At 71.1% G+C, this 54,575-nt stretch carries 55 protein-coding genes and 1 riboswitch (2 of these 56 only partly in view); of the genes, 24 read left to right on the top strand and 31 right to left on the bottom strand.

What is annotated here, in order from left to right:
• Together ABKA17_RS01355 and ABKA17_RS01350 are read right to left on the bottom strand one after the other, a co-directional pair.
• Positions 1-295, bottom strand: partial view of an RNA polymerase sigma factor gene (locus ABKA17_RS01355; RefSeq protein ID WP_353689924.1) — the beginning only. Its footprint begins 323 nt before the window's first position; the window shows 295 of its 618 coding nt (coding positions 1-295); its start codon is at positions 293-295; its stop codon lies off the left edge, out of view.
• Positions 296-476: 181 nt separating this feature from the next.
• Entirely contained in the window at positions 477-911 is a 435-nt protein-coding gene (locus tag ABKA17_RS01350) for a hypothetical protein (RefSeq protein ID WP_353689923.1), read from the bottom strand.
• A 351-nt stretch (positions 912-1,262) separates the two neighbouring features.
• On the opposite strand from ABKA17_RS01350, the gene ABKA17_RS01345 reads away from it, so the two are divergent.
• Positions 1,263-3,821, top strand: coding sequence for an FG-GAP-like repeat-containing protein (locus ABKA17_RS01345; protein WP_502994139.1), 2,559 nt, complete (start codon positions 1,263-1,265; stop codon positions 3,819-3,821).
• 57 nt (positions 3,822-3,878) lie between these two features.
• Here the strand turns inward: ABKA17_RS01345 and ABKA17_RS01340 are convergent, their stop codons facing one another.
• Positions 3,879-4,274 carry a hypothetical protein gene (locus ABKA17_RS01340; RefSeq protein ID WP_353689921.1) on the bottom strand — a complete coding sequence of 132 codons (396 nt, stop codon included), beginning with the start codon at positions 4,272-4,274 and terminating at the stop codon, positions 3,879-3,881.
• A gap of 167 nt (positions 4,275-4,441) precedes the next feature.
• Between ABKA17_RS01340 and ABKA17_RS01335 the strand changes: the two genes are divergently transcribed.
• Entirely contained in the window at positions 4,442-4,927 is a 486-nt protein-coding gene (locus ABKA17_RS01335; protein WP_353689920.1) for a DUF1877 family protein, read from the top strand.
• Positions 4,928-4,955: 28 nt separating this feature from the next.
• Here ABKA17_RS01335 and ABKA17_RS01330 read toward each other — a convergent pair whose 3' ends face one another.
• The 4 genes from ABKA17_RS01330 to ABKA17_RS01315 form a co-directional block, all read right to left on the bottom strand.
• Entirely contained in the window at positions 4,956-5,501 is a 546-nt protein-coding gene (locus ABKA17_RS01330) for a hypothetical protein (protein ID WP_353689919.1), read from the bottom strand.
• Between the two features lie 261 nt (positions 5,502-5,762).
• Positions 5,763-6,266: a hypothetical protein gene (locus tag ABKA17_RS01325; protein WP_353689918.1), complete on the bottom strand. Its 504-nt coding sequence runs from the start codon at positions 6,264-6,266 to the stop codon at positions 5,763-5,765.
• A gap of 101 nt (positions 6,267-6,367) precedes the next feature.
• Positions 6,368-7,054 (bottom strand): DUF4328 domain-containing protein, encoded by a 687-nt coding sequence (locus ABKA17_RS01320; RefSeq protein WP_353689917.1) that lies wholly within the window; start codon positions 7,052-7,054, stop codon positions 6,368-6,370.
• A gap of 117 nt (positions 7,055-7,171) precedes the next feature.
• Positions 7,172-8,842, bottom strand: coding sequence for a beta-N-acetylhexosaminidase (locus tag ABKA17_RS01315; protein WP_353689916.1), 1,671 nt, complete (start codon positions 8,840-8,842; stop codon positions 7,172-7,174).
• A gap of 155 nt (positions 8,843-8,997) precedes the next feature.
• Here ABKA17_RS01315 and ABKA17_RS01310 point away from each other — a divergent pair, with 155 nt between their 5' ends.
• From ABKA17_RS01310 to ABKA17_RS01275, 8 genes are all read left to right on the top strand, one after another.
• Positions 8,998-9,546: a 2-oxo-4-hydroxy-4-carboxy-5-ureidoimidazoline decarboxylase gene (locus ABKA17_RS01310; protein ID WP_353689915.1), complete on the top strand. Its 549-nt coding sequence runs from the start codon at positions 8,998-9,000 to the stop codon at positions 9,544-9,546.
• A gap of 153 nt (positions 9,547-9,699) precedes the next feature.
• Positions 9,700-10,080 (top strand): succinate dehydrogenase, cytochrome b556 subunit, encoded by a 381-nt coding sequence (gene sdhC / locus ABKA17_RS01305; RefSeq protein ID WP_353689914.1) that lies wholly within the window; start codon positions 9,700-9,702, stop codon positions 10,078-10,080.
• Between the two features lie 5 nt (positions 10,081-10,085).
• On the top strand, positions 10,086-10,574 hold the full coding sequence (locus ABKA17_RS01300) for a succinate dehydrogenase hydrophobic membrane anchor subunit (protein WP_353689913.1): 489 nt from the start codon (positions 10,086-10,088) through the stop codon (positions 10,572-10,574).
• Positions 10,575-10,596: 22 nt separating this feature from the next.
• Positions 10,597-12,351 carry a succinate dehydrogenase flavoprotein subunit gene (sdhA, locus tag ABKA17_RS01295; protein ID WP_353689912.1) on the top strand — a complete coding sequence of 585 codons (1,755 nt, stop codon included), beginning with the start codon at positions 10,597-10,599 and terminating at the stop codon, positions 12,349-12,351.
• Positions 12,351-13,112, top strand: a complete 762-nt coding sequence (locus ABKA17_RS01290) for a succinate dehydrogenase iron-sulfur subunit (RefSeq protein ID WP_353689911.1) — start codon at positions 12,351-12,353, stop codon at positions 13,110-13,112. Before sdhA ends, ABKA17_RS01290 begins: the two co-directional genes overlap by 1 nt.
• A 144-nt stretch (positions 13,113-13,256) precedes the next feature.
• Complete coding sequence (locus ABKA17_RS01285) at positions 13,257-13,835, top strand: hypothetical protein (protein WP_353689910.1); 579 nt, start codon at positions 13,257-13,259, stop codon at positions 13,833-13,835.
• Positions 13,835-14,125 carry a hypothetical protein gene (locus ABKA17_RS01280; RefSeq protein ID WP_353689909.1) on the top strand — a complete coding sequence of 97 codons (291 nt, stop codon included), beginning with the start codon at positions 13,835-13,837 and terminating at the stop codon, positions 14,123-14,125. Before ABKA17_RS01285 ends, ABKA17_RS01280 begins: the two co-directional genes overlap by 1 nt.
• Positions 14,126-14,204: 79 nt before the next feature.
• Positions 14,205-14,897 carry a hypothetical protein gene (locus tag ABKA17_RS01275; protein WP_353689908.1) on the top strand — a complete coding sequence of 231 codons (693 nt, stop codon included), beginning with the start codon at positions 14,205-14,207 and terminating at the stop codon, positions 14,895-14,897.
• Here the strand turns inward: ABKA17_RS01275 and ABKA17_RS01270 are convergent.
• The 4 genes from ABKA17_RS01270 to ABKA17_RS01255 all read right to left on the bottom strand — a co-directional run bounded on the left by ABKA17_RS01270 (position 14,835) and on the right by ABKA17_RS01255 (position 19,237).
• On the bottom strand, positions 14,835-15,647 hold the full coding sequence (locus ABKA17_RS01270; RefSeq protein ID WP_353689907.1) for a hypothetical protein: 813 nt from the start codon (positions 15,645-15,647) through the stop codon (positions 14,835-14,837). The genes ABKA17_RS01275 and ABKA17_RS01270 overlap by 63 nt on opposite strands.
• Before the next feature lie 219 nt (positions 15,648-15,866).
• Positions 15,867-18,344, bottom strand: coding sequence for a DUF4132 domain-containing protein (locus ABKA17_RS01265; protein ID WP_353689906.1), 2,478 nt, complete (start codon positions 18,342-18,344; stop codon positions 15,867-15,869).
• On the bottom strand, positions 18,341-18,733 hold the full coding sequence (locus ABKA17_RS01260; protein ID WP_353689905.1) for a hypothetical protein: 393 nt from the start codon (positions 18,731-18,733) through the stop codon (positions 18,341-18,343). The genes ABKA17_RS01265 and ABKA17_RS01260 overlap by 4 nt, the downstream gene beginning before the upstream one ends.
• A gap of 69 nt (positions 18,734-18,802) precedes the next feature.
• Entirely contained in the window at positions 18,803-19,237 is a 435-nt protein-coding gene (locus ABKA17_RS01255; protein ID WP_353689904.1) for a hypothetical protein, read from the bottom strand.
• A gap of 146 nt (positions 19,238-19,383) precedes the next feature.
• Between ABKA17_RS01255 and ABKA17_RS01250 the strand changes: the two genes are divergently transcribed.
• Together ABKA17_RS01250 and ABKA17_RS01245 are read left to right on the top strand one after the other, a co-directional pair.
• Positions 19,384-19,794, top strand: a complete 411-nt coding sequence (locus tag ABKA17_RS01250; protein ID WP_353689903.1) for a VOC family protein — start codon at positions 19,384-19,386, stop codon at positions 19,792-19,794.
• 24 nt (positions 19,795-19,818) lie between these two features.
• A complete protein-coding gene (locus ABKA17_RS01245) occupies positions 19,819-20,541 on the top strand; it encodes a TetR/AcrR family transcriptional regulator (protein ID WP_353689902.1) in 723 nt (240 codons plus the stop codon).
• A 7-nt stretch (positions 20,542-20,548) separates the two neighbouring features.
• Here the strand turns inward: ABKA17_RS01245 and ABKA17_RS01240 are convergent, their stop codons facing one another.
• Positions 20,549-22,960 (bottom strand): MMPL family transporter, encoded by a 2,412-nt coding sequence (locus tag ABKA17_RS01240; protein ID WP_353690740.1) that lies wholly within the window; start codon positions 22,958-22,960, stop codon positions 20,549-20,551.
• A gap of 168 nt (positions 22,961-23,128) precedes the next feature.
• On the opposite strand from ABKA17_RS01240, the gene ABKA17_RS01235 reads away from it, so the two are divergent.
• Both ABKA17_RS01235 and ABKA17_RS01230 read left to right on the top strand, forming a co-directional pair.
• Positions 23,129-23,827, top strand: a complete 699-nt coding sequence (locus ABKA17_RS01235; protein WP_353689901.1) for a response regulator transcription factor — start codon at positions 23,129-23,131, stop codon at positions 23,825-23,827.
• Positions 23,824-25,254, top strand: a complete 1,431-nt coding sequence (locus ABKA17_RS01230) for a sensor histidine kinase (RefSeq protein ID WP_353689900.1) — start codon at positions 23,824-23,826, stop codon at positions 25,252-25,254. Before ABKA17_RS01235 ends, ABKA17_RS01230 begins: the two co-directional genes overlap by 4 nt.
• 259 nt (positions 25,255-25,513) lie before the next feature.
• On the opposite strand, the gene ABKA17_RS01225 is transcribed toward ABKA17_RS01230, so the two are convergent.
• From ABKA17_RS01225 to ABKA17_RS01210, 4 genes are all read right to left on the bottom strand, one after another.
• Positions 25,514-25,915, bottom strand: coding sequence for an ATP-binding protein (locus tag ABKA17_RS01225; RefSeq protein WP_353689899.1), 402 nt, complete (start codon positions 25,913-25,915; stop codon positions 25,514-25,516).
• Positions 25,916-26,011: 96 nt separating this feature from the next.
• Positions 26,012-27,568: an ABC transporter substrate-binding protein gene (locus ABKA17_RS01220; RefSeq protein ID WP_353689898.1), complete on the bottom strand. Its 1,557-nt coding sequence runs from the start codon at positions 27,566-27,568 to the stop codon at positions 26,012-26,014.
• 181 nt (positions 27,569-27,749) lie between these two features.
• The gene (locus tag ABKA17_RS01215; RefSeq protein ID WP_353689897.1) at positions 27,750-29,153 is read right to left on the bottom strand and encodes a metallophosphoesterase; all 1,404 of its coding nucleotides are present in this window, start codon (positions 29,151-29,153) and stop codon (positions 27,750-27,752) included.
• A 43-nt stretch (positions 29,154-29,196) separates the two neighbouring features.
• Positions 29,197-29,439, bottom strand: a complete 243-nt coding sequence (locus ABKA17_RS01210) for an SCO4848 family membrane protein (protein ID WP_353689896.1) — start codon at positions 29,437-29,439, stop codon at positions 29,197-29,199.
• 91 nt (positions 29,440-29,530) lie between these two features.
• On the opposite strand from ABKA17_RS01210, the gene ABKA17_RS01205 reads away from it, so the two are divergent.
• Positions 29,531-30,826 carry a D-alanyl-D-alanine carboxypeptidase family protein gene (locus ABKA17_RS01205; RefSeq protein ID WP_353689895.1) on the top strand — a complete coding sequence of 432 codons (1,296 nt, stop codon included), beginning with the start codon at positions 29,531-29,533 and terminating at the stop codon, positions 30,824-30,826.
• Here the strand turns inward: ABKA17_RS01205 and ABKA17_RS01200 are convergent.
• The 3 genes from ABKA17_RS01200 to ABKA17_RS01190 form a co-directional block, all read right to left on the bottom strand.
• A complete protein-coding gene (locus tag ABKA17_RS01200) occupies positions 30,780-31,712 on the bottom strand; it encodes a YihY/virulence factor BrkB family protein (RefSeq protein ID WP_353689894.1) in 933 nt (310 codons plus the stop codon). The two genes, ABKA17_RS01205 and ABKA17_RS01200, sit on opposite strands and share 47 nt — an antisense overlap.
• Positions 31,713-31,798: 86 nt before the next feature.
• Positions 31,799-32,776, bottom strand: coding sequence for a decaprenyl-phosphate phosphoribosyltransferase (locus ABKA17_RS01195; protein WP_353689893.1), 978 nt, complete (start codon positions 32,774-32,776; stop codon positions 31,799-31,801).
• The gene (locus ABKA17_RS01190) at positions 32,773-33,297 is read right to left on the bottom strand and encodes a phosphatase PAP2 family protein (protein ID WP_353689892.1); all 525 of its coding nucleotides are present in this window, start codon (positions 33,295-33,297) and stop codon (positions 32,773-32,775) included. The genes ABKA17_RS01195 and ABKA17_RS01190 overlap by 4 nt, the downstream gene beginning before the upstream one ends.
• Before the next feature lie 143 nt (positions 33,298-33,440).
• Between ABKA17_RS01190 and dprE1 the strand changes: the two genes are divergently transcribed.
• On the top strand, positions 33,441-34,790 hold the full coding sequence (gene dprE1 / locus ABKA17_RS01185; RefSeq protein ID WP_353689891.1) for a decaprenylphosphoryl-beta-D-ribose oxidase: 1,350 nt from the start codon (positions 33,441-33,443) through the stop codon (positions 34,788-34,790).
• Between the two features lie 31 nt (positions 34,791-34,821).
• Positions 34,822-35,577, top strand: a complete 756-nt coding sequence (dprE2, locus tag ABKA17_RS01180; RefSeq protein WP_353689890.1) for a decaprenylphospho-beta-D-erythro-pentofuranosid-2-ulose 2-reductase — start codon at positions 34,822-34,824, stop codon at positions 35,575-35,577.
• 33 nt (positions 35,578-35,610) lie between these two features.
• Here dprE2 and ABKA17_RS01175 read toward each other — a convergent pair whose 3' ends face one another.
• Entirely contained in the window at positions 35,611-36,189 is a 579-nt protein-coding gene (locus ABKA17_RS01175) for a 2'-5' RNA ligase family protein (RefSeq protein WP_353689889.1), read from the bottom strand.
• Between the two features lie 137 nt (positions 36,190-36,326).
• The gene (gene trpS / locus ABKA17_RS01170) at positions 36,327-37,340 is read right to left on the bottom strand and encodes a tryptophan--tRNA ligase (protein WP_353689888.1); all 1,014 of its coding nucleotides are present in this window, start codon (positions 37,338-37,340) and stop codon (positions 36,327-36,329) included.
• An 89-nt stretch (positions 37,341-37,429) separates the two neighbouring features.
• Between trpS and ABKA17_RS01165 the strand changes: the two genes are divergently transcribed.
• From ABKA17_RS01165 to ABKA17_RS01155, 3 genes are all read left to right on the top strand, one after another.
• Positions 37,430-38,032, top strand: coding sequence for an RNA polymerase sigma factor (locus tag ABKA17_RS01165; protein WP_502994092.1), 603 nt, complete (start codon positions 37,430-37,432; stop codon positions 38,030-38,032).
• A 7-nt stretch (positions 38,033-38,039) separates the two neighbouring features.
• Entirely contained in the window at positions 38,040-38,918 is an 879-nt protein-coding gene (locus ABKA17_RS01160) for a hypothetical protein (protein WP_353690739.1), read from the top strand.
• A gap of 118 nt (positions 38,919-39,036) precedes the next feature.
• Positions 39,037-39,786: a hypothetical protein gene (locus tag ABKA17_RS01155; RefSeq protein WP_353689886.1), complete on the top strand. Its 750-nt coding sequence runs from the start codon at positions 39,037-39,039 to the stop codon at positions 39,784-39,786.
• Between the two features lie 202 nt (positions 39,787-39,988).
• On the opposite strand, the gene ABKA17_RS01150 is transcribed toward ABKA17_RS01155, so the two are convergent.
• The 4 genes from ABKA17_RS01150 to ABKA17_RS01135 form a co-directional block, all read right to left on the bottom strand.
• A complete protein-coding gene (locus tag ABKA17_RS01150; protein ID WP_353689885.1) occupies positions 39,989-41,440 on the bottom strand; it encodes a glycine hydroxymethyltransferase in 1,452 nt (483 codons plus the stop codon).
• A gap of 42 nt (positions 41,441-41,482) precedes the next feature.
• Positions 41,483-41,572: riboswitch (ZMP/ZTP riboswitch) on the bottom strand.
• 147 nt (positions 41,573-41,719) lie between these two features.
• The gene (locus ABKA17_RS01145) at positions 41,720-42,535 is read right to left on the bottom strand and encodes a methyltransferase domain-containing protein (RefSeq protein WP_353689884.1); all 816 of its coding nucleotides are present in this window, start codon (positions 42,533-42,535) and stop codon (positions 41,720-41,722) included.
• A gap of 49 nt (positions 42,536-42,584) precedes the next feature.
• Positions 42,585-43,772: a glutathionylspermidine synthase family protein gene (locus ABKA17_RS01140; protein WP_353689883.1), complete on the bottom strand. Its 1,188-nt coding sequence runs from the start codon at positions 43,770-43,772 to the stop codon at positions 42,585-42,587.
• Between the two features lie 31 nt (positions 43,773-43,803).
• Complete coding sequence (locus ABKA17_RS01135; protein ID WP_353689882.1) at positions 43,804-44,154, bottom strand: hypothetical protein; 351 nt, start codon at positions 44,152-44,154, stop codon at positions 43,804-43,806.
• Between the two features lie 139 nt (positions 44,155-44,293).
• Between ABKA17_RS01135 and ABKA17_RS01130 the strand changes: the two genes are divergently transcribed.
• A complete protein-coding gene (locus tag ABKA17_RS01130) occupies positions 44,294-45,124 on the top strand; it encodes a hypothetical protein (RefSeq protein WP_353690738.1) in 831 nt (276 codons plus the stop codon).
• 310 nt (positions 45,125-45,434) lie between these two features.
• On the opposite strand, the gene pdxR is transcribed toward ABKA17_RS01130, so the two are convergent.
• Positions 45,435-46,820 (bottom strand): MocR-like pyridoxine biosynthesis transcription factor PdxR, encoded by a 1,386-nt coding sequence (gene pdxR / locus ABKA17_RS01125; RefSeq protein ID WP_353689881.1) that lies wholly within the window; start codon positions 46,818-46,820, stop codon positions 45,435-45,437.
• Positions 46,821-46,867: 47 nt separating this feature from the next.
• Here pdxR and ABKA17_RS01120 point away from each other — a divergent pair, with 47 nt between their 5' ends.
• From ABKA17_RS01120 to ABKA17_RS01110, 3 genes are read left to right on the top strand one after another with little or no spacing between them, the layout of a single operon-like run.
• The gene (locus ABKA17_RS01120; protein ID WP_353689880.1) at positions 46,868-47,377 is read left to right on the top strand and encodes a carboxymuconolactone decarboxylase family protein; all 510 of its coding nucleotides are present in this window, start codon (positions 46,868-46,870) and stop codon (positions 47,375-47,377) included.
• Positions 47,374-47,820 (top strand): carboxymuconolactone decarboxylase family protein, encoded by a 447-nt coding sequence (locus ABKA17_RS01115; RefSeq protein WP_353689879.1) that lies wholly within the window; start codon positions 47,374-47,376, stop codon positions 47,818-47,820. The genes ABKA17_RS01120 and ABKA17_RS01115 overlap by 4 nt, the downstream gene beginning before the upstream one ends.
• The gene (locus ABKA17_RS01110; RefSeq protein ID WP_353689878.1) at positions 47,817-48,533 is read left to right on the top strand and encodes an isocitrate lyase/PEP mutase family protein; all 717 of its coding nucleotides are present in this window, start codon (positions 47,817-47,819) and stop codon (positions 48,531-48,533) included. Before ABKA17_RS01115 ends, ABKA17_RS01110 begins: the two co-directional genes overlap by 4 nt.
• Positions 48,534-48,575: 42 nt before the next feature.
• Here the strand turns inward: ABKA17_RS01110 and ABKA17_RS01105 are convergent, their stop codons facing one another.
• The 5 genes from ABKA17_RS01105 to ABKA17_RS01085 form a co-directional block, all read right to left on the bottom strand.
• A complete protein-coding gene (locus ABKA17_RS01105; protein WP_353689877.1) occupies positions 48,576-48,950 on the bottom strand; it encodes a hypothetical protein in 375 nt (124 codons plus the stop codon).
• A gap of 87 nt (positions 48,951-49,037) precedes the next feature.
• A complete protein-coding gene (locus tag ABKA17_RS01100) occupies positions 49,038-49,994 on the bottom strand; it encodes an ABC transporter substrate-binding protein (RefSeq protein WP_353689876.1) in 957 nt (318 codons plus the stop codon).
• 1 nt (position 49,995) lies between these two features.
• Entirely contained in the window at positions 49,996-51,975 is a 1,980-nt protein-coding gene (locus ABKA17_RS01095; RefSeq protein ID WP_353689875.1) for an ABC transporter permease, read from the bottom strand.
• Positions 51,975-53,075 (bottom strand): quaternary amine ABC transporter ATP-binding protein, encoded by a 1,101-nt coding sequence (locus ABKA17_RS01090; RefSeq protein WP_353689874.1) that lies wholly within the window; start codon positions 53,073-53,075, stop codon positions 51,975-51,977. The genes ABKA17_RS01095 and ABKA17_RS01090 overlap by 1 nt, the downstream gene beginning before the upstream one ends.
• Positions 53,075-54,575: the 3' portion of a GMC family oxidoreductase gene (locus ABKA17_RS01085; protein WP_353689873.1), read on the bottom strand. 23 nt of this gene lie beyond the right edge of the window; 1,501 of the gene's 1,524 nt are visible here — the last part of the coding sequence; the start codon falls outside the window, past its right edge; it ends in the stop codon at positions 53,075-53,077. Before ABKA17_RS01085 ends, ABKA17_RS01090 begins: the two co-directional genes overlap by 1 nt.

The following is a 54,575-nucleotide window of genomic DNA, read 5'->3' as shown; positions in this document are numbered from 1 at the left end:
GCCGGCGCAGGTGGTCCAGTGCCCGGTGCCGGGCGATGGTCGCGCTCCAGCCGCGGAAGCCGGCGCCGTCGCCCTTGAACCGGCCGAGGTCGCGGGAGATCTCCAGCCAGGCGTCGGAGGCCACGTCCTCGGCGTCGTCGCCGACGATGCCGCGAAGGTAGCCGAGCAGACCGGGCTGCACGATCCGGTACGCGACCGCGAACGCGACCTCGTCGCCTTCCTGGGCCCGCGCGACGGCCGCGCCAAGCTCCCCGTCGTACGCCTGCACGCGGCGGGGTTCCCCTCCTCGACCCAAGAACTGTCCTCGTCCGTACCGTTTCGTGGCGGTTCGATGCCGTTCGGCGCGACCGCCCTTGCGGGTTCTCCCCCACGGTCAACAGCGCCGGACGCCCCGGATGTGTCACTGCGTCCGGCGAGCCGCGTGGGACGGCCGTGGGCGTGGCGGGCTTCCCCGGACCACCACGCCCACGGCCTGGTCAGACCGCGCTCCTGCGCCGGGCCCGGCCGTGCAGGGTGAGGTAGAAGGTCTGGAGGGACTCCTCGGGGCCGCCCGCCTCGAAGCGGTTGAGGACCTTGCCGAGCGGGTTCCAGACCCGGCCGTCGGGCATCCGGACGCCGACCGGCTGGCCGAAGTACGCGCGCTGCGTCTCGTCCAGGTCGACCCACACCGCGCCCGCCCGGCGCACCAGCACCTCGCCGACGTAGGCACCCAGCGCGCGCAGCGGTCCGCGTACCCGGTCCAGGTCGGTGCCGCCCTTGCGCAGGCCGTCGACCAGGAAGTCGACGACCCGCAGGCTGGCCACGGAGTAGTCCAGGGGCAGCCTGCCCCGTGCGGTGATCCCGGCGACGAACTCCGCCGCCTCCGCCCGCATCCCGCTCGCGCACGGCACGCGCCCGGCCTGCTTCCCCATGGCCCCCACCCCTTCGTCCGGCTTGCTCTCCCCGCTGTCCCAGCGGATGCCGCCCCGGGAACATCACGCGCCACGAGCGTGGCCATTCCCACACAGACACCTCACAGACGCCGGGCAACCTTTTCTTTTCTCGTACGTCGCGGTCACTCAGCGCGTGATGTTTGGCCAGAGCTGCGCGCTGTCAGTAAGTGCTGCCCGAGTGGCAGCTGATGCGACCGAGTTCCTTTTCCAGGGGTGGGGTAGTTGAGTCCTCGCAACAGCCGTGCGTACAGACCGCTGAGTCTCAGGAGACGGGCCTGGCTGACCGCCGGTGCCGTCGTGCTGAGCGGTGCGGGCATCGTCACGTACGCCATGGCCGATCCGAGCACGCAGTCCGACGGCAGGGCGGGCAGCCGCGAGGCGGCCATCCACACGCTGAAGCTCCAGAGCGAGGGCTCGGGCCGCAAGGGCCTCGGCCGACGGGACACCGACCCGTTCAGCGCGGTCCTCGTCACCTGGGACAACCCCGAGGCGAAGTCCCCGGGCACGGCCGAGGTGCGTACCCGGGACGCCGAGAGCGGCAAGTGGTCCGGCTGGCAGAAGCTCCAGGACGACCCGAGCCAGGCCGACGGGGCCGAGGGCGAGCGGGCCGCGCTGCGGGGCGGTACGGAGTCGCTGTGGACCGGCGCGGCCGACGGCGTCGAGGTGCGGGTCGTCAACGCGGACGGCACCGCGGCGGGCGGACAGCCGGCCGGGATGGACGTCAAGCTGCTGGACCCGGGGACGGGTCCGGAGGGCGGCGACGGCAGCGGGGGCGGACCGGAGCCGGCCGCGTTCGTGGCGGAGACGGGGACGCCTTCGGCGCCGGCGTCACCCACGGAGTCGGTGTCACCGACGGCCTCCGCATCGCCCACCGAGTCGGCATCGCCCACGGCATCGGCCTCACCCACGCAGTCGCCGTCCGCCTCCCCCTCCCCCACCTCCACCGTCCCGGCACCGCGTCCCTCCACGGTCGTCAAGCCGCCGATCATCACGCAGGCGGAGTGGGGCGCGTCCACGGACTACGACGGCACCCCCGGCTACGGCGCCGAGATCAAGGCCGCCGTCATCCACCACACCGGCATGGACAGCGACAACACCCTGTCCTGCGCGGAGTCCCGGGCCCGGATGCGCTCCATCCAGCAGGAGCACTTCGCGCGCGGCTACTACGACATCGGCTACAACTTCGTCGTCGACAAGTGCGGCCAGATCTTCGAGGGCCGCAGCGGCGGCATGGACCTGCCGGTGATCGGCGCGCACGACATCGGGTTCAACACCAACACGGTCGGCATCTCGTACATCGGCAACTACGAGTCGGCCAAGCCGAGCAAGGCCGCGCTGGACTCGATCGCGCGGATCGTCGCCTGGAAGTTCGGCATGTACGGCATCGACCCGACCGGCAAGGTCACCCTGGTCTCCGGCAGCGACGCGGGCGTCGACGGCAACAAGGTCGCCAAGGGCGCCTCGATCACGCTCCCGCGCGTCTTCGGGCACCGCGACACCAACGCCACCGCCTGCCCCGGCGCCAACCTCTACGCCAAGCTGCCGCAGATCGCCTCGCTCGCCAAGACACCGGGCGTCTCGCACGCCCTCGCCACCAGCGACTACAACCGGGACGGCGTGACCGACCTGGTCGCGGGCGTGCCGAAGGCCAACGCGGTGAAGGTCGTGCCGGGCAGCGTCGACGGGCCCGACACCGCGGCCAAGGTGACACTCACCCAGAACAGCGCCGGAGTTCCCGGTTCCTCCGAGTCCGGTGACTCCTTCGGCGCCGCCACCGCCTGGGGCGACGTGAACGGCGACGGCTTCGCCGACCTCGCGATCGGCTCCCCGGGCGAGGACGACACCAGCGGCAACGCCGACCGGGGCAACGTCACGGTGATGTACGGGCCGGCCCTCGACACCGGCTTCTCGTACACCACTTCGGGGGTGACGGCGGCGGGCGCCAAGCTCGGTTCGACGGTCACCGTCGGCGACTTCAACGGTGACGGCAAGGCCGACGTCTTCTCGGCGGGCGCCGGCAAGGGCGGCAACTGGAACGTGCGACTGGGCACCGGCAAGTACCAGTACGGCACCCTGACCTCCGCCACCGGCGCGGTCGCCTACCTGGACGCCGCGACCGGCGACTTCAACCGGGACGGCTACGCGGACGTCGCCCTCAACTACCGCGACACCGGCGGCATCGGCCGCGTGGTCCGCTTCGCGGGCTCCTCGACCGGCCTCACCAAGGCCGGCGTGATCTCCGTCAGGGGCGGCCGGTCCATCGCCGCCGGTGACGTCAACGGCAACGGCTACGACGACATCGTCATCGGCCAGCCGATCGCCTCCGAGTCGGGCGGCAAGTCCGGCGGCCAGATCACCATGGTGCCGGGCACCTCGACGGGCTTCACGACGACCGGCATGACGACCATCCACCAGGACACGGCGTCCGTCCCCGGCGGCAACGAGTCCGGCGACGCGTTCGGCAGCTCGGTCTCGGTCGGCGACCACAACGCCGACGGCTACGCGGACGTCCTCGCGGGCGCCCCCGGCGAGGACCTGGTCCGCGACGGGGTCAACCGCACCAACGCGGGCAACGCCATCCTGGTCAAGGGCACCTCCACGGGCCTGACCGGCGCCGGCTCGGTCGCCGTCTCGCAGGACACCTCGGGCGTCCCGGGCTCCACCGAGACCGACGACCGCTTCGGCTCCTCGGTCGCCCTGGCCGACCTGTCCGGCTACGGCCGCGCCGACCTCACCTTCGGCGCCGACAACGAGGACGGCGGCGACGGCATCCTCCTGCACCTGCCGAGCAACAGCACCGGCCTCGGGTACGCGGACGCGGTGATCTACAGCAAGACCACGCTGGCGACGCCGACGGACGCCCGGCTGGGGCAGACGCTCACGCCGTAACGCGAGCCCGGACAGCGACGGCCGGGGCCCCGCCCACTGCACGGGGCCCCGGCCGTCTCAGCTCCGCGCCCCGCCTCCCGTCGCGTCCCGGCACAGCAGCCGCAGCGACCCGTGCCCGGCGAAGCCCCGCCGCGCCTCGTCGATCGGATCCCACAGCCGCCCGTCGGGCGTACGGATCCAGTGGTCGCCCCCGCTCGCCCACCACTCGGCGCCTGCCTGACGGACGATCACCTCACCGGCGTACGCCCCGAAGCCGCGCAGCACCGCCTCGACGGCGTCGTACGGGGTGTCCTCGCGCCGCAGGTCGTCGATCATCCGGTCGACGCGCCACAGGCTCTGCGCCGAGTAGTCGAGCCGTACCCGGGCGCCCTCGCGCATGGTCGCCACCGCGTCCGCCGCCCATCGCACCGGCTTCGTCGCCGCCGTGGGCCTCGTTCCGTACTGAGTCGTCACGTCCCCAAGAGCGCTTGGGGAGGGCCGATCGTCACCCGCTTTCGGCACTTCCCCCGAGACCGGCGCAGAACTGACCCAGCTCCGCCCCACGAGGGTCACAGGACCCTCTCAAGTGCGCGTTTTGCCCGGGAGTGACGGTTCGCGGCCCCCGTGCGCTCCTGTCACTGATGAGCATGTACTTCCACTTCCGCGCCATTCCGCCCGCCGCTCTGCGCAACAGCCCGGCCTGGCTGGAGAAGCTCTTCGAGGACGACTGGGACGCCGTACGGGAGCGGATCGGCCGTCATCGGGAGGAGGTTCTGAACGGCGGCTACCTGGACCACGAGCACCTGTACGCCGACGCCCTGACCGGCGAGGGCCCGCACACCCAGGTGGTCCTCGGGGGCCGGCAGATGCCCCATCGGGACCCGAAGCTGCCGCCGTTCCTGCTCCTGACCGCGGCTCAGGCGCACCGGGTCGCCGACTATCTCGCCACGTCCGACTTCGAGGACCTGTGGCACAACGCCCGCGACGACCTCCTCAAGCCGTACGGCGGCAGACACGCGGAGCCGGAACTCCACGGCGCCTTCGCGGCGGCACACCGCGACCTCACCGCGTTCTACGGCCAGACGGCCCGGTACGGGGACGCGGTGGTCAAGTGGCTGGTGATCTGAGACCCGGCGCGCACTCGGCCCGGCGGCTTCAGCTCCGTCCCCGGGCCCGCCGCGACACCACCGCACGCAGCACGCGCCGGCCCTCCACGGACACCTCCAGGGCCCGGCGCAGTCCGGCGGGGCCGTGGCCGGCGAGGACCTCCAGGACCGTGATCTGACGGCGCAGTTCGGCGGCGGCGAGGGGCGGCATGCCGTCCGTGCGGCCCTCGCGGCGGGCGTCGAGGGAGTCCTCGTCCTCGGCGGGGTCGAGGATCCGGTGGATCTGGAGCGAGGCGACGGAACAGGCGTCGGCCCACATCCGTACCTCGGCGGCGTCCGGCGCGGCGGGGGCGGCCTCGAGCATCCGGCGGGTCAGGACGGTGGCCTCGTCCTCGTCGGGGCCCTCACCGCCGAGCTTGCCGCGCGCGATCGCCAGGCCCGCGCCCCAGTCGCCGGTGTCGGCGAGGCTCGCCCACAGCGGCCGCAGCAGCTCGTCGTCACCGCCCAGCAGCGGCACGCACCGGTCCAAACAAGCCAACCCGCTGGCGGCCAGTCCGCGCTCGTCGGCCTGAGCGATCAGCTCCACCAGACTCATCCACGCCTCCCTCAGGGATCCCGCCCGGATCATGTCGGTGTCGCGGGGCCTGGTGCGCACATCTGCGGCGTTGTCGTCGGTTGCCGACGCTCCGCGTCGACGCCCTCCTCCGCCTTGCAGCTGCACGCACCAGGCCCCGCTCGGGTAGGCCAGGACCTACCGCTCCTCATCTCCGACCTGATCCGGACGGCACCCCTTCGCCTGCGGTCTTCCCTAACGGAGCCCGCACTTCCCCTTACTGCGTGCGACGGCGCCGGAGTGTCACAGGGGCACCACGGCGAGCCGGTCGAGCAGTCTGAAGAACAGGTTTTCGGCCAACGGGTCGGGTTCCGCGGTCAGTACCTCCAGCAAGCCGTCGGCCGTCACCACGTGTCCCGCCTCCTCGGCCCAGGCGGCGGCCCGTTCGGCGGCGTCCCGCGGCTCCAGGAAGTAGTCCTCCAGCGTGAGGCCCTCCTTGTCGGCGCCGACGTACGCGGCCATCGCGGCCCGCGCCAGACACGTCGTCCACGCCCCGCTCTCCGGCCCGGCCGCCTCGACGACCACACAGTCGCTGTCCATGACGTACCCGAACAGCGCGGGCGCCCCGGTCTCCCGGGCCAGGGAGTTCATGGACCCGACGTCGCCCTCCCCGCTCGGGTACTCCCACACCTGCCATCCCCCGGCCGCCTCGGTACGCAGGCTCAGCCCCTCGGCCCCCGCGAGCGCGTCCAGCTCCCCGAGCGGCCGCGCACTGCGGCCCACGACGAAGTACCCCCAATAGCCCATTTCCGGTTCCCCCCGGCATCTCGGCTGCGGCTCGGGCCCGAATACACCACAGTCGTACGGCAGTTCGCAGCCGTATCGGGCAATCCGGGGTATCCGGTGCCTCAGGCGGGCAGCGGGGCGGGGCCCCGGAGCGCCTTCTCGTGCTGCATCCGTGTCAGCCGCAGCACGACGGCGATGGCGAGAGCGGCGGCCACGATGTCGACGGCGTCCGAGAACAGCATCTGCCCCACCGCGTCCTGGATCTCCTCGGCACTCTCGGCCCGGCGGTACGCGGTGGCCGCGGACCGGCCGGAGAGCAGCGAGATGATCCAGAACGTCCACCAGGTGCTGACCAGGCCGTGCGGCCGGGGCGCCCCCCAGGGGCTGCTGGCCTCCCAGATGTCCAGCGTGATCCGGCGCGGGTACCAGAGGTTGACGATCGGCACGAACCAGCCGCCGATCGCCCAGCCCCGCTTCTTGGTGTGCCCGTAGGGGCTGAACACCTCGGCGTTGACCCGCACCCGGTGGAACCAGCACAGGAACACCACGGCGGTCGTGAGCAGCGCGACCGTCTGGACGGTACCGGCGAGGGAGTAGAGCCGGTCCGCGCGCTCGGCGCGCCCGTCGAACAACGCGCCGGCGGCGAGGTCGCCCGTCACGTCGCGCATGACGATGTCGGCCCAGACCGCGAACACATCGGTGGCGATGACGACGCCGAGCCCGGCGACCGCGGCCCACCCGAGCCCGACCGGCGACCGCAGCCAGGCGGCCGGCGCGGCATCGATGCGGGCATGCGGATTTTCGATCATGGTGAGTCGCCCCCCGAATTACCGAACAACGGAACGCCGCGCCCGGTCCTCCCCAGAACCTCACGCGCGGCAACCGGAACATACGGTTCACCAGCGCCGTACGTCCACTCCGATTTCTCAGCCCAGCCGGTCCGCCAGCGCCTTGAACTCGGTCCAGGACAGCGGGGGCCGGTCCGCGTCCCACAGCTTCTGGACCAGGGCCCGCAGCGGCATCCGGATGCCGGCCGCGATCCGGTCCTGGGTCTGCGCGTTCGGGAAGTCGCCCCAGACCGCGAAGTAGCCGCCCGGGATCTGGTCGTCGTACTTCGCGGCGACCGCCTGTGTGCCCCGCACCACACGCGGGGTCCACTGCTCGTAGATCCGCTGTCCCGTCGGATAGAAGAACTGGTTGGGCTCGCCGAGGACGTAGTAGAGGAACAGGTCGTTGTAGTTGACCAGTTGGCGCCCCGCGCTCAGATACTCCACGGGCTGCCGCGCCCCGATCTCCTTGCCGGTCCAGTAGGCGACCCGGATGTCCTTGTCGGGCTGTACGGACGTGCCCCGGAAGAAGCCGTCGTTCCAGGCGAGCGGGGTCCTGCCGTGGGCGCGGACGGTGGCGGCGCGGTCGTTGAGCCAGTCGGTGGTGAGGTCGGCGACGGTCGCGCCGGACCCCAGCTTCTCCCGCGCGGCGGCCGCCAGCTGGGGGTACGAGGCCGCCGGGTCGCGCACCGTCAGGGCCCGGTACTCGTCGCCGCCGAGGTGCCAGGGGCCGCGGGGGAAGAGGCCGGCGTACTCGTTCAGCAGGTCGTCGATGATCCGGGCGGACCCGGCCTCGGAGATGTCGATCGCCCCGGTGGTGGCGACACCGGAGGCGGTGCGCAACTGCAGTTCGGGGTGCGCGGCGAGCACGGCACCCAGATGCCCGGGAGAGTCGATCTCGGGTACGACGGTGATGTGCCGCTCGGCGGCGAGCTTGAGGATCGTCCTCACCTGGGCCTTGGTGAGGTGCTGCGCGGACACGATCTCGGGATGCGAGTCGGACTCGATCCGAAATCCCTGGTCGTCGGAGAAGTGCAGTTGGAGCTGGTTGAACTTCAGGTCGCCGAGTTCGCGCACCCGGTCCTCGATCCAGCCCGCGGTGAAGGGCTTGCGCGCGATGTCCAGGAAGAACCCGCGCACCGCCTTGGCCGGCTCGTCCCGCACGACGCCCTCCGGCGCCGTACCCCCGCCGTGCACCTCCTGCTTGAGGGTGCGGGTCCCGTAGAAGACCCCCGAGTCGGCGGGCCCGGTGATGTCCACCCGGCCGGCGCGCACGGTCATGGTGTACGACTCCGGGCCGTCCCCCGCACCGTCGTCGAGCGCCAGCCGCAGGTCGCCGTCCTTGACGTCCTTCTTCTCACCGGCGTACGTCAGTCCCAGCTCGCCCGCGACCAGCCGCCCCTCCTCGGCCAGTTCCGCGTCGTTCACCACGACCCGCTGTCCGCTCCGCGGCCGCCAGCCCGGCCCGCGCTCCGGCTTGTGCGACCGGACGGCGGGGATCGTGCTCGGGGCCCGCGACAGGGGGTAGGAGCGGGTGGGCGACGGACTCGGACTCGGGGTGCGCGGCGCCGTGCCGGTCGAGGACTCCGCCGCGGTGCCGGAGGGCCGCTGGGCCGATCCCGTCGGCCCGCTGTCGTTCCCGTCCCCCGAGGCCCACAGCCCGAGTCCCACCCCGGCGCCGACGGTCGCGGCCACCGCCGCGACGACGACCACCCGCGTCCGAAGCTGACGTACGTTCTGCGCCGACCGCCGGCGCCTGTGCTGGCTCACCCCGCCAACCTAGGCATGAAGAGTGGCCGAACGGGTCCACCAGGCGTTCCGAAACTCTGCCGTTCGAGTGAAATTCGGGCATCCGTCGGACACGTCTCACCCACTATCGATAACGTGACGCAACACCTCACACAGCTTCCCCTGCCGAAACACACGTGACGCCCACACACCTTCCCGGCCGAGTCGCCATACCGGCGCTGCCCGAGCAGACTCGCACCCCACCGTCGCCCAACCTGCTGGACGCGTTCAACACCGCGTCCCCGGAAGAGGCCCACCACCTGCTCCTCACCTGTCTCCGCAGCCTCCGCTGGTCCCGCCGGGTGGCGGAGCACCGCCCGTACCCCGACCTGGACTCTCTGCTGGCCGCGTCCGACGAGGCGGCGTACGACCTGACGCCGGCGGATCTGTCCGAGGCGCTGGCGGGCGAGACCCTGCCGAGCCTTCCGGACGGAACGTACGAGGCGGCCCATATGGCACTGGACGCCGCACACGCCGCATACGAGGCCAAGTTCGGGCACGCTTTCGTCATCTGCCTCGACGGACTGCCGCCCCACGAGGCACTGGACCACGTACTGGCGGGAATCCGGTCACGATTGACAAACGATCCGGAGGAGGAGCGGGTGCTGGCGGCCGACGAATTGCGGCGTCTGGCGAAGGGACGTCTGGTGGATGCCCTGAGGCGACGCGACCTGGCGCCCCAGTAGTCCGTCCGTGCAACTTTGATCACATCGGTTGGGCCGCTGTAAGCATCCCGACAACACGTCGCTACGATGCTGGGGGCCGGAGGACCGTACCCGGCCGGGCCAGACCGACAGCACAAGCCGGCGGCCCCAATCCCCGCTCCCGGAGGGACTTCCGTGCCGGCTGGAACGCTGTACCGCGGCCGGGAAGGAATGTGGTCCTGGGTGGCTCATCGAGTCACCGGCGTCCTCATCTTCTTCTTCCTGTTCGTTCACGTGCTGGACACCGCTCTCGTCCGTGTCTCCCCCGAGGACTACGACAGGGTCGTAGCCTCCTACAAGACCCCGCTCGTCGCGTGTCTGGAGTACGGCCTCGTCGCCGCCGTCCTCTTCCACGCGCTCAACGGCCTGCGCGTCATCGCCGTCGACTTCTGGTCGAAGGGCCCGCGGTACCAGAAGCAGATGCTCTGGACGGTCGTCGGCCTGTGGGTCGTGCTGATGATCGGGGCGATCTACCCCGTCCTCGGTCACGCCGCTCGTGAACTGTTCGGGAGCTGACGCACATGTCAACCACTGAGAAGACCGCTGACGTCTCGGGTATCGGCCCCGTCGAGGGCGCGTCCCTCTACGACGTCGACAACCCGGCCCCCCTCATCGAGGCCCCGCGCAAGCGCACCAAGAAGACCCCGCGGTCCACCCGCGGCAACTTCGAGATGGCCGCCTGGCTGTTCATGCGCCTGTCCGGCATCGTGCTGGTCGTCCTGGTCCTCGGCCACCTGCTGATCCAGCTGGTGCTCGACGGCGGTGTGTCGAAGATCGGTTTCGCCTTCGTGGCGGGCCGCTGGGCGAGCCCGTTCTGGCAGGTCTGGGACCTGCTGATGCTGTGGCTGGCGATGCTGCACGGCGCCAACGGCCTGCGCACGGTCATCAACGACTACGCGGAGCGCGCGAACACCCGGCTCTGGCTGAAGGGCCTGCTCTACACCGCCACGGTGTTCACCATCCTGCTGGGCACGCTGGTGATCTTCACCTTCGACCCGAACATCCGCTAGGCACGGGGCTGAGGAATTCCTGATGAAGATCCACAAGTACGACACCGTCATCGTCGGCGCGGGCGGCGCCGGCATGCGCGCCGCGATCGAGTCGACGAAGCGCAGCCGTACCGCCGTGCTCACGAAGCTCTACCCCACTCGCTCCCACACGGGCGCCGCGCAGGGCGGCATGGCCGCCGCGCTCGCCAACGTGGAGGAGGACAACTGGGAGTGGCACACCTTCGACACGGTCAAGGGCGGTGACTACCTGGTCGACCAGGACGCCGCCGAGATCCTGGCGAAGGAGGCCATCGACGCCGTCCTCGACCTGGAGAAGATGGGCCTGCCGTTCAACCGGACGCCCGACGGGACGATCGACCAGCGCCGCTTCGGCGGTCACTCCCGCAACCACGGCGAGGCCCCGGTCCGCCGGTCCTGCTACGCCGCGGACCGCACCGGCCACATGATCCTCCAGACGCTGTACCAGAACTGCGTCAAGGAGGGCGTGGAGTTCTTCAACGAGTTCTACGTCCTGGACCAGCTGATCACCGAGGTCGACGGCGTCAAGAAGTCGGCCGGTGTCGTGGCGTACGAGCTCGCCACCGGTGAGATCCACGTCTTCCAGGCGAAGGCCGTGATCTACGCCTCCGGCGGCACCGGCAAGTTCTTCAAGGTGACCTCCAACGCGCACACCCTGACCGGTGACGGCCAGGCCGCCTGCTACCGCCGGGGCCTGCCGCTGGAGGACATGGAGTTCTTCCAGTTCCACCCGACCGGCATCTGGCGCATGGGCATCCTGCTGACGGAGGGCGCCCGCGGTGAGGGCGGCATCCTCCGCAACAAGGACGGCGAGCGCTTCATGGAGAAGTACGCGCCGGTCATGAAGGACCTTGCGTCCCGTGACGTCGTGTCCCGCTCCATCTACACGGAGATCCGTGAGGGCCGCGGTTGCGGTCCCGAGGGCGACCACGTCTACCTCGACCTCACCCACCTCCCGCCGGAGCAGCTGGACGCGAAGCTCCCGGACATCACCGAGTTCGCGCGGACCTACCTCGGTATCGAGCCGTACACGGACCCGATCCCGATCCAGCCCACCGCGCACTACGCGATGGGCGGCATCCCGACGAACGTCGAGGGTGAGGTCCTGAGCGACAACACGACGGTCGTCCCGGGCCTGTACGCGGCCGGCGAGGTCGCGTGTGTCTCCGTCCACGGCGCGAACCGTCTGGGCACGAACTCCCTCCTGGACATCAACGTGTTCGGCCGTCGGGCCGGTATCGCGGCGGCGGAGTACAGCCAGAAGGCCGACTTCGTCGAGCTGCCGGAGGCCCCGGCGGAGTTCGTGGTCGAGCAGGTCGAGCGGCTGCGCTCCTCCACCGGCACCGAGCGGGTGGCGACACTCCGCAAGGAGCTGCAGGAGACCATGGACGCCAACGTCATGGTGTTCCGCACCGAGCAGACGATCAAGACGGCGGTCGAGAAGATCGCGGAGCTGCGCGAGCGCTACAAGAACGTGTCGATCCAGGACAAGGGCCGTCGCTTCAACACGGACCTCCTGGAGGCCATCGAGCTCGGCAACCTGCTCGACCTCGCCGAGGTCATGGCGGTCTCGGCGCTGGCCCGCAAGGAGTCCCGCGGCGGCCACTACCGCGAGGACTACCCCAACCGCGACGACGTCAACTTCATGCGCCACACCATGGCGTACCGCGAGGTGGGCGACGACGGCGCCGAGTCGATCCGGCTCGACTACAAGCCGGTCGTCCAGACCCGCTACCAGCCGATGGAGCGTAAGTACTGATGGCTACCCCTGTTCTGGACAAGGTCGAGGCGGAGTCTGCGGCCTCTCCCTACATCACGGTCACCTTCCGGGTCCGCCGCTTCAACCCGGAGGTCTCGGCGGAGGCCACCTGGGAAGACTTCCAGCTGGAGATCGACCCCAAGGAGCGCGTCCTCGACGGCCTCCACAAGATCAAGTGGGACGTCGACGGCACGCTGACGTTCCGCCGCTCCTGCGCCCACGGCATCTGCGGCTCGGACGCGATGAGGATCAACGGCAAGAACCGCCTTGCCTGCAAGACCCTCATCAAGGACATCAACCCCGAGAAGCCGATCACGGTCGAGCCCATCAAGGGCCTGACGGTCCTGAAGGACCTGGTCGTCGACATGGAGCCGTTCTTCCAGGCGTACCGGGACGTCATGCCCTTCCTCATCACGAAGGACACGAACGAGCCGACGCGCGAGCGTCTCCAGACGGCCGAGGACCGCGAGCGCTTCGACGACACGACGAAGTGCATCCTCTGCGCGGCCTGCACGTCCTCGTGCCCGGTCTTCTGGAACGACGGCCAGTACTTCGGTCCGGCCGCCATCGTCAACGCCCACCGCTTCATCTTCGACTCGCGCGACGAGGCCGGGGAGCAGCGACTGGAGATCCTCAACGACCGTGACGGCGTGTGGCGCTGCCGCACGACCTTCAACTGCACGGACGCCTGCCCGCGCGGCATCGAGGTCACGAAGGCGATCGCCGAGGTGAAGAAGGCGCTGATCACGCGCCGGTTCTGATCTTCCCAGCCTCTCCTCAGGGCCCTGTTTCCGTCACTTCGGGAACAGGGCCCTCTGGTGTTTTTGGCCGGTTTGCACTCCTGCCGCACGACGCCTCCGGCGGTCACACTGCCGTATGCCTGGCACTGCCGACTGGGGGGCCGCGTGACAGACAGACCCGACGGTGAGATCGTCCTGAGCAAGACGAAGCCCGTCAAACGCGGATACGACACTGCGACCAAGGACGTCTTCTTCATAGCGGCACCGCTCTTCACCGCGGCTTCACTGTCTCTCGCCGGCGTAGTGGCCGGCGCCGCCGACAAGTTTCTTGTTGCGGGCCTGACCCTGCTCCTGCTTGTGGGTAGTTCGCTTTCTCTCATCGCCGCTATTCAAATGAACTATCACGCACGCCAGTACCTGTTCAGCGCGGCGGAACTGACCCAAGAACTGAAGACCATGCCCGCTTGGGCAGCCGACGTACACAACACCGAGCTGGCGCGTCACGTTCAGAAGGAACACCTCCCCGCAGACCACAAGTACCGGGAGATCGCACGGCGTTCCGTCCACTGCTACAACATCGGATTATTGCTGCTTGGACTGGGTGTGGCCTGTGCACTCGCCCCGCGCGACTGCGGAGAAGTGGCGCGATGGGTCGCCTGCGGCATGGTGCTGGCAGCCACCATCGGTGAGGCGGTCTGGATCTACTACCTCATCTTCAAAGCCTCGGAGAGACTGGAGAGTTGATGATGTACGACACGGTACTTCCCGGCGTAGGTCTTCCCGCTTACAAATGCTTCGAGTGCGGCGCCCTGTTCGACAGCCCGTCTGGAGCCAACCCGTCAGGATTCGAAACCGCGCTCCGTGATCGGGCGACGCTTAAGAACTTCATAGATCGCTACTACGTCAAGGTCCAGCACACCACTGAGAGGTGCACGATGAGCACTTTCCACCCTGCGGTGCTGGTTCACGCACAATCGTATGATGAGGCCGTCCGACTGCAAGCCGTGATCAATGCGCTGCCCGGCGGCTCCTGACGGGCTGACGACTGCCCCGACCTGCGGGACTACCATGTCGCCGCGGTCGCCTCCATGGCCCGCACGATACGGAGGCGGCATGGGGCAGAGCGACAGGGGTGTCCGCACCTCGCGCGCCCGGGCGTGCGTCGGGCTCGCCGCTGTCGTCCTCGGCTGCTTTCTCGCCGGAGATCTCGTACAACGGGCGCGCGCGGCCATGGACTTCGGTTTCCGGTGGTGGCCCTGGGCGCTGCTGAGCCTGGCCGTGGTCAATCTGTTGCGGTCCGCGCTCCCGACGGGCTCGCTCATCGGCCCGTTTCTGCTCGTGTCCATCGCGCTCGTCGGCCTTGCGGTGTCCCGTCGCATCAGTGCCGGTGCCCTGGCGGACTTCGCTCTGCCCGGGCTTCTCACAGTCGGTGGGGCCATGCTCCTGATCAGTACATCGGAGGCCGGCCCGCGTTCGAGTTGGAGCCGGATACTCACGACGGGTCGGGTCGTCATACCCCATGGCCCGCACAGGACGGTCACCGTACGAGCCGTGCTGGGCGAGCTGCGGGCCGATCTGACGCGGGCGACGGAGAATGACTGGCTCACCGTTCATGTGACCGCGCTCGCCGGGCACATACGGATCACGGTGCCGCGTGACCGTCGGGTGAGGATCTATCACTCCGGAACCGTGTTGACCCGCGTGGTCGTGAGCGGCCCAGAGCTGAAGGAGGCCCCCGATCCCTCAGTCGGCGTCACCGTGCATGTGCTGGGGGTTTGCTCCTTCGTCGCCATAGTCCGGACCTGAGCAACTCTCTCCGTGCTCGTATCGCACTCGCCCTGAGACCCGCCCGGAGAAACGGGCGGTCACCTCGGCGAAGGCCTCGCGCTCGGACTCGCCGTCGGACGGCAGCGGATGCCGCAGCGCCTCCAGAAGTTCAAAGCGGTGCAGGTCGTAGACCACGTGCATCAGGCCGGAGTACGCCTGCGCGACAGTCACGGCCCCTTTGTACGAGACCCCGGCGCTCAACAGGGCCCCGCCGCACAGCCACCAGCGATTCGGCTCGTCATACAAGGCCGACGCGGAGACCACGGTCACCGCCAGAAAGCTCCAGCACAGATTGACGGCGGTGTCCAAGGCGTCCCTGGTCGAACGCAGAGTGTCGGACATGCGATCCGACACCTGCATATAGATCCGCGGCCAGGAGGCAAGGGTCGAGAGGCCGTAACGTTCGCCCGCGGAAAGCTCGCCGGTGCGCAGCGCGTTGCCCAGCGCAGTCGGCAGCAGGGCGTCCACGGACGGACGTGCGGTGCGCCGACGTCCGGCGTCCGCTCGCATGCGGCGGTCGGCCTCGTTCCGCACGGGCCCCGTGGCACGCTCCTCCAAGGCCACCAAGCGTCGCCGCTGTATCTCGATCAGTACGTCGGCCAACCCCGCCGTCGGCCGCCATCTGTCCCAGTACCCCTCCAGCATCCGTACCGCCCGGACCTGAAACGGCTGGAGCAACAGGGCCAGCACCCCCGCGGCCGCGAGGAGGGTCACCAGCGTGCCGACCACGGTCTCCGCGGTCCCCGGGATCACTCTGCTCCAGTCACCGCGCCCGGTGAAACTCCCCGTACGCACAAGGCCCCACAGGGCGGTGAGGAACAATCCGCACGGCACGATCCCGACCGCGAGGAGCCGCCGCACGAAGCCGCCTCCCCCCGTCGGAGCCCACGTCCCGCAGGCTCAACACCCCCAATTTTCCCTTGCGCCTCATCAGTATGACCATCGGCCTCAGAGCTGGCTCAGGATCGTCGGATCTGTGATCTCTCTGTCCTTGGCCAGCAGCATCGCCTTGCTCAGGATCACCGCCAGCATGCGGTCGCCCTCGTAGGGGAGGTAACCGGTCTGCGGTGTGGCGGCGTTGGATCTCGGGACGATGCACACGTACTGGTCGTTCGGGGTGCGGAGGATGTTGCCCGAGCCGAGGTGGATCTTGTACGTGTGGCGGTCGCCCTTGACCTGGAGGAAGCGGCCCTCCAGGGTGCAGCGGTCGGCTATCGCCAGTCTCGGGATCAGGCGTTCCAGGAGGACGCGGCGGGTCTGCGCGCTCTCGGCCAGTTCGCCGAAGCCGTAGGACGTCCAGTACTCCTGGTAGCGGCCGTCGGGGCCGCCGTCCTGCCAGGTCGGGTCGTTGCCGACGCTCGCGACGCCGACGAACAGGTCCACGTCGCGCAGGACTTCGGAGAGGACGAGGGGTGGGATCGAGTCCAGCGGGAGGGGTTCCACCGGCTCCGCCCCGTCGCGCAGCCACATGCGGTACTCGCCTCCGCAGCAGTGCGCCGAGTTCTCCGGGGCGTCGATCGGGTAGAAGCGGACCTGGTCGGTGCGCAGCCGCAGGAAGCTGCCGGACTCGGTGATGTCCTCGTAGTGCTCGCCGCCGTCGCCGTGGATCCAGTACTCGGCGCGCAGGCCCCACTGGGGCAGGTCGCGGGTGGCGGGCGGGGCCTCGTCGTCGACGGACAGGCGGAGCTTGTCGCGCCAGCCCCGGATCGCCGCCAGGGAGTGGAACTGGTGCTGACGGAGAAAGTGGGCCGCGAAGCGGTTGGAGTAGGTGCCCGTCGCCCGCTCCGCGTCCGTCAGCAGGTACACCTCACGGTGGGCCTGCTTGAAGGGCTGGGTGACCGCGTGGCGTTCCAGCCAGTCGCGCCAGGCGACGATCTCGGCGGGTTCGTGGTCCACCGGGTGCCACAGGGAGACCGAGGTGCCGGTCTCCACCGGGTCGTCGGTGAGTGTGCGCAGGGCGCCGTCGGCGTATCCGGCCGTGGTGCCGTCGATGGTCCACAGCAGGCGCCGGGCCAGGGTGCCGACGAGCGGGTGGTCGAGGTAGCGCTCGCGCCAGGCGGGGTAGGACCAGGTGCGGCGGGCCAGGAACTGACGGTCCAGGCGCTCGCTCTGGGCCGAGAGCATCTTGTCGATGTCCTTGACGGCCGCCTTGAGTTCCTTGAGGTCGTCGGCGTGGTCGCGGCGGACGGACGCCGGGACGCTCTTCACGGCCTTGCCGGCCGCGTTGCGCCAGCTCAGCGTGGCCTTGGCGCCCTGGACCTCCAGTTGCGAGGTGACGTCCCCGAGGTGGTGCTCGGCGCGGCCCACCTCTGTCAGTCCGTAGGCGGGGACGGCCAGTTCCTCGATCTCCTCCCGGCTCAGCCCTCTCGCCTCGGCCCGCTCGTCGAGGGCGGCGTCGAGCAGCTTCAGGGTGCCCTTGAAGGTGACACGGGTGCCGAGCCGGGCCAGTTCGGCGAGGGCCGCCTCGCTGTCGATGCGGGCGAGGGCGGTGACACCGGCGTTGGCGACCTTGGGGTTGCGCGGGCCGATCCCCGGGATCTTCCGGAGCGAGGTCTCGACGAGGGCGCCGAGGGCGCGGGCGGTGTCGGGGTGGGGCGGGAGCAGGGAGAGCAGCCAGGCGAGGCCGCGCAGGGCGTCGGCGTTGTAGGGGTCGAAGGCGTCGTTGACGTCCGGGCCGTGGTCCCAGCCGGTCAGGGGGAAGGTGCGGGGGCGGCCGACGAGGGCGAGCCAGGACAGGGCCGCCTCGCGGAAGTGGTCGGCGCCGAGGGTCTCGACGAGCGCGCGGGCCGGCGCGTCCCACTTCTCGGTGGGGCGGGCGCTGGTGGCGGTGGCGAGGTGGGCGAGCAGGGCCTGCCGGTCGGGGTCGTCGCCGGCGTCCCGCAGCGCCTGTTCGGCCCATTCCTCGCCGACGTTGAGCGCGGGGTGGGTGAGTCGCTTCACCACGTTCGTCAGGGTCGCGTCCCGGTAGGTGCTGCTCGCGGCCGTACGCCGGAAGACGGCCACGACGGCCGGGGCAAGTGGGCGGCCCGCGGCCAGCTCGGCCTCGACCAGGCCCTCGTAGCGCGATCCGTACCAGAAGGAGTGCTGCCGGGAGAGTTCGTCGAGCTTCTCGAGCCGCTCGGCGGTGAGGCGTTCGTCGGAGTCGAGGCCGCGTGAGACGAGGCCGAGCAGGGTCACGGCGTTGCTCCGGGCGACCGGCCCGGCCTGACTCGAGCGGTACTGCGTCACGAGACCGTCGGCCAGCAGCGACCGATCCTGCGGCGGCAACTCGCACAGCCGGTCCAGGACGCCGCTCCACAGGCCGGTCCAGTTGCCGTCGTTGATGACCGCGGCCTTCAGCATGTCGGCGGCGAGCTCCGCCAGTTCGCCGTCGGCGGACCGCTGCCGGATCAGGTCCTTGAAGCGCTGGACGTGGCCCATCGTCATCCCCCCACCAGCGCTACGAGCTTCAGGAACGTGACCTCCGTGCCGAGCGCCAGCTCGATCTCCTCGTCGAGCTCGGTGACCTGGCGGTCGCCGACCAGCACCAGGAAGCCGTTGCCCGCGAACGCCCTGAGTGCCAGCGCGGTCTGCTTCTCGGGGTCTATCCGGCGGGGCGTGCGCAGGGCGTAGCCGTTCAGGACGCGCTCGGTGTCCTCGGGCTGGACCAGGCCCTGGAAGACCTCGGGCGTGGCGGCGTTGAACTCGGCGACCTCCTGGAAGACCCGGCGCCGGATCAACTCCCGCACACTGAGCCGCTCCTCGGCGATCTCCAGCCCCCAGCCGTCGCTACGGCTCCCGCTTGTCGTCTCATCGACGAACGTCACGATTCCCATGTCGCCGACAGTACGGCCGACCACTGACATCGCAGTTGCCGGGCGGGTTCCGGCGGTCGTGGCTCGGCCTCACCGCAGCGCGGGCCTGCTCCACTCCCGTGCCCCCGCCGCCCGCATCAGCTCGACGGCGGACTCCGGTTCGCCGGAGACCAGCGGATGCACCAGCTCGACGTAACGGACTTGCCCGGCCAGGGACTTGCGCAGCTGCCGGAGGCTGCGGGCGCCGAACGAGACGCGGCCGTCGGCCACCCCCGCGGCGAGCGCCAGCTTCCCGATGCCGACCTTGCACTCGGTCAGGCCGGTCTCGCGGCAGGCGTGGGTCTCGACGTCGCCGTCCCACAGCCCGAGGACGATCCGGTACCGCACTCCGGAGCCCGTGTAGGTCGCGACGGCGAGGTGCCGGTCCCGCTCGCCCTCGCCGGGCCCGTCCAGGCCGAGTCTGCGGGCGGCGTCCGCGAAGGCGGCCCGCACCTCGTCGAGGAAGGTCTCTGTTCCCGGAACCATTCCGCCCCCTCAGCCTCGCGGCACCTCAGCCTCGCGGCACCGACGACGGCTCAGCGTACCGACGGACGGGCCCCCTTCTCGGCCCAATGAGTGACCCCGTCGTCAGGGCGTCCGGCAACCACTGCTCCCGCACCTAATCTGATGGCATGTCAGATGAACAGTCGTACGAGCTGCTCGGTTTCGACAACGTCCTGCTGCCCGTCGGCGACCTCGTCGAGGCCGTCGGCTTCTACGAGCGCGCCGGGTTCACGGTGGCGTTCCGGCTCGACGAGGCCGGGATCGCGCTGCTGAAGGTCGGGGGCGAGACACCGGGGATCCTGCTCAGGCAGGAGGAGGGCTTCGGGTACCGTCCGCCGGCCTGGCCCTCCCCGCGTGTGTGGCTGGAGGTGCCGGACGCGCGCGTGGCGGCGCGTGAGGTGCGGGACGTGGGCATCGCGCTGCTCGACGAACCCTTCTCCGGGGCGACCGGCTGGACCGTCGAGATCGCCGACCCCTGGGGCAACGTCCTCGGGTTCACGGACTACAGCAAGCGTCCGGAGCTGGGGCGTCGCCCCTAGAGCGGCCCGTTAGGCTCTCGTTCTGTGCCCGCGAAGAACGAAGAGGGCGGTACGCCCAGCAAGTCCGAGCAGACCCGAGCCCTGATCCTGGAGACGGCCATGCGGCTGTTCCGGGAGCACGGCTACGACAAGACGACGATGCGGGCCATCGCCAAGGAGGCCGGCGTCTCCGTCGGGAACGCGTACTACTACTTCGAGGGCAAGGAGCACCTGATCCAGGGCTTCTACGACCGGATCGCCGCCGAGCACCAGGTGGCGGTCCGGGAGGTTTTGGAGCAGGAGACCGACCTGGAGGCGCGGCTCGCGGGCGTGCTGCGGGCGTGGCTGGACATCGCCACGCCGTACCACGAGTTCGCGGTGCAGTTCTTCAAGAACGCCGCCGACCCGGACAGTCCGCTCAGCCCCTTCTCGCCCGAGGCGGAGCACGCGCGCGTGGCGGCCATCAGCGTCCACCGCGAGGTGCTGGCCGGTGCGAAGACCAAGGTGCCGGAGGATCTGCGGGACGTGTTGCCCGAGCTGATGTGGCTGTCCCAGATGGGGCTCGTGCTCTATTGGATCTTCGACCGGACCGAGGGGCGCGAGCGGAGCTACCGGCTCGCCGAGCGCGGGGCCCGGCTCACCGCGCGCGGTGTCGCGCTCGCCCGGTTCCGGGTGCTGCGGCCGCTCGTACGCGAGGTGCACGAGCTGTTCACGGACTTCCTGCCGGGGATGACGAAGATGCTGCCGGACCCCGGCAAGAAGCCGTAGGAACTCCTCAGTTCACCGCGTCCAGCTCACCCTCGGCCAGCTCCACGTCGTACACCAGCGGACCGTCGCCGACGTCCACGTGCCGCGCGCGCGAGGCGTACGAGGACGCAGAGGCCGCCAGCAGATACGTGCCCGGGGCCGGGACCGAGACGATGTACGAACCGTCCGCCAGGGACACCACCCGGTCCAGCTGGCGGCCGCCCTTGGTCAGCAGCGTCACCGCCGCGCCCGCGACCGGTTCGCCGTCGGTGTCCCGGACGAACCCGTGGACGGCCGAGGCGGGCCCGTCCGCGGCCTCGTCGGCAGGCTCGACCGGGTCCTCCTTCGGCTCCACCGCCAGATGCGGCAGCCGCTTCTCCAGCCCCTGCGGCAGCCACCAGTTGGAGTTGCCGAGCAGGTGCATCGCGGCCGGCACCAGCGCCGTACGCAGGATGAACGCGTCCAGGGCGACCGCGGCCGCGAGACCGATGCCCGCCATCGCGCCCTCCATGTCGCCGCTGAGGACGAACGCGGAGAACACACAGATCATGATCAGGGCCGCGCAGTTGATGACCCGGCTGGTCTCCGCCAGGCCCACCCGGACCGCGCGCGCGTTGTCCTTGGTGTGCACCCACTCCTCGTGCATCCGGCTCACCAGGAAGACCTGGTAGTCCATCGAGAGGCCGAAGAGCAGGGAGAGCATGATGACCGGCAGGAACGCCGTGATCGGGCCCTCCTTGCCGATGCCCAGGAGTTCCGTGCCCCAGCCCCACTGGAAGATCGCGACCAGGACGCCGAAGGACGCGGCCGCCGCGATCAGGTTCATCAGGGCCGCGGTCAGCGGGACCACCAGCGAGCGGAAGGCGACGAGCAGCAGCAGGAAGCCCAGCGTGATGATCGCCCCGATGAAGTAGGGCAGCCGCTCGCCCGTCACCGACGCGAAGTCCTTGAAGACGGCCGTGACACCGCCGACATGGGCCTCGGCGCCGGAGGCGGGGATCACGTCGTCACGCAGCCGGTCGATGAGCTGGTCCGTCTGCTCCGACTGCGGTGAGGTCGTCGGGACGACCTGGATGAGCGTGACACCGTTCGCGGGCGGCACGGCGGCCACCTGTGCCACGCCCTCGGTGGACTCGATACGGGAGACCAGCCCCTGGGCGTCCCCGTCGGCGACGACCACCTGGAGCGGGCCGTTGAAGCCGGGGCCGAAGCCCTCGGCGAGCAGGTCGTAGGCCTGCCGGGTGGTCGTCGACTCCTGGTGGTTGCCCTGGTCGGTGGCGCCGAGCCGGATCGACAGCACGGGCAGCGCGAGCACGACCATGACCACGAGGGCTCCGGCGGCGACCGCGCGCGGGCGCCTTTGGACGTACGCCGACCAGCGCGCCGCCAGTCCGCTGGTGTGCTCCGGCTCCGGTCCCGTGGCGGCCAGCTTGCGGCGCTGGCGGCGGCTGAGGACACGCATGCCCAGGAGGCCGAGAAGCGCGGGCAGCAGGGTGACCGCGGCCAGCACGCTCAGCACCACGGTCAGCGAGGTCGCGATGACCACGCCGTCCAGGAAGCGCATGTTCATCACCAGCATGCCGGCGAGCGCGATGCACACCGTGCCGCCCGCGAACAGCACCGCGCGACCCGAGGTGTTGAGGGCGGTGACCGCCGACTCCTCGGGCTTCATGCCGCGCAGGATGCCCCGCCGGTGCCGGGTGACGATGAACAGGGCGTAGTCGATGCCGACGCCGAGGCCGATCAACGAGCCGAGCAGCGGGGCGACTTCGGGCACGTCGGTGACATGGCTGAGCAGCGAGGTCGCCATCAGGCCGGTGCCGAGGGCGGCGATCGCCACCACGAGGGGCAGCAGCATCGCGAAGAGCGAGCCGAAGGCCAGGAACAGCACGATCGCGGCGGCGACGATGCCGACCATCTCGGCGATGCCGGTCGGCGGCTCCTGGGTGCGGGTGATGGCCTGGCCGCCCAGCTCGACCTGGAGTCCGTCGCGTTCGGCCGCCTGCGCGGTGTCCACGACGTCCTCGACGAGTTCCTTGGGCACGGCGTTGGCCTGCTCGACAAAGGTGACCTGGGCGTACGCGATCCGCCCGTTCTCACTGATCTGCGCGGCGCCGCCCGCCCCCGTGTAGGGGCTGGTGACCTCGCCGACCCCCTTCATCGCCCCGATCTCCTTGAGCGCGGGTTCGATCCGGGATCGTACGGACTCGTCCCGCACCGACCCCTCGTCGACCTTCCACACCACCGTGTCGGTGTCGCCCGCGCTCTGCGGGAAGGCCTTTTCCATCAGGTCGTACGCGCGCGTGGAGTCCGTGTTCGGGAGCGAGAAGGTGTTCGCGTAGTCCGTGCCCGCGGCGGAACCCGCGAAGCCGACACCGAACACTGTCCCCACCCACAGCAACAGGACCACCAGCCGGTGCCGATAGCACCACCGTGCCAATGCCGCCACGATCAACGCTCCTTAGTCGTCAGTCGGTTGGTCCCCCAGGTCCTGGGCAACAGCATTGGCGCCGGCACGCGCGCGTGGACACCGGAGGCGACCGACTCTCAAGGAACTCCAAAGCACCGGACCGGCCCGGCTGTCAGTGGGGCCGCCGATACTGAGCACATGACTGACAGTCGGGAGGGTCCGGGCACCGTGCTGGTCGTGGAGGACGAGGAGAGCATCGCGGACGTCCTCGCCATCGCCCTGCGCTTCCACGGGTTCGAGGTGATGGTCGCGGGCACCGTCCGGGAGGCCCTGACGCTCGTCGAGCGCACCCGGCCCGACGTGGCGCTGCTCGACGTCATGCTGCCCGACGGCGACGGCCGGGCCCTGGGACGCCGGTTCCGCGCGGAGCGGCCCGACCTGGCGCTGGTCTTCCTCACCGCGCGCGATTCGCCCGGCGAGATCGTCGGGGCGCTCGCCTTCGGCGACGACTACATCACCAAGCCGTTCAACATCGACGAGGTCGTCGCCCGGATCACCGCCGTGCTGCGGCGCACCCGGCGCGCGGACGTGCTGCCGCAGCGGCCGCCGCTCACCTACGGCGACCTGGAGCTGGACGAGACGACGTACAGCGTGCACCGTGCGGGACGGACCGTGGAGCTCACCCCCACCGAGTACGCGCTGCTGCGGTTCCTGGTGCGCAACGGCGGGCGGATCGTGCCCAAGGAGCAACTCCTGCGCCATGTCTGGCAGTACGAGCACGCCCCGGCCGAGTCGACCGTCGTGGAGACCTACATCAGCTATCTGCGGCGCAAGCTGGACACCCTGGGAGCGCCGGTCATCACCACCCGGCGGGGCGTCGGATACGGGCTCGCATGAGGTTTCCGCGCTCCCTGTCCCGGCGCTCGCTGCGCGCCCGGCTGACGCTGGCGAACGTGGTGCTGCTGGCGCTCGGCATCGTCGCGGCGACCGCGGTGAGCGTGATGGGCATGCGGTACTACCTGCTCGACCAGATCGACGGCGAACTCGCCCAGACCCGTAAGGCGCTCGGCGGTTCGCAGCTCACGCTGGAGATGATCGAGGGCCTCAGCGACCTGGCGATCGTGCGCGAGCAGTTCATGCGGCAGAACGTGGCGGACCCCCGCCCGGACGAGCTCCTCACGCTCGTCGACGAACGCGGCGGGACGCTCTCCCTGGCCGGCTACACCCCGAGCGACGTCCAGCGGGACTTCGCGGCCGCCGTGGGCGACCCGCGCGCGCTGGCCGCCGACACCGAGCCGCACGACGTCAAGGTGCGCGGTGACGCCTACCGGGCGACCGCGGCCCATCTCGCCGACGGCACGTACGTGCTGCTCGCCACCTCCACCGAGGCCGTGCACAGAGGCGTCGGCAAGGCGGTCAAACTCGATCTCGCCATCGGCAGCCTGCTGCTGGCGCTGCTGGCCTGTCTGACCATGTTCAGCGTGCGGCGCCGGATGCGACCGCTGGAGGACATGGTGGAGACCTCGTCGGCGATCGCCGAGGGGGACCTGACCCGGCGGGTGCCGTCCAGCCGGGAGGCCACCCTGGAGGTCGAGCAGCTGCGGGTCGCCCTCAACTCCATGCTCCAGCAGGTGGAGTCGGCGTACCGCACGCGCGAGCACAGCGCGTCCCAGCTGCGCCGGTTCGTCGCCGACGCCTCGCACGAGCTGCGCACCCCGCTGTCGGCGATACGCGGCTATCTCCAGCTGTACGACAAGGGCATGCTGCGCGAGGAGGCCGAGCGCAAGCGGGCCTGGGAGCGGGTGATGGCGGAGGCGGACCGGATGGGGCGGCTGGTCGACGAACTGCTCACCCTCGCCCGCCTCGACCAGCAGCCCGAACTGCGCTTCAAGAACGTCGACTTGAGCCGCCTGGTGCGGGACGCGGCCGAGGACCTGCGGGTGCAGCAGCCGGACCGGCCGGTCGAGGTCGACGCCGAGGGCGCGCTGCTGGTCCGCGCCGACGAGTCCGGGCTGCGGCAGGTACTGGGCAACCTGGTGGGCAACGTGCGCACCCACACGCCCGCCGAGGTGCCGGTGCGGCTCGGGGTGACCCGGGCGGACGGCGTCGTACGCCTGAGCGTCTCCGACGAGGGCCCCGGCCTCTGCCAGGAGGACGCCGCCCGGGTCTTCGACCGCTTCTTCCGGGCCGGCGGGGGCGCGGGCAGCGGCCTCGGCATGGCCATCGTCCAGGGCGTCGTCCAGGCCCACGGCGGACGGGTCGCGGTCCGGACGTCCCCCGGCGAGGGCCTGACGGTGACGGTCATCCTGCCGGCCCGGACATAGCCGACTCCGGGGCGCGGCGTGACATGCCGGCCCGAACGCAACCGAGTCCGGGGTCGCGCGTGACATACCGGAACGCAGGTCGCCGACCCGACGCGCGTGGCCCCGCCAGGCAGACGTCGTCGACCGGATGCACACGCGACCCACCGACGCGTATGCAGGCCAACCCGACACCCGCCCGACCCTGCCAGCGCAGACGCCCCCGACGCGCGCGGGACCCTGTCGGCGCGGACGTCGCGGCTTCATGCCGGGGCCCGTGGGGTCATGTGTGGGCGAGGACCAGAGCCCATACGGTCTTGCCGTGCCGCCCCCTGCTCCACACGCCCCACGCCGCGGCGATGTTCTCCACCAGGTGGAGTCCGCGGCCGGTCTCCTCCCAGTCGCCGACCACCCTGAGGCGGGGCTCCAGTTGGCCCTCGTCGGAGACCTCTATGAGGCAGGAGCCGTCGGCGAGTGCGGTGACGGCGACCTCGAACTCGCGCTCCAGCAAGGGCCCGTGGCGTACGACGTTGGTCGCCAGCTCGGACACCAGCAGGACCGCGTCCGCCAGTGCCGGATCGTCGGTCCCGTGCCCCCAGTCGGCCAGATGGTCCCGCACGCGGCGCCGGGCGAGACCGACGGAAGCCGGGTGCCGGGGCAACCGGAAGGAGTTGCGTCTCAACACGTTTGCTCCTCACCCCGCGCACACCTCCGTCACATGGTGCTGCGTAGGGCTGCTACCCCGCGTCACTCCGGCGAATGTCAATGCCGTCGGATCGCGTCAGATCCAGTTGAGCCGCCAGAGCCGGAACACACCGGTCCCGTCCGAAAGATACTGGCCACCACCGACGTCCTCGCTGGTCACCACGTACTCCTTGGCCTGCCACAGCGGAATGACCGGAACATCTCGGGCGACGGTGTCCTGCACGGCACGGAAGTCGTCCGCGGCGTCGCCCCGGCTCTCGTACTGCTGACTGGCCTGAATCAGACGATCGACCGCAGCGCTGCTGTACCCGGTGCTCATCGTCGCGTCGGTGCCGACGAGCGGGCCGCCGTAGGTGTCCGGGTCGGGATAGTCGGCGACCCAGCCGACGGCGTACGCGTCGAGCTTGCCGCCGACCCAGCGCTTCTGGAAGTCGGTCCACTCGTAGCCCTTGACGGTCACCTTGAACAGACCGCTCGCCTCCAGCTGCCGCTTGAGCTCCTTGGCCTCCCCGGCGGCGGAGGCGCGGCCGATGCCGTAGCCGTAGGTGAAGCGGACCGGCAGGCTCACGCCGGCCTCGGTGAGCAGGGCGCGGGCCTTCTTGGCGCTCTCCGTCGGGTAGGTGTCGAAGAACGCCGTGGTGTGGCCGGTGATGCCGGTCGGGATCAGCGAGTACAGCGGGTCGACGGTCCCCTCGTACACCGTGGCCGCCAGCCGCTCGCGGTCGATCAGCCAGGCCATCGCCTGACGGACCTTCACCTCGTGCAGCGGCGAGGAGGCGCGGGTGTTGAGGTAGAGGTTGCGGACCTCGGAGCTGTCGGCCTCGGAGACCCGCATGGACGGGTCGCTCGGATTCAGCTCGGCGAGCGTCTTCGGCGGCAGCTGCCGGGTGGCGGCGTCGACCTGCTTCTTCTTCCAGGCGCTGTCGAGGGCGTCGGCGTCCTTGTAGTAGCGCAGCTCGACGGGGCGCCCCGCGTCGTTGATGGCGCCCTTGTAGTGCCCGTTGGGCACGAGGACCGCCTTCTCGTCCTTCGTGTACGACGTCAGCTCGTACGGGCCGGTGCCGTCCACGCCGTTGTCGGTGCGCAGGCCGTTCGCCGGGTACTTGTTCCGGTCGACGATCGAGCCGGCCCCGGTGGCCACCTTGAACGGGAAGGTGGCGTCCGCGGAGGACAGATGGAAGGTCACGGTCAGACCGCTCGCGGACACCGACTTCAGGGTGTCCAGGAGCGAGGACGGACCGACGTCCGACTTGATCTTCTTGACCCGGTCGAAGGAGTACTTCACGTCCTCGGCGGTCATCTGGCGCCCGCTCGGGAAGGTGAGCCCGTCCCGCAGCTTGCACTGGTACGTGCGCAGGTCACCGCCCTCGAACTTGCAGCTCTCCGCCGCGTCGGGCACCGGCTGGGAGCCGCCCGCCTCGAAGGTCAGCAGCGACTGGAAGACGTTGCTGAACAGAGCCCACGACCCGGCGTCGTAGGCGCCGGCCGGGTCGAGGGACGTGACGACGTCCGACGTGCCCACCTTGATGGTCTTGCCCGGATCCTCCTGCGACGGCATCAGCTGCCAGCCGCCCACTCCCACGGCCGTCAGCACCACCAGCGTCGCGAGAATCCGTATGCGAACCGATCGCATCGGTTGCCCTCCCCGGGCCCCTGCGGCCCCAGCGCATGCGCCGCTCCCCTAGCGGCGCGGCTCACCTAACCACACGCGTTTCAACCGGGGGAAGAGGGATCTTGAGAGTTGAGAAAGTCATTGCCGCAAGGTGTTGCCGCCGGGTTTCACAGAGTTCCCACAGGGGTCGCCGGGAACGTCCTCAGGCCTGCCGCGACGCCAGCTCTATCACCGTGATGTCCGACGGCGCGCCGACCCGGGTCGGCGGCCCCCCGGCGCCGGCGCCGCGGCGGACGTAGAGCTGGGTGTCGCCGTAACGTTCCAGCCCCGCGAGGGGCGGGGTCGCGGCCTGGGCGACGAAGTTGCCGGGCCAGAGCTGGCCGCCGTGGGTGTGGCCGGAGAGCTGGAGGTCCACGCCGTGGTCCACGGCGTCGTGGATCTGCACCGGCTGGTGGGCGAGGAGCACGCACGCGCGTGCCGTGTCCCGGTCGCCGAGGGCCTTGGCGAAGTCGGGTCCCTGTCCCTCGCTCTCGCCCGCGATGTCGTTGACGCCGGCCAGGTCGAAGTACGGCATCTCCGTCCGGTCGTTCTCCAGCGGGCGCATACCGAGCCGCCGTACCTCCTCGACCCACTGCTCGGCGCCGGAGAAGTACTCGTGGTTGCCGGTGACGAAGAACGTGCCGTGTCTGGCCCGGAGTTGCGCGAGGGGCGCGGCCGCCGGACCGAGGTCCTTCACGCTGCCGTCGACCAGGTCGCCGACGACGGCGATCAGGTCGGGCTGGGTGGAGTTGATCGTGTCGACGACCGTCCGCGCGAAGCCGCGGCCGAGGACCGGGCCGAGGTGGATGTCGCTCACCACGGCGATGCGGTAACCGTGCGCCGCGCGCGGCAGCTTGGCCAGCGGCACGGTCACCCGCTTGACCTTCGGCCCGCGCAGCACGCCGTACGTGCCGTACCCGACGGTCCCGACCGCGGCGGCGGCCGCGGCACCGGCCACGACACGGGAGACGAAGAGACGGCGGGAGGGGGTGGCGGGCTCATCCGCGCGCGGGGGCTCTTCGGAACCCGGGCCGCCCGGGACGGAGGGCTCTGCGGCGGCCTGTGCGGAGGGGCCCGCGGTGGCCGTCGACTTCGGGTCCGCCGGGGGCTTCGGAGCCGCTTCAGGCTCGCTCTGCCCCGCTCCGGCCGGGACCGGCTCCGGCACGCTCTCCGCGACGCCCACCGGCTCCGCCGCTCCGGCCGGGACGCGCTCCCGCTGCCGTACCGTCGCCGTCTCGCCCGCCCGGCGCTGGTCCCGCCGCTCCAGGACGCGGCGCAGCAGCGGTCGTACGACCTCGCCCACCACCACTCCCAGCAGCAGGTAGATCGACAGCGCCATCCACAGGAAGCCCGGCCAGGCCAGGACCCGCTGGAGCCAGAAGGGGGCGCCCGCGCGCTCGGCGATCAGCGCCGTGACGGTCAGCACCCAGCCGCCGGCGACCACCACCGCGCCCGTGCGGCGCACCCAGCCGGGCCCGCGGGTGGTGTCGCGGAACAGCCGCCGCCACACGTACCAGTTGGCCGTCACGAGGACGGTCAGGGCGAGCAGCGCGAAGACGATGACCACGAAGTCGTATCCCTTGGTTGTCGGTGGGGACGCGGGGCGCCGGTTATGACGTCCGGCGCAGTGCGCGCACTCCGCGCAACCCGATGCCCCCGACGACCGTCCCCAATACGAAGGAGACGACGGCGAGCAGCAGGTGCACCCAGAAGTACGCGGTCGGGTCGCCCGCGTCGTCGAACGCGAGGCCGCTGCCGTCCTTGACGAGATTCTTGACGAAAGTGATCCAGATGATCCAGCTCCACACCCCGAAGGCGAGCAGGAACCAGGAGACGGGGCGGCTGAGCTTCATACGCCCAGTATCTCCGCCGGGTGTCCGGTTCCGCGTCCGGGGTGGGGTGGGCGGCGGGACTTCCCGGCCCGCTACATGTACGTTTCCGACCGTGCCCGCACCCCAGAAGACCGCCAGGCGCTCCCTGCTGGTCGTTTCCGCCGCCCTGACGTCCTTCGCGCTGACCGCAGCCCCCGTGTTCGCGGCCCCGAGCCCGAAGCCGTCGAGTTCGGCCTCCGCCTCCCCCTCGGCCACTCCCCCCGCGAACATGTCGACCGTCGGCGGCGCCCGGCTCGGGCAGGCCGGGACCCAGGTGAATCTGGCGAGCGGCGTGCCGGTGCTGCCGAAGGACCTCAGCGCGCGCTCGTGGATCGTGGCGGACGCGGAGACCGGCGATGTGCTGGCCGCGCACAACGCGCACTGGCGGCTGGCCCCGGCGAGCACCCTGAAGATGCTGTTCGCCGACACGGTCCTGCCGAAGTTCCCCAGCACCGAGAAGCACAAGGTCGTTCCCGCCGACCTGGCGGACGTCGGCGCCGGCTCCAGCATGGTGGGGATAAAGGAGGACGAGACGTACACCGTCCACGACCTGTGGCTCGGTGTCTTCCTGCGCTCCGGCAACGACGCCGTGCACGTGCTGTCCGCGATGAACGGCGGCGTGAAGAACACCGTCGCCGAGATGAACGCGCACGCCGAGGAGCTCCAGGCCCTCGACACGAACGTGGTCAGCCCCGACGGCTACGACGCCGAGGGCCAGGTGTCGAGCGCGTACGACCTGACGCTGTTCGCCCGTTCCGGTCTTCAGAAGAAGGACTTCCGCGAGTACTCCTCGACCGTCACCGCGAAGTTCCCCGGCGAGACGAAGAAGAACAAGAAGGGCAAGAAGGTCCGCGGGTCCTTCGAGATCCAGAACACCAACCGGCTGCTGTCCGGCGACTCCGACGTCGATGTCTACCCGGGCATCGCGGGCGTCAAGAACGGCAACACCACCAATGCCGGCGCCACCTTCACCGGTGTCGCCGAGCGGGGCGGCAAGGTGCTCCTCGTCACCGTGATGAACCCGGAGAAGGACGAGCACAACGAGGTCTACAAGGAGACCGCCAAGCTCTTCGACTGGGGCTTCAAGGCCGCGGGCAAGGTCGAGCCGGTGGGCGAGCTGGTGGCGCCCAAGGGCGCGCAGCCGAGCGCCCAGCCGGGGGCGAACGACAACGGGCAGGCGGGCGGCGCCTCGGCCTCCCCGTCCGCGTCCACCGCGGGCAAGCCGGTGGCCGCCGCGGTCGACAAGGGCTCGCGCGGGATCGGTATCGCGCTCGCGATCACCGGCGGTGTGCTGGTGCTGCTGGCGGCCGGCGCGTTCCTGGTCAACCGCCGGTGGCCGCTGCCGGATCTCGTACGTCGCCGCCACTGACCCCCGGCTCGTCCCGCGACTCGCCGTCGTGCTCGTCCTCCGCGCTCTGCGTCGCCGTCCAGGAGGCGCAGAACAGGACCAGCTTCGAGGTGAAGTTGATCCACAGCAGCAGGGCGACGGGCACGCCGAACGCGCCGTACATGCTCTTCGCGGCCACGCCCTGCATATAGCCGCTCAGCAGCAGCTTCAGCAGCTCGAACCCGACGGCCCCGATCAACGCCGCCACCAGCAGCCGGCGGCGCCTCGGCTGCACTCCGGGCAGCAGGGTGAGGGCGTACAGGAGCAGCAGGAAGTCGGCGAGTACGGCGATCAGGAACGCGGCGGTCCGCAGCAGGACCGCGCCCCAGCCCTCCCGGTCGATGCCGATCTCGTCGCTGATCCAGCCGACCATGGCGGAGCCGACGGTGGACGCGGCGATCGTGACGAGGAGGGCGCCGCCGAGGCCGAGCAGCACGCCCGCGTCCTTGGCCTTGCGCAGCAGCGGGTTCTCCTCGTCGTCGGGCAGCTCCCACACCGCGCGCAGACACTCGCGCATGGAGCCGACCCAGCCGATGCCGGTGAACAGCAGGACGGCGCCGGCGATGAGCCCGACGGTGCCGGCGTTCGCGACCAGACCGTCGATGTTCAGCTGCTCGGAGATACCGGGCACCTGGTCGGCGATCTTGTCCTCCAGCTTGTCCTGCTGCTGGGTGCTGAGGGTCGCGGCGGCGACCGCGGCGGCCACGGTCAGCAGCGGGAACAGCGCGATGAAACTGATGAACGTCATCGCGGCCGCCAGTTGCGACCACTTCACGCGGTCCAGACGCTCGTACGACCGCCACGCGTGCGTGGCCGTCAGCCGGGCCACCACCGGCCCGACCACGGGGAGTTTCTTCAGCCAGTCCATGATCCGAATCTGCCCTCGTTGACCTAGGTGCCGAACGTACGGAAGCCCACTGTGCGAATACCCCGAAAGCGCGGCACCGTGGCCGCTCACCAATGGGCCACCGCCAGCCCGTACATGGCGAGCCAGACCAGGCCGACCAGCGCGAGGGCGCGGTCGCCGAGGACGACCTCCTCGGGCTCGCCGGCCGTGCCGCGGTCGGCGAAGACGGCGTAGCGCAGGACCGCGAGGATGAACGCCACCACGGACAGCTGCCGCCAGGGCAGCAGTCCGGTGTGCGTCCCGCCCTCCTCCAGCGCCCACAAGCAGTACCCGAGGACGGCGACCCCGGCCGCCAGCTGCCAGACGAAGCGCAGGTATCCGGTGGTGTACTCGGTGAGCAACGCGCGCGTGGCGCCCGCCTTCCCGGCCATCTGCACGGCTTCCGAGTAGCGCTTGGCCGCCACCATGAACAGCGCCCCGAAGCCGGTCGTGATCAGGAACCAGCGCGACAGCGGGATGCCCAGCGCGAGCCCGCCGACCATCGCCCGCATCAGGAAGCCGGTCGTGACGACGACGAGGTCCACGACGAGGACGTGCTTGAGGCTGACGCAGTACGCCAGTTGCATGCCCAGGTAGGCGGTGAGCAGCGCCGGGACGAGGGGCGGGGTGAGCCGGACGGCGGCGGTGAGCGCGAGGGCGGCGAGGACGGCTCCCGTGGCGTACGCGGCCAGGGCGGGGACCTGTCCGGCGGCGACCGGGCGGTGGCGTTTGGTGGGGTGGGCGCGGTCGGCGTCGGCGTCGCGGGCGTCGTTGATCAGGTAGACGGCGGCGGCGCAGGCCGTGAACAGCGCGAAGACCAGGGCGAGTCGGGTGAGGGCGTGCGTGGTGAAGAGCTGCCCGGCGGCCGCCGGGGCGGCGATGACGAGGACGTTCTTGACCCACTGTTTGGGGCGGGCGGTCCTGACGAGGCCTCCCAGGAGGGAGCCCTTGCGCGGTGGCGGGGTGCGGCGCGGGGGCGTGCGCTGTTCGAGAAGCGCCGTGTTCTTGGGCTGCGCGCTGTTCGTGAGCGGCGCTGTCTCAGTCATCCCGCGCCTCCTCTCATCCAGCGCGCACCCGCACGCGCCGTGAGCGCCCCCAGGGCCGCGCCGGCAGCGACGTCGGACGGGTAGTGGACTCCGACGACCACGCGCGAGAGGCACATCGCGGCGGCGAGCGGGCGGACGGCGCCCACCCCCAGGGCTCCGAAGGCGACGGCGGCGGCCGTCGCGGAGGTCGCGTGCGAGCTCGGGAAGGAGTGCCGGCCCGCGGTGCGTACGAGGGGTTCGACGTGCGCGGGGCGGGGGCGGCGCACCACCCTTTTCACACCCATGCTGACGACGTGCGCGCCCGCGATGAGCGCCGTCGCGCGCAACCAGGAGCCGCGCCGCGCGCCGTCCACGGCGGCACCGGCGAGGCCCGCCGCGAGCCACAGCGCCCCGTGCTCGCCGGCCCGGGACAGGGCTCGCGCGCCGCCCGCGACGCGCGGGTGGCCGCCGCACGCCCGGAGCGCCGAAAGGGCTCGGTGATCCAGGTCGCCGAGGTCGTGGAGGTCGTCGAGGTGGCCCATGTGGAGTCACTGTTCACGTCGACGCCGCGATAGCTCCGGCAATATTGAGCGACATCCCATTAATCACCCATTTCGGGGAGGGAATGAATGTCTCTGAATGTTTGAAAACAAATCGCCCACTTAAGGGCGATACGGTCACCGGCATGTCTGCCGAGACCGTTTCCGTCACGGGATGGGGCCGCACGGCACCCACCACGGCCCGTCTGATCCGCCCACGGACGTACGAGGAGGCCGCGGCCGCCGTCCGGGGCTGCGGGGCCCGCGGAGGCATCGCCAGGGGCCTGGGACGGGCGTACGGGGACGCCGCGCAGAACGCCGGCGGAGCCGTGCTCGACATGACGGGTCTGGACCGCGTCCATGTGATCGACGCCGCCAACGGCATCGTGCTGTGCGACGCGGGCGTCTCCCTGCACCGGCTGATGCGGGTGCTGCTGCCGCTGGGCTGGTTCGTGCCGGTCACCCCCGGCACCCGGTACATCACGGTCGGCGGGGCGATCGGGGCCGACGTCCACGGCAAGAACCACCATGTCTGCGGCTCCTTCTCGCGCCACGTCCTGTCCTTCGAACTCCTCACCGCCGACGGGGAGATCCGCACGGTGAGCCGCGGCACACCCCTGTTCGACGCGACCACGGGCGGCATGGGTCTGACGGGCGTGATCCTGACCGCGACGGTCCAACTCCAGCCGGTCGAGACGTCACTGATGTCGGTGGACACCGAGCGGGCCCGTGATCTGGACGACCTGATGGCCCGGCTGTCGGCCACCGACCACCAGTACCGCTACTCGGTCGCCTGGATCGACCTGCTCGCGCGCGGCGCAGCGACGGGCCGCGCCGTGCTGACCCGCGGCGACCACGCGCCCCTGGAGTCGCTGGACCCACGCGCGCGTAGGGAGCCGCTGGCCTTCCGCACCCCCCGGCTCCCGGCCGTACCCCCCTTCCTCCCGGAGGGCCTGCTCACCCCGACCACCGTGGGCCTGTTCAACGAGCTCTGGTACCGCAAGGCCCCCCGCGCGCGTACCGGCCAACTCCAGAGCCTCGCCGCCTTCTTCCACCCGCTGGACGGGGTACCCCACTGGAACCGGGTCTACGGCCGCGGCGGCCTCGTGCAGTACCAGTTCGTCGTCGGGTACGGCCGGGAGGAGACCCTGCGCCGCGTCGTGCGCCGCCTCTCGCGGCGTCGCTGCCCGTCCTTCCTCGCCGTCCTCAAGCGCTTCGGTGACGCCGACCCCGGCTGGCTCTCGTTCCCGATGCCCGGCTGGACGCTGGCCCTGGACCTCCCGGCGGCCCTGCCGGGCCTCGCCGCCCTCCTCGACGAACTGGACGAGGAGGTGGCCGCCGCCGGGGGGCGCGTCTACCTCGCCAAGGACTCCCGGCTGCGGCCCGACCTGCTCGCGGCGATGTACCCGCGCCTCGACGACTTCCGGGCGCTGCGCGCCGAGTCGGACCCGCGCGCGGTGTTCGTCTCGGACCTGTCGCGCCGCCTCGCCCTCTAGCCAATCCGGCCAATCTCCAGGAGCTGCTGTCGTGAAGGACGCCTTCGGCATCCCCCAGTCCCTGCTCGTCCTCGGCGGCACGTCCGAGATCGCGCTCGCCACCGCGCGCCGCCTCGTCGCCCGCCGCGCCCGCACGGTGTGGCTGGCGGGGCGCCCCTCGCCCGAGCTGGAGGGCTCCGCGGCCGAGCTGCGCGCTCTGGGCGCCGACGTGCACACCGTCGCCTTCGACGCGCTCGACCCCGAGTCCCACGAGACGGTCCTCGGCAAGGTCTTCGCGGAGGGCGACATCGACATGGTGCTGCTCGCCTTCGGCATCCTCGGGGACCAGGCGCGCGACGAGCGCGAGCCGGTGAGCGCGGTGCGGGTCGCGCAGACCAACTACACGGGCGCGGTGTCGGCCGGGCTGGTCTCCGCGCGCGCGTTGCAGGCCCAGGGCCACGGCTCGCTCGTGGTGCTGTCCTCCGTGGCCGGCGAGCGGGCCCGCCGCTCCAACTTCATCTACGGCTCCAGCAAGGCCGGCCTGGACGCCTTCGCCCAGGGCCTGGGCGACGCGCTGCACGGCACCGGCGTGCACGTCATGGTCGTACGCCCCGGGTTCGTACGGTCGAAGATGACCGCCGGTCTGCCGGAGGCACCGCTGGCGACGACACCGGAGGCGGTCGCGACCGCCATCGAGCTGGGTCTCAGGCGCCGTTCGGAGACGGTGTGGGTGCCGGGGGCGCTACGGCTGGTGATGTCGGCACTGCGGCATGTGCCACGGGAGGTGTTCCGACGGCTGCCGATCTAGGCGGGGCCGGGACGGCGTGCGCGCGCGTGGGTTCTACGGGGCGGTCGTGCCCTGTTCCACCGGAGCCGAGGCCTGGGGCGGTACCACGGTGCCGCCGAAGGCGTACTCGTGGAGCTTGCGCCATACGCCGTCGGCGCCCTGTTCGTAGAGGGCGAAGCCGGTGCAGGGCCACTCGGCGGTGTAGTCGGACAGCTCCGCGTAGGCGCGGTCCATGGCCTCGTCCTCGATGCCGTGGGCGATCGTGACGTGCGGGTGGTACGGGAACTGGAGTTCGCGGGCCACCGGACCGGAGGCGTCACGGACCTGCTTCTGCAGCCAGGTGCAGGCCTCGGCGCCCTCCACGATCTGGACGAACACCACCGGTGACAGCGGCCGGAAGGTGCCGGTGCCGGACAGCTTCATCGGGAACGGCCGGCCGGCCGCGGCGACCTCGGTCAGGTGCGCCTCGATGGCGGGCAGCGCGGTGTCGTCGACCTCGGTCGGCGGCAGCAGCGTGACATGCGTGGGGATGCCGTGAGCAGCGGCGTCGCCGAAGCCCGCGCGCAGCTGTTGGAGCAGGCTGCCGTGAGGCTCCGGGACCGCGATCGACACGCCGATCGTTACGGTCCCCACGTCGTCTCCCTGTCTTCTGTCGGCTTCGTCCCGGCCGTACGGCTATCGACTGTACGGCCACGGCTGTGTTGTGGGCAGGCGCAACCGTAGTGATGTGCAGCGCTCTGTCCAGTGGTACGTCTGTGCGGGCTTGCGCCTCAGTGCTTGGCGGGCAGGAAGCCGACCCGGTCATAGGCCTGGGACAGCGTCTCCGCGGCGACCGCGCGCGCCTTCTCCGCACCCTTGGCCAGGATCGAGTCCAGCGTCTCGGGGTCGTCCAGGTACTGCTGGGTGCGCTCCCGGAACGGCGTCACGAACTCGACCATGACCTCGGCGAGGTCCGTCTTGAGCGCACCGTAGCCCTTGCCGTCGTACTTCTGCTCCAGTTCCGCGATTCCGGTACCCGTGAGGGTCGAGTAGATGCTGAGCAGGTTGCTGATGCCCGGCTTCTCCACGGTGTCGAAGCGGATGACGGTGTCGGTGTCGGTGACCGCGCTCTTGACCTTCTTGGCGGTGGTCTTCGGCTCGTCGAGGAGGTTGATGAGGCCCTTCGGCGTGGACGCCGACTTGCTCATCTTGATCGACGGCTCCTGAAGGTCGTAGATCTTCGCCGTCTCCTTGAGGATGTACGGCTTCGGAAGCGTGAAGGTCTCGCCGAACCGGCCGTTGAAGCGCGTGGCGAGGTCACGGGTGAGCTCGATGTGCTGGCGCTGGTCCTCGCCGACCGGGACCTCGTTGGCCTGGTACAGCAGGATGTCCGCGACCTGGAGGATCGGGTACGTGAAGAGGCCGACACTCGCGCGGTCGGCGCCCTGCTTGGCGGACTTGTCCTTGAACTGGGTCATGCGGGAGGCCTCGCCGAAGCCGGTGAGGCAGTTCATGATCCAGGCGAGCTGGGCGTGCTCGGGGACGTGGCTCTGGACGAACAGCGTGCAGCGCTCGGGGTCGAGGCCCGCGGCCAGCAGCTGGGCGGCGGCGAGCCGGGTGTTGGCGCGCAGCTCGGCCGGGTCCTGGGGGATCGTGATCGCGTGCAGGTCGACGACCATGTAGAACGCGTCGTGGGACTCCTGCAGGGCCACCCACTGACGGACGGCGCCGAGGTAGTTGCCGAGGTGGAACGAGCCCGCGGTGGGCTGGATTCCGGAGAGCACGCGAGGACGATCAGAGGCCATGCTCACCATTCTCTCAGGTGTCGGGCCCCGATCCGGAACTGGTCGGAAACAGATGGGAACCGATCCGTCTCCTGCGGTGTAACAAGAGTGTGAGAACGCGGGAGGGGGGCCGCATCGTCGATGAGGCCGCGGTGATCGCACGCGTACGCGCCGGGGAGGCCGAGGCGTATGCGGAGCTGGTGCGCGCCCACACGGGCATCGCGCTCCGGGCGGCCGCGGCACTGGGGGCGGGTGCGGACGCGGAGGACGTGGTGCAGCAGGCCTTCGTCAAGGCGTACTGCGCGCTGGGCAGGTTCAAGGACGGGGCGGCGTTCCGGCCGTGGCTGCTGTCGATCGTCGCCAATGAGACGAGGAACACAGTGCGTACGGCGGCCCGGCAGCGCACGCTCGCCGGCCGGGAGGCGGCCTTCGTGGAGACGGAGCCGCTGATACCGGAATCGGCGGACCCGGCGGTCGCGACACTCGAGACGGAGCGCCGCGCGGCCCTGCTGACGGCCCTGGAGAAGCTGAGCGAGGAACACCGCCTGGTCGTCACCTACCGCTATCTGCTGGAGATGGACGAGTCCGAGACGGCCCAGGCCCTGGGCTGGCCCCGGGGCACGGTCAAGTCCCGGCTGAACCGCGCCCTGCGGAAACTGGGCCGACTGCTGCCGGATTTCGAGCCTCGGAAAGGGGGTGACGAGCGTGAGTGAGGGGCGAATGCCGTACGACGGTGAGGGTGGCCGCGGTCCCGGGGGGCTGCCGGAAGAGCTGCGGGCGCTGGGCAGGTCGCTGGACGCGTCCGGTACCGGCGGGACCGGTGGCGCCCTCGACTCCGAGACGATGGTGGAGCGGGTGCTGGGCCAGATACTCGCCGAGCACGTGCCGGTCCCGGTGCCCGAGCGCTCGGGTCCCCGTGAGCGGCTGATCGCGGTGCGGCGCTGGACACGGCTGCGGTGGCGCTCCCTGACCGCGGCACTGTGCGGACTCCTGACCGTGCTGGCGGTCACACCACCGGTGCGGGCCGCGGTCTACGACTGGTTCGACTTCGGCGGCGTCGAGGTGCGGTACGACCCGTCGGCGGTGCCCTCGCCCGGCGCCGAGGTGCCGGGCTGCGGGCGCTCGGTGTCCCTCGCGCAGGCCGAGCGGCGGGCCGGCTTCGCACCGCTGGTGCCGGAGGCGCTCGGCTCCCCGGACGCGGTGTCGGTGACCGGTGAGCGGCAGGGGCGGTTCCTGGTCGGTCTGTGCTGGCGCGAGCACGGGAAGACGATCCGGCTGGACCAGTTCGCGGCGGGGCTGGACATCAGCTTCGCCAAGACCGTGCGCGAGCAGCCGGAGTGGATCTCGCTGGAAGACGCCTCTTCGGACGCGGGCGCGGGCAGCGACACGGCGCTGTGGTTTCCGCGCCCCCACCTGTTGAGCTTCTGGCTGGTGGACCCGGACGGGAAGCGCTACACGCGGCAGGAGCGGACCGCCGGGCCGACGCTGCTGTGGAGCCGTGCGGTGGGCGCCGAGGACGTGACGCTGCGGCTGGAGGGCGTCGCGTCGAAGGCGCGGGCGGTGGAGATCGCGAAGTCGCCGGTGCAGCCTCCGAAATAGTGCGGCCGGGGTGGGAACCTCGGCGGGTCGGGCGGTGTACCAGAAGTGACACGCGGCTCGCGGAGACGGGGGCGGGCCGTACGGCATCGGCTGGTTGGGGGTTCTGATGCACGGACGGATGAGTGGCCAAAGGGGTGGCGGAGGCCGACTGGCGGCGCTGGCGGGGGTGTTGGCGGCGGCTCTCGGGCTCACGTTGTGGGGTGCGGGGCCCGCGGCGGCCGGTGGGCCGACGAGCGTGCTGATCGTCTCGCCGGAGAGCGCGGAGACGGCGTCGCTGTACCACTCCGACCGGCAGTACGGCGTGTTGGAGCGGCTCCTCGGCCAACCGGGCAAAGGCACGGCGGCCAAACCGCCCGAGGCCGATCTGGTGGCCGGTCCGCAGATCAACGTCACGTGGCTGGTGCACGACGTGACGCCCTGGCGGGTGGACCGGGTCTATCCGGCGGTGGACTCCGAGGCGGTCTGGATACACACGGCGGCGAGCCTGGACGCGCCGGGGAACGGCACCTGGCACCGGGCGGACCAGCCCGCCGTGCTCCGTGGCCTCCTCGAGGACCTGGATGTGATGGGCGAGACCTCCGCCGGCGATTCCGCGGTGGAGTACCCGCCGCCCTGGGACACATCCGGCACGGAGGGGGCGGCGCCGGAGACCACCGAGTCGGCATCCGCAGCAGCGTCGGCCCAGCGGTCGGGGCCGGGGTCGGGCGGCGACACCGACTGGTGGTGGGCGCTGCCGGGCCTCGCGGCGGGGGCGGTGCTGACGCTGATGCTGCGCCCCTTCGCCCTCCGGCTGCCGGAGGCGGTACCGGCGCTGCGGCGGTGGCGGACACGGGAGCCGGGGCCCCGGCAGGAACTGAGGGACATATGAGGGCCTGCTTCCGGGCGGCCGCGGCAGGGCTGGTCGCCGGGGTCGCCCTGGGCCCCGTCGGTGGGGCGGTGGCGCGGGCGGGACCCTGCTGACACGCCGCGCGGCGGACCGGCGGGGAGCCGGACCGCCGCGGGAGGAACCACGTCAGGAACTCATCGACCTGTGAGAGTCGCCGGTCTTTGACAACTCAAGAGGGCGTTGATCAGCCCAGGTCGATCTCCGGGTACAGCGGGAAGCCCGCGACGAGGTCGGTGGCGCGGTGCGAGATCTCGTCGGCGACCTTGGGGTCGAGGACGTGCGACGCCTTGGAGGGCGCTCCCGACTTGGTGGTGCCCTGCTCGGTGGTGGTCAGAACGCGGTCGATGAGGCCGGCGACCTCGTCCATCTCGGCGGTCCCCAGACCACGCGTGGTGAGGGCGGGGGTGCCGATGCGGATGCCGGAGGTGTACCAGGCGCCGTTCGGGTCGGCCGGGATCGCGTTGCGGTTGGTGACGATGCCGGAGTCGAGGAGGGCGGCCTCGGCCTGGCGGCCGGTGAGGCCGTAGGAGGTGGCGACGTCGATCAGGTTGAGGTGGTTGTCGGTGCCGCCGGTCACCAGGGTCGCGCCGCGGCGCATCAGGCCCTCGGCGAGGGCGCGGGAGTTGTCGACGATCCGCTGCGCGTAGTCCTGGAAGGCGGGCTGCCGGGCCTCGGCGAGGGCGACGGCCTTGGCGGCCATGACGTGCGGGAGCGGGCCGCCGAGGACCATCGGGCAGCCGCGGTCGACCTGGTCCTTGAGGGAGTCGTCGCACAGGACCATGCCACCGCGCGGGCCGCGCAGCGACTTGTGGGTGGTGGTGGTGACGATCTGGGCGTGCGGGACCGGGTCGAAGTCACCGGTCAGCACCTTGCCCGCGACCAGGCCGGCGAAGTGCGCCATGTCCACCATCAGGGTCGCGCCGACCTCGTCGGCGATCTCGCGCATGATGCGGAAGTTCACCAGACGGGGGTAGGCGGAGTAGCCGGCGACGATGATGAGCGGCTTGAACTCACGGGCGGACACCCGCAGCGCCTCGTAGTCGATCAGCCCGGTCGCCGGGTCGGTGCCGTAGGAGCGCTGGTCGAACATCTTGCCGGAGATGTTCGGGCGGAAGCCGTGGGTGAGGTGACCGCCGGCGTCCAGCGACATGCCGAGCATGCGCTGGTTGCCGAAGGCCTGGCGGAGCTCGGCCCAGTCGGCGTCGGTGAGGTCGTTGACCTGGCGGACGCCGGTCTTCTCCAGGAAGGGGACCTCGACGCGGTCGGCGAGGACGGACCAGAAGGCGACCAGGTTGGCGTCGATGCCGGAGTGCGGCTGGACGTAGGCGTGGCGGGCGCCGAAGAGTTCCCTGGCGTGCTCGGCGGCGAGGGACTCGACGGTGTCGACGTTGCGACAGCCGGCGTAGAAGCGCCGGCCGATGGTGCCCTCGGCGTACTTGTCGCTGAACCAGTTGCCCATCGCGAGGAGGGTGGCCGGGGAGGCGTAGTTCTCGGAGGCGATCAGCTTGAGCATCTCGCGCTGATCGTGGACCTCCTGGCCGATGGCGTCGGCGACGCGCGGCTCGACGGCGCGGATCACATCGAGGGCGGCGCGGAAGGCGGTGGACTCGGTGGAGAGGGGCTGCTGCTCCGACATGTGCGGCCTCCGGATGGCGTGGCGGGTTGCGGTCACGATTCACGGTTCGGCCCAGGCGCACGGCACTTGATCACTCACAGGCCGCTCCCCGATGGTCCGTCCCATCCCAGCGCGCCAGTCACGGCCTGTCAGGCAGCCTACCGGGCGCGCCGGACGGCGGCGGTCCTACGTCCACCATGCGAGCGAGGAGCCGCCCTGTTCCGGGGCTCGCGGGGGCCGGGCGGCTCGGCTTCAGGGCGGCTCGGCTATAGGACGGCTCGCCTTCAGGGCGGCCCGCTTTCAGGACGGCTTGCGGCCCCAGGCGACGACCATGAAGTTGGGGATGTAGGTGGTCCCCCGGCTCTTGGTCATGGTGATCACGTCCTCGATGTCCGCGTCGCTCACCTCGCCCGTCTCCAGCAGTCGTGGCCGCAGTGAGCGCAGGGTGAGGGGGAAGAAGGCCGCGCTGCCGCCGGTCAGCACCGGGGCGTAGACCTCCGCGCCGACGTCGGTGAGGCCCGCGTCCGTCAGTGCCTGCGGCAGGCGGCGGCCGGTGCCGGGGTCCACTCCCGCGGCGCCGAAGGCGGCCCGGAGTGCGCGGCCGAGGCGCTCGGCGACCTCCAGGTACTCGGGCGGGTAGTAGCGGGCGGCGGCCGGGTACATCGGCCCGTCGATGTCGAAGTCCTCCACGACCACCCACCCGCCGGGTCGGGTCGCGGCGGCCATGCGCCGAAGGGCCTCGTCGCGGTCGGCGAGGTGTTCCACCACGGCCCGCGCGTGCACGAGGTCGAAGGGGGCGTCGGGGAGCGGCTCGGCGAGGATGTCGTGTCGGCGCACCTCCAGGTTGGACAGCGTGTGGGCGCCGGCGAAGCGGGTGTCGAGGTCGACGGCGAGGACCCGCCCCGCGGCGCCGACCTGGCGGGCCAGCCAGCGGGCGATGCTGCCGGCGCCGCAGCCCACCTCCAGACAGCGCCAGCCCTCGGTGACCCCTGACTCGGTCAGCCGGTGGCGGCTCTGGCCGTCGTAGATCTCCTCCAGCGCACTGAGCCGGCTGTGTTCGCGCTCCCAGGACGGGTCGAAGATGTACCCGTTCTCCACCGTGGCCGTATCGCTCACCGATCGCCCCTCTCCGTTCCGTTCGTCACGGGCCGGTCATTGTGGCGTGTCAGAGGATCACGTGGGGCAGGAAGCGCGCGTATTCGTCAGTCACCGGACCGGACGACTCCCGGATGCCGAGCCCCGCGGACTCGTCCTCGACGACCCAGGCGCCGAGGACGACACGGTTGCCGTCGAAGTCGGGCAGGGGCGCCAACTCCTGGTAGCAGCAGGGTTCTTCGCGTGGAGCGGGTGCGGGGGTGCCCGGATCGTGGATCGTCACGCCGGCGCCTTCACGGCCCAGCAGCGGCTTGGCGACGTACCCCTTCGATTCGGCCAACTCCCTTGGCCCGTCAAGGTAGGCGGGCAGGAGGTTGGGGTGGCCCGGGTACAGCTCCCAGAGGATCGCCAGGAGCGCCTTGTTGCTCAGCAGCATCTTCCAGGCGGGTTCGATCCACAGGGTGCTGCCGGTGCCGCCGCCGTTGTCGAGGGTGTCCAGGACGTGGTCGGCGAAGCGGTCGGTGGTCAGCCACTCCCAGGGGTAGAGCTTGAAGCAGCTGCGGATGAAGCGGAGCCGCTGGTCGACGAACCGGCCGGACAGCCGGTCCCAGCCGATCTCCTCCATGGAGATCCAGGCGGTGTCGAGGCCGGCCTGCTCGGCGGTCTCCTGGAGGTAGGCGACCGTCATCAGGTCCTCGCCGAGCTCGTCGGCCGACGAGTACGCGAAGTACAGGGGGCTGCCGGGCGGGAGCAGCGCGGCCTGCTTCTGCCAGGCGGCGATCAGGCGCTCGTGGAGGGAGTTCCACTGGTCGGCGCCGGGGAAGCGCTCCTCCATCCAGAACCACTGGGGCGAGGCGGCCTCGACGAGGGAGGTGGGGGTGTCGGCGTTGTACTCCAGGAGCTTGGCCGGGCCGGTGCCGTCGTAGCGGAGGTCGAAGCGGCCGTAGAGGGAGGGGAGTTCGGCTCGGCGGCGCCAGGCCTCGGCGACCGCGTCGGCGACCCGCGGGTCGGTGATGCCGAGGTCGGCGAAGCGGCCGGCGGTGACGATGTGGTCCGCCGCCCGCAGGCACATGCGGTGGAGCTCCTCGACGACCTCCTCCAGCGCCTCTACCTCGTCGAGGGAGAAGACGTAGTAGGCGCTCTCGTCCCAGTAGGGGCGCAGCGAGTCGTCGGGGTAGCGGGTGAGGGGGTAGATGAGCCCCTGTTCCTCGACGGTCTGCTGCCAGCCGGGGCGGGGTTCGGTGGTGCGGCGTTCCATGGTTGCCGTCTGCTCGTCGTCCTGGGTCCGGTCAGCCGCCGCCACTGCCGCTGGAGCAGCCGAACCCGCCGCGGTCCACCGCCTCGCTCTTGCTGAAGGTGCCGTAGTCGGCGTGGCTGCCGCTGACGTCACCGTCGTAGTACCAGGCGGCGTCGGCGGTGCCGGTCTTCTTCTTGCCGCTCTTGCCGTACGAGGAGGAGCCGGAGCTGCCGGAGTTGCAGTTCTTGTCGGCGACGATCTTGTAGCCCTCGTAGGTGTAGCTGTCGCGGTCGACGCAGCGGCGGTCGGGTTCCGAGCCGCAGGAGGTGAGTGCCGCCGCGACGACTCCCATGCCGCCGAGCACGACCGTGCTCGAGCGCAACCGGCGCCGTGTCTCCGCCATTTCCTTCTCTCCCCGTTGTCCGTCTCTCGGTGTTCGTCTCTCGGTTGTCCGGCGGTCAGCCTAGAGATCGGTAATAAGCGGCCCGCAGGCGCCCCGCCCGTCACTTCCCCTCCCCTACAGTCACTTTGTGCTCTTTGGGATGGTGTGCGCGCTTGGCGCGGCGGTCTGTTTCGGTACGGCGACGGTGTGGCAGGCGGTTGCCACGCGGGCGGCGGCCACCGGGGGCGGCGGGGAGGCGGCGCTGCTGCTGCGGGCGGTGCGGCAATGGCGGTATCTGGCGGGGCTGGGGCTGGACGGACTGGGGTTCCTGTTGCAGATCGCGGCGCTGCGGTCGGTGCCGATCTATGCGGTCGGGGCGGCGTTGGCGTCGAGCCTGGCGGTGACCGCGGTGGTCGCGGCGCGGCTGCTGCGGGTGCGGTTGAGCGGGCCGGAGTGGGGCGCGGTGGGCGTGGTGTGTGCCGGGCTCGCGATGCTGGGGGTCGCGTCCGGGACGGAGGGGGATCTGGGCGGGCCGGACGCGTTGGGGTACGTGATGCTCGCCGTGGCCGTGGGGGTGCTGCTGCTCGGGCTCTGCGGTGGACGCCTGCCGGGGCGTTGGCGGGGGCCGCTGCTCGGGCTGGGGGCCGGGTTCGGGTTCGGGGTGGTCGAGGTCGCGGTGCGGCTGATCGACTCGCTCGCGCCGTCGGAGCTGCTCACGAATCCGGCGGCGTACGCGCTGCTGCTCGGTGGGACCGCCGCGTTCCTGTGTCTGACCTCGGCCGTGCAGCGGGGGTCGGTGACGGTGGCGACCGCCGCGATGGTGATCGGGGAGACGGTCGGGCCCGCCCTGGTGGGGGTGGTGTGGCTGGGGGACCGCACGCGGGAGGGGCTGGGGTGGCTGGCGGTGCTGGGGTTCTTGGTGGCGGTGGCGGGGGCGCTGGGATTGGCCCGGTTCGGGGAGGCACCGGCGGAGGAGTCGGTCGGCGCGTGACCGTGCGGCGCGGCCACGGTCACCGGGTCCCGCACCCGCTGTCGCCCGTCACCCGTCTCCCGTCTCCCGTCTCCTGTCTGCCGTCTCCCGTCTCCCGTCTCCCGTCGACACCGTCCCGCGCACTGCGGGCGCCGGCTGTACTGGCCCGCCTCACCGCCCCCGCCTCAGCCGTAGCCCAGGCCTTCAGCCCCAGCCCCAGCCCCAGCCCCAGCCCACGATCAGCCACTCCCCCTAGCGCTCCACCCAGCCCGCCCTCCGCCGCCAAGCAGCCGCCGAACGGCCGCCCCTCGCACCGCCGCCCGGCCGACAGCTAGGGCATGGCCCTGCACAGTGCCTCCAGTGCACCCGCCCAGCCTCGGTCCGACGGAGCTCCGTAGCCCACCACCAATGCGTCCAGGTGTTCTGCCACTGCCTGCGGGTGGCGGAAGTAGGAGAGGCCGTGGAGGGCGACGCCCTGCCACGCGGCGGACTGGACCACGGACTGTTCGGTGCCGGGTGGGAGGCGGAGGACGGCGTGGAGGCCGGCGGCGATGCCGGTGACATGGACGTCGGGGGCGTGCGCGGCCAGCGCCGTGACGAGGGCGTCCCGGCGGCGCCGGTAGCGCAGGCGGGAGGCGCGGACGTGGCGGTCGTAGGCGCCGGAGGCGATGAACTCCGCCAGGGTCAGCTGGTCCAGCACCCCGCAGGTGTCGACCTTGCCCTTCGCCTCGGCGGCGGCCTCGGCCAGGTCCTGCGGGAGGACCATCCAGGCCAGACGGAGGCCGGGGGCCAGGGACTTGCTGGCCGTGCCGAGGTAGACGACCCGGTCCGGGTCCAGCCCCTGGAGGGCGCCGACGGGCTGGCGGTCGTAGCGGAACTCCCCGTCGTAGTCGTCCTCCAGGACCAGGCCTCCGGTGCGCCTGGCCCAGTCGACGACCGCGGTCCGCCGGTCCCGGTGCAGGGGCACGCCCATCGGGAACTGGTGGGCGGGGGTGAGCAGGACGGCCCCGGCGCGGGAGGGCCGGCCGGGGTTCGTGCCCAGTTCGTCGAAGGGGAGTGCCTCGGCGCGCAGGCCCGCGGCGGTCAGCTGGTTCCAGTGGACGTCGAGGCCGTACGACTCGACCGCGACGGAGCGGACGCCGCGGGCCCGCAGGACCGTGCCGAGGATCCGCAGGCCGTGGGCGCAGCCCGCGATGATCAGGATGTGGTCGGGGTCGGTGCGCACGCCGCGGACCCGGGCCAGGTAGCCGGCCAGGGCGGTGCGCAGTTCGGCGAGGCCGCGCGGGTCGCCGTAGCCGAGGGCGTGGTGCGGGGCCGCGAGGAGGGCGCGGCGGGCTGCCTTGAGCCACTCGGTGCGTGGGAAGGCGGTCAGGTCGGGGGTGCCGGGGCGGAAGTCGTGGGCGGGGCGGTGTGCGGTGCGGCGGCCGGGGCCCGTGCCCGGGGGTGGGACCACCGCGCGGTCCGCGACCTGGGTGCCGGCGCCCTGCTGGGCGGTGAGCCAGCCCTCGGCGACCAGGTCGGCGTAGGCGTCGGCGACGGTGTTGCGGGCGATGCCGAGGTCGGCGGCGAGGGAGCGGGAGGAGGGCAGCCGGGTACCGGGGGCGAGGCGGCCGGTGCGGACGGCTTCGCGCAGGGCGTCGGTCAGACCGCGGCGCAGGCCGGGGCCGGTGGGTTCCAGGTGGAGGTCGACGCCCAGAGTGGCCCAGGATTTCGGCATGGAAATGGACCATACCCGTGGGCAGCCTCACCCATAGCGTCGACATCATGACGACGCACACCGAGGACAGTCCGACGACCGTGGAGTACGCCCCTGAACACACCCCCCGACTGCAATGGGCCGAGCAGGCGCCCGAGGTCTTCAAGGCGATGGTCCGGCTCGACGCCGCCGCGCGGAAGGGCCTCGACCCGAAGCTGCTGGAGCTGGTGAAGGTCCGCGCCTCCCAGATCAACCACTGCGCGCTCTGTGTCGACATGCACAGCAAGGACGCGCTGGCGGCGGGCGAGAGTGTCGAGCGGATCGTGCAGCTCAGCGCGTGGGAGGAGTCCGAGCACTTCTACACCGAGCGGGAGCTCGCGGCGCTGGCGCTGACGGAGGCGGTGACCGTCCTCACCGACGGGTTCGTGCCGGACGACGTCTACGACCGGGCCGCCAAGCACTTCGCGGAGGCCGAGCTGGCGCAGTTGATCGCCGCGATCGCCGTCATCAACGCGTGGAACAGGTTCGGGGTGACCTGTCGGCTGGTTCCGGGGCACTACCGGCCGGGGCACAGGTGACGGCACGCACCCGGCTGCTGGACCAGGCCGTCGGCCAGGCCATGTCCGCGCTCAGCGCCGCCGCGAAGAAGGGGTTGGGGGACCCCGCGCTGGCCGAGCTGGTGATGATCCGGGCCTCGCAGCTCAATCACTGCGCCTTCTGCCTCGACATGCATCTGGGCATCGCCCGTGAACACGGGGTGAGCGAGCGGCAGTTGGATCTGCTGGCGGCGTGGGAGGAGGCCGGGGACGTCTACGACGAGCGGGAGCGGGCGGCGCTGGCGTTGACGGAGGCGGTGACCGTCCTCACCGACGGTTTTGTGCCGGACGACGTCTACGAGCGGGCCGCCCAGCACTTCGACGACGTCCGGCTCGCCCATCTCACCGGTCTGATCGTCGCCATCAACAACTGGAACCGGGTGATGGTGAGCCGCCGTATCCCGCCGGGAGGTCACACAGCATGAACAAGGTCGAGATCTTCCGCAGGCTGCACCGCCGCCCGGCGCAGGACGATCCGCTCGTCCTGCCCGGCCCCTGGGACGCGGCCAGCGCGCGTGTCTTCGCGGACGCCGGTTTTCCCGCGCTCGCGACGCCCAGCGCGGGGGTCGCCACCGCGCTCGGACACGAGGACGGGGCGACGCCGGCGGACGAGATGTTCGCGGCGATCGCGCGGATCGCCCGCTCCGTGGACGTCCCGGTGTCCGCGGATGTCGAGGGCGGTTACGGGATGGCTCCGAAGGAACTGGTCGACCGGCTGCTGGAGGCGGGTGCCGTGGGCTGCAACCTTGAGGACTCCAACGGGGGTGTCCTCAAGGACCCGCACCAGCACGCCGAGTGGCTCGCGGAGGTGCGGTACGCGGCCGGGGACGAGTTGTTCGTCAACGCGCGGATCGACACGTTCGTGCGCGGGGTCGACGATCCCGAACAGGCCATCGAGCGGGCGGCGTTGTACACGGCTGCGGGCGCCGACTGTGTGTATCCGATCGGCGCCCCGGTGAAGGTGCTGCCGTTGCTGCGGTCCGGGATCCACGGGCCGATCAACATGATCGCGCAGGTGGGCAAGGGCCTCTCCCCCGCTGAACTCGGGGAGCGGGGCGCCACCCGGGTCACGTTCGGGCCGGGCCTTCAGCGACGGTCGTCCGAGATCCTCGCGGAACTGGCCGCGGAGATGAGCTGACCGGTCCGGGTCGGGGCGGCGCGCCCCGACCCGGGCCTGCGGCTAGAACCTGATCGAGTCCGTGTAGTAGACCTTGCCGTTGCTCATCTGCCAGCCGTAGGCGCCCGTGCGCAGCCCCTTGGGGCACTGGCGCCATGAGGTGGTGAAGGTGTCGTAGCCGGGGATCGTGCCGTCCTTGTAGACCTTGGCGTTCTGGCCGTCGGGGCCGTAGCAGGTGATGCCGAACTTGCCCTTGGCCGACCTGGAGGTCGTGTTCGAGAACTTGACCTTGGCCTTGGTCCCCGACTTGGTGATGCACCGCGCCGTCAGTTTGCCGCTGCAGTACCACTTGGTGGCGGCCTCCGCGGACGGCGAGGCCAGCCCGACGAGCGAGATCGTGGTGAGGGTTGCGAGAGCGAAGTGGGCGATCTTCTTCATGCGGCTCAGCTCACCAGACGGCGCTGGGGCACCAAAATCACGTTCGCCCGAAAGGAGTCGGTTCACCGGCATTCCCCGTGGATCTTCTTACGCGATCCATGCCTTCCACGTCGACGCGTGACCCGCCACCCACTTCTTCGCCGCTTCCTCGGGTGTCAGCTTCTGGTCGGCGATCATCAGGGAGACCTCGTTCTGGTCCTCGGTCGTCCACTTGAACTTCTTCAGGAACGCGGCCGCCTTGCCGCCGGTCTTCGCGAAGTCGGCGTTGAGGTACTTCTGGAGCGGGGTGTGCGGGTAGGCGCAGGCCACCTTCTGCGGGTCGGCGTCGCAACCCTCCTTGTAGGCGGGGAGCTTCACCTCGGTCATGGGGACCTTCTTGAAGAGCCACTGGGGTGCGTACCAGTAGGTGAGGAAGGGCTTCTGCTCCTTGGCGAACTGCTTGATCTGAGTGATCTGCGCGGCCTCCGAACCGGCGAACACCACCTGGTAGTCCAGGTCCAGGTTGCTGACGAGCGCCTTGTCGTTGGTGACGTAGGAGGGCGAGCCGTCCATCAGCTGGCCCTTGCCGCCGCTCTCCGCGGTGCGCATCTGGTCGGCGTACTTGTTGAGGTTCTTCCAGTCGGTGACGTCCGGGTGCTGCTTCGCGAAGTACGTGGGGACGTACCAGCCGATGTGCCCGGTGACGCCGAGGCCGCCGCCGTTCACGATGGTCTTCTTGTCCTGGACGTAGCGCTGTTCCTGCTCGGGGTGGCCCCAGTCCTCCAGGATGGCGTCGACGCGGCCCTGGCTGAGCGCGTCCCAGGCGGGGACCTCGTCGACCTGCACGGTGTCGACGCGGTAGCCGAGTTCGTGCTCCAGGAGGTACTGGGCGACGGCCACGTTGGCCTGGGCGCCTACCCAGGACTGGACGGACAGGTTCACGGTCTTGGCGCCCTGCGCGTTGGCAAACGGCGAGGCCTGCTGGGTCATGTCGGCGGCGCCGCAGCCGGTGAGCAGCAGCAGCGAGGCGGCTCCGGCCACCACGGCGGTCGTACGTACGCGCATGTCAGGCTCCCTTCCTCGCGCGGCGTTCGGTCGGTTGGGTCACCCGGTCGAGCATCAGGCCGAGGCAGACGATGGCCGCGCCGGCCACCAGTCCGGTCGCCAGGTCGCCCTGGGCGAGGCCGAAGACGGCGTCGTAGCCGAGGGCTCCGCCGCCGACCAGGCCGCCGATGATGACGACGGCGAGGACCAGGACCACGCCCTGGTTGACGGCGAGCAGCAACGCGGGTCGGGCGAGCGGGAGTTGGACCTGGCGCAGCTGCTGCCAGCTGGTCGCGCCGAGGGAGTGGGAGGACTCCAGGGCGGCCGGGTCGACCTGGCGCAGGCCCTGGGTGGTGATGCGGACGACGGCGGGCAGCGCGTAGACGACGGCGGCGGCGACCGCGGGGGCGCGGCCCACGCCGAAGAGGGCCACGACCGGGATCAGGTAGACGAACTGAGGCATCGTCTGGAAGACGTCCAGGACGGGCCGGAGCAGTCGTTCGACTCGGTCGCTGCGGGCGGCGGCGATGCCGGTCGCGAAGCCGATGACGAGGGTGACGGCGACGGCCGCGAGGACCTGGGAGAGGGTGTCCAGGGACGAGTCCCACACGCCGAGCACGCCGATCGCGGCCATGGCGAGGACCGCGGTGAGCGCGGTGCGCCAGGTGCCGATCAGCCAGGCGAGGGTGGCGACCACGAGCAGCACCGACCACCAGGGCAGCCACTGGAGGCCGTCGCGGACCGGGTCCAGGACCCAGGTGGTGAAGTGCGCGGCCCAGTCGGCGGTGCCGCCGACGACGGGGACGCCGGAGTAGAGGTGGGCGGTCATCCAGTCGACGGCACGGTTGACGGGCTGGGCGATCTGCACGACCCAGGCGTCGGGCCAGTCGAGGCGGCCCGCGAGACGTCCGGCCACGGCGACGGCGAGGGCGGCGACGAGGGCGTAGGCCCAGCCCGCACGCCCGCCGGGCCCGGTCCAGGCACCTGCGGTGCCCTCTTCCCCGGCGCCGTCTCGCCCTGACCCCTGTCCCGCGGCCGCCGTCACCCGGTCCAGTACGACGGCCAGGAGCACGATCGGGATGCCGGCCGCCAGGGCCGCGCCCACGTCGACCGAGGCGAGGGCCTGGTAGACGCGGTCGCCGAGGCCGCCGGCGCCGATGACGGACGCGATGACCGCCATGGACAGGGCCATCATGATCGTCTGGTTGAGGCCGAGGAGGAGTTCCTTGCGGGCCAGCGGGATACGGGCGGTCAGCAGGCGCTGGCGCCCGGTGGCGCCGAGCGAGTCGACCGCCTCCAGCACCTCCTTGTCGGCGCCGCGCAGACCGAGGGCGGTGAGGCGGGCCATGGGCGGGGCGGCGTAGACGACGGTGGCGAGGACGGCCGCGGGGACACCCATGCCGAAGACCATGACGACGGGGAGGAGGTACGCGTACGCCGGGAGCACCTGCATGGTGTCCAGGACCGGGCGCAGGGCGCGGTCGAGGCGGTCGGAGAGGCCGGAGGCGAGTCCGAGGAGCGCGCCGACGACGACCGACGCGAGGACGGCCACCACCATCAGGGCGAGGGTCTGCATCGTCGGCACCCACATGCCGAGCAGGCCGCACGCGAGGAACGCGGCCGCGGTGCCGAGCGCGAGCCGGATGCCGGCCACCCGCCAGGCGACGAGGGCGCCGAACGCGGTCACACCGGCCCAGCCCGCCGCCAGCAGCGCGAGGTAGACGCCCCGTACGGAGAGGACGACCGCGTTGCTGATGTGGCCGAAGAAGTAGAGGAACAGGGGGTGGCTGTCCCGGTTGTCGACGATCCAGTCGCTGGCCTTGGTCAGCGGGCCGGAGAGGTCGACCGTCAGCGCGTCCGGCCAAGTGCCGCTGGCCCAGCGGGCGTTCGCCAGCGGTACGAGGATCGCGGCGGCGACGGCGAGCAGGAGGAGTTTGTGGACGGCACGGTTTCTGAGGACGGCGGGTACCGTGCGCGGGGCGGGAGCGGTGATCGCAGCCATCAGACCGCCTCCTTCGCGGTCCCGGTCCCGGCCACCACCCCGAGCAGCGTGTCCGAGTCCACCACCCCGACACACCGGCCCTCGTCGACGACCCGGGCGGGAGCCCCGGCCCGTGCGACCGCCTCGATGGCCTCGGAGACCGTGGCGTCGGGTGCGACAGCGGGACCGTTGCCCGCCTCCCCCGCCGACACGGCCCGCATCGCCGTACGCACGGTCAGCACCTGCTCGCGCGGCACGTCCCGGACGAACTCGCGGACGTAGTCGTCGGCAGGCGAGCCCACGATCTCCTCCGGGGTGCCCAGCTGGACCACGCGGCCGTCGCGCATCAGGGCGATACGGTCGCCCAGCTTCAGGGCCTCGTTGAGGTCATGGGTGATGAAGACCATCGTGCGGCCCTCCTCGCGGTGCAGCCGGACGACCTCCTCCTGCATGTCCCGGCGGATCAGGGGGTCCAGGGCGCTGAACGGCTCGTCGAACAGCAGGACTTCGGGGTCGGCGGCGAGCGCGCGGGCGAGCCCCACTCGCTGCTGCTGTCCGCCGGAGAGCTGGCTCGGCCTGCGCTGCTCCATGCCCTCCAGACCGACCTTGGCCACGACGTCCGCGGCGCGGGCGCGGCGCTCGGCCTTGCCCATGCCCTGGATCTCCAGGCCGTAGGCCACGTTGTCCAGGACCGTGCGGTGCGGAAGGAGGCCGAAGTGCTGGAAGACCATCGCGGCGCGGTGGCGGCGCAGTTCGCGCAGCCGGGCCTTGTCCATGGCGCGGACGTCCTCGCCGTCGATGGCGATCGTGCCGGCCGTCGGTTCGATGAGCCGGGTCAGACAGCGCACCAGCGTGGACTTGCCGGAGCCCGAGAGGCCCATCACGACGAAGACCTCGCCCTTGCGGACGTCGAAGGAGACGTCCCGGACGGCGGCGGTGCAGCCGGTGCGGGAGCGGAGTTCGGCGGGGGCCAGGGAGGTCAGTTCGGGGTCGGCGGGGACGCGGTCGGCCTTCGGTCCGAAGACCTTCCACAGGCCGTCGACGGAGAACACGGGGTTCTCGCCGGCCGCACCGGTCGTACCGGTCCCGCCGGTCGTACTCGTCTGCACAGTCGTACTCATCACGCACCGCCTCCGATCAGATCCACGGCTTTCTCTCCGACCATCAGCACCCCGATCATCGGGTTCACCGCGGTCATCGTCGGGAACACGGACGCGTCGGCGATCCGGATGCCGTCCAGGCCCCGGATCCTCAACTCGGGGTCCACGACGGCCTGTTCGTCGTCGACGGCGCCCATCCGGCAGGTCCCCGCCGGGTGGTAGACGGTGTGGGCGACCTTGCGGGCGTACTCGCTGAGCTCCTCGTCGCTCGTGACGGAGGGGCCCGGGCACACCTCCCGCTTGAGCCAGCCGGACAGCGGCTCGGTCTTCGCTATCTCGCGGGCGATACGGATGCCGTCGACGAGCGTGCGGCCGTCGTAGTCGTCCTCGTCGGTGAAGTAGCGGAAGTCGAGGGCGGGCTTCTCGGCGGGGTCCGCGCTCTTGAGGTAGAGCCGGCCGCGGCTCTTCGGCTTGGGGATGTTCGGGGTCATCGAGACGCCGTGGGAGGGGCGTTCGTAACCCAGACGTTCAGGATTGTCCGTGAAGGGGACCTGGTAGAAGTGGAACATCAGGTCAGGGCCCGGGTGGGCGGGATCGCGGCGGACGAACAGGCCGGCGTCGGAGTCCATCGCGGAGTTCTCGGGGATGGGACCGTGGGTCTCCCAGACGATCACCGACTCGGGGTGGTCGAGGAGGTTCTCGCCGACGCCGGGCAGGTCCTGGACGACGGGGATGCCCAGCGCCTCGAGGTCGCGGCGCGGGCCGATGCCCGAGTGCAGCAGCAGCCGGGGCGTGTCGACGGCGCCCGCGCACAGCACGACCTCGCGCCGGGCCCGTACGACGAACTCCTCCCCGTCCTTGTCCCGGACGTGCACGCCACGGGCGCGGGTGCCCTCCAGGTCGAGCCGGTACGCCCAGGTCTCCAGCAGGATCGTCAGGTTGGGCCGCTCGTCCATCACGGGGTGCAGATACGCCACCGACGCCGAGGACCGCTTGTTGGTCTCGGGGTGGTAGGCGAGGTCGAAGAAGCCGACACCCTCGTCGAAGGGTTTCTTGTTGAAGCCCTCGACGCGCGGGACGCCGGTCGCCGCCTGGGCCGCGTCGACGAAGTCGCGGGCGATGGCGTTCCGGTCCTTCTCGTCGACGGGGACGATGTTGTTGAGGAGGCGCACGTAGTACGCCTCCATGGGGACCGCGCCCCAGCCCTTGGCGCCGTTCGCCTCCCACTCGTCGAAGTCGGAGGGCAGCGGCTTGAAGGCGATCAGCGTGTTGTGGGAGGAGCAGCCGCCGAGGACCCGGGCCCGGCTGTGCCGGATGTGGGAGTTGCCGCGGGGCTGCTCCACCGTCGGGTAGTCGTAGTCCAGTTCGCCGCCGAGCAGGCCCATCCAGCGGCGCAGGGTGAGGACGTCCTCGCGGCCGACGTCGCTGGGGCCGCCCTCGATGACGGCGACGGTGACGTCGGGGTTCTCGGTGAGTCGGGAGGCTATGACGGAGCCGGCGGTGCCACCGCCGACGACGACG

Origin of the sequence: Streptomyces sp. RG80 (assembly GCF_040446465.1) — a bacterium.
Taxonomy (GTDB): Bacteria; Actinomycetota; Actinomycetes; order Streptomycetales; family Streptomycetaceae; genus Streptomyces.
Note: the sequence above shows the minus strand (reverse complement) of the source record. Positions and strands in the feature narration are given on the sequence as shown.

Excerpts from the sequence above, each read along its gene's own strand:
- ABKA17_RS01265 (WP_353689906.1), bottom strand. The coding sequence starts at position 18,344 with ATGACGATGGGCCACGTCCAGCGCTTCAAGGACCTGATCCGGCAGCGG.
- ABKA17_RS01255 (WP_353689904.1), bottom strand. The coding sequence starts at position 19,237 with ATGGTTCCGGGAACAGAGACCTTCCTCGACGAGGTGCGGGCCGCCTTC.
- ABKA17_RS01155 (WP_353689886.1), top strand. The coding sequence starts at position 39,037 with ATGAGTGGCCAAAGGGGTGGCGGAGGCCGACTGGCGGCGCTGGCGGGG.
- ABKA17_RS01275 (WP_353689908.1), top strand. The coding sequence starts at position 14,205 with ATGGGGCAGAGCGACAGGGGTGTCCGCACCTCGCGCGCCCGGGCGTGC.
- dprE1 (WP_353689891.1), top strand. The coding sequence starts at position 33,441 with ATGTCTGCCGAGACCGTTTCCGTCACGGGATGGGGCCGCACGGCACCC.
- ABKA17_RS01160 (WP_353690739.1), top strand. The coding sequence starts at position 38,040 with ATGCCGTACGACGGTGAGGGTGGCCGCGGTCCCGGGGGGCTGCCGGAA.
- ABKA17_RS01120 (WP_353689880.1), top strand. The coding sequence starts at position 46,868 with ATGACGACGCACACCGAGGACAGTCCGACGACCGTGGAGTACGCCCCT.
- pdxR (WP_353689881.1), bottom strand. The coding sequence starts at position 46,820 with ATGCCGAAATCCTGGGCCACTCTGGGCGTCGACCTCCACCTGGAACCC.
- ABKA17_RS01130 (WP_353690738.1), top strand. The coding sequence starts at position 44,294 with ATGGTGTGCGCGCTTGGCGCGGCGGTCTGTTTCGGTACGGCGACGGTG.
- ABKA17_RS01350 (WP_353689923.1), bottom strand. The coding sequence starts at position 911 with ATGGGGAAGCAGGCCGGGCGCGTGCCGTGCGCGAGCGGGATGCGGGCG.
- ABKA17_RS01335 (WP_353689920.1), top strand. The coding sequence starts at position 4,442 with ATGAGCATGTACTTCCACTTCCGCGCCATTCCGCCCGCCGCTCTGCGC.
- ABKA17_RS01190 (WP_353689892.1), bottom strand. The coding sequence starts at position 33,297 with ATGGGCCACCTCGACGACCTCCACGACCTCGGCGACCTGGATCACCGA.
- ABKA17_RS01235 (WP_353689901.1), top strand. The coding sequence starts at position 23,129 with ATGACTGACAGTCGGGAGGGTCCGGGCACCGTGCTGGTCGTGGAGGAC.
- ABKA17_RS01150 (WP_353689885.1), bottom strand. The coding sequence starts at position 41,440 with ATGTCGGAGCAGCAGCCCCTCTCCACCGAGTCCACCGCCTTCCGCGCC.
- ABKA17_RS01260 (WP_353689905.1), bottom strand. The coding sequence starts at position 18,733 with ATGGGAATCGTGACGTTCGTCGATGAGACGACAAGCGGGAGCCGTAGC.
- ABKA17_RS01090 (WP_353689874.1), bottom strand. The coding sequence starts at position 53,075 with ATGAGTACGACTGTGCAGACGAGTACGACCGGCGGGACCGGTACGACC.
- ABKA17_RS01230 (WP_353689900.1), top strand. The coding sequence starts at position 23,824 with ATGAGGTTTCCGCGCTCCCTGTCCCGGCGCTCGCTGCGCGCCCGGCTG.
- ABKA17_RS01220 (WP_353689898.1), bottom strand. The coding sequence starts at position 27,568 with ATGCGATCGGTTCGCATACGGATTCTCGCGACGCTGGTGGTGCTGACG.
- ABKA17_RS01210 (WP_353689896.1), bottom strand. The coding sequence starts at position 29,439 with ATGAAGCTCAGCCGCCCCGTCTCCTGGTTCCTGCTCGCCTTCGGGGTG.
- ABKA17_RS01095 (WP_353689875.1), bottom strand. The coding sequence starts at position 51,975 with ATGGCTGCGATCACCGCTCCCGCCCCGCGCACGGTACCCGCCGTCCTC.
- sdhA (WP_353689912.1), top strand. The coding sequence starts at position 10,597 with ATGAAGATCCACAAGTACGACACCGTCATCGTCGGCGCGGGCGGCGCC.
- ABKA17_RS01135 (WP_353689882.1), bottom strand. The coding sequence starts at position 44,154 with ATGGCGGAGACACGGCGCCGGTTGCGCTCGAGCACGGTCGTGCTCGGC.
- ABKA17_RS01325 (WP_353689918.1), bottom strand. The coding sequence starts at position 6,266 with ATGGGCTATTGGGGGTACTTCGTCGTGGGCCGCAGTGCGCGGCCGCTC.
- ABKA17_RS01290 (WP_353689911.1), top strand. The coding sequence starts at position 12,351 with ATGGCTACCCCTGTTCTGGACAAGGTCGAGGCGGAGTCTGCGGCCTCT.
- ABKA17_RS01300 (WP_353689913.1), top strand. The coding sequence starts at position 10,086 with ATGTCAACCACTGAGAAGACCGCTGACGTCTCGGGTATCGGCCCCGTC.
- ABKA17_RS01250 (WP_353689903.1), top strand. The coding sequence starts at position 19,384 with ATGTCAGATGAACAGTCGTACGAGCTGCTCGGTTTCGACAACGTCCTG.
- ABKA17_RS01320 (WP_353689917.1), bottom strand. The coding sequence starts at position 7,054 with ATGATCGAAAATCCGCATGCCCGCATCGATGCCGCGCCGGCCGCCTGG.
- ABKA17_RS01105 (WP_353689877.1), bottom strand. The coding sequence starts at position 48,950 with ATGAAGAAGATCGCCCACTTCGCTCTCGCAACCCTCACCACGATCTCG.
- ABKA17_RS01200 (WP_353689894.1), bottom strand. The coding sequence starts at position 31,712 with ATGGACTGGCTGAAGAAACTCCCCGTGGTCGGGCCGGTGGTGGCCCGG.
- ABKA17_RS01330 (WP_353689919.1), bottom strand. The coding sequence starts at position 5,501 with ATGAGTCTGGTGGAGCTGATCGCTCAGGCCGACGAGCGCGGACTGGCC.
- ABKA17_RS01280 (WP_353689909.1), top strand. The coding sequence starts at position 13,835 with ATGATGTACGACACGGTACTTCCCGGCGTAGGTCTTCCCGCTTACAAA.
- ABKA17_RS01100 (WP_353689876.1), bottom strand. The coding sequence starts at position 49,994 with ATGCGCGTACGTACGACCGCCGTGGTGGCCGGAGCCGCCTCGCTGCTG.
- ABKA17_RS01195 (WP_353689893.1), bottom strand. The coding sequence starts at position 32,776 with ATGACTGAGACAGCGCCGCTCACGAACAGCGCGCAGCCCAAGAACACG.
- ABKA17_RS01140 (WP_353689883.1), bottom strand. The coding sequence starts at position 43,772 with ATGGAACGCCGCACCACCGAACCCCGCCCCGGCTGGCAGCAGACCGTC.
- ABKA17_RS01345 (WP_502994139.1), top strand. The coding sequence starts at position 1,263 with ATGGCCGATCCGAGCACGCAGTCCGACGGCAGGGCGGGCAGCCGCGAG.
- trpS (WP_353689888.1), bottom strand. The coding sequence starts at position 37,340 with ATGGCCTCTGATCGTCCTCGCGTGCTCTCCGGAATCCAGCCCACCGCG.
- ABKA17_RS01110 (WP_353689878.1), top strand. The coding sequence starts at position 47,817 with ATGAACAAGGTCGAGATCTTCCGCAGGCTGCACCGCCGCCCGGCGCAG.